The organism is Paenisporosarcina sp. OV554, from assembly GCF_003058165.1.
Classification (GTDB): Bacteria; Bacillota; Bacilli; order Bacillales_A; family Planococcaceae; genus Paenisporosarcina.
Genome location: NZ_QBUC01000024.1, coordinates 1 through 53,091, shown reverse-complemented (window position 1 = coordinate 53,091; position 53,091 = coordinate 1). Strand labels below are relative to the sequence as shown.

The window sequence follows — 53,091 nt, the reverse complement described above, 5'->3', positions numbered from 1 at the left end:
AAGACACCGCCCTTTCACGGCGGTAACACGGGTTCGAATCCCGTAGGGGTCATATAGAAAGATGCGCTATCTTCGGGATAGCGTGTTTTTTTATGTGTATTTGTCGAATTATAGGGAACCATGACATAACCATTCTAATCTTATAAATTATGTAATTCTAGCCGTAAACTTATAAAAAACCGCAAGAGCTCAATAGAGCCCTTGCGGTTTTTTTAAAGAATTAGATTAAAAAGCCAATTAATAAGCCAATACCAAGTAGGAAACCGAATATTGTATTTGTTAATGCAGTATCTTTCATCGCTGGCGCTACTTCTAATGCATGTTCTTTTGTTCTGAAAATACGAATTGCGTGTATAGGTTTTTTAATACTTAAAAATATAAGAAGTGCCCAAGGTGTCAGAACACTCATAATAACTAGAGCGACGATCCATACATACGAAACAATGAACAGCGCGAGCAATACAGTAATTGCTCGTTTCCGACCGATTAAGATAGCCATTGTTTTCCGACCGCTTTCTTTATCGCCAACAATGTCACGAATATTATTGGAGAGCATAATTGCAGCAACAAGTAGCATACTTGGAACAGACAGTAATAACGCAATCGTTGTAATTTCACCTGTTTGAATAAAGAAAGCAATTAAGACGATTAACATGCCCATAAATACACCAGAAAATAATTCACCAAATGGAGTATAAGCAATTGGGTATGGACCGCCAGTATATAAATAACCAATTGCCATTGCTACAGCTCCTACAACAGCTAAAAACCAAGTGGTTTCGATACATATATAAATGCCTAATATAATTGAGATAGCATACAACAGTAGTGCTAGGATCATGACTGTCTTTGGTTTAACGCCATTTCTTACAATAGCACCACCAATACCAACAGATTTTTCATTATCTAATCCTCTTGCAAAATCGTAGTACTCATTGAACATATTTGTAGCTGCTTGGATGAGCATGCTTGCAAGTAACATGGCAAAAAACAATGGCCAATGTATATCTGTATAAGAAATTGCAATCATTGTTCCTAAAAATACCGGGACGAATGATGCTGTTAACGTATGAGGACGTGTTAATTGCCACCATATACGCCAGCCTGTATCGGCTTTTAAATCGTGTGACATATAGACTCCGCTCCTTATTCTTTTTTCACCTCCCTTATTGTACTTCAACAACTTAATTATGGGTAGATTGTTTGCATATCTAATGCCGAATCGGGATAAAAGAGGTATGATAGAAGGTATGATATTGAAGGAACTTCGCTTTTTTGCGAAGTCCTATTTACGGAGGGAATCTGGATGAATCGTAAGTCATTTACATCCACAGGATACGCTGTCGAAGATTTATCTTCGGCTGTACATTTTTATACTGAAACGATTGAAGTTAATGGATTATCCTCAATTGCTTTTTTTGAAGCAGGCGAGTCATATAAAGGAAAAAGATTTTATTGGCAAAACCGTGAAAAAACATTTACATTAGTTGGACTCGGACATGCTCATGTAATTACAAGTTCTTCTGAGGACAGTCGTTTTGAGGAAGTAGATAAACAATGGAACGAACTATGTTCTAAAATTGTGAATGAAGAACAGGATCTACAACCTATATTATTTGGTGGTTTTTCATTTGACCCTGAAAATCATTTGTCTTCCGAGTGGGATATGTTTCCTTCAGCATATTTTGCTGTGCCATCATTTCAACTTGTCATTCGGGATGACAGAGTTTTTATAAGTATTCATTTAGTAACAAATGAATTAGACTCACAGCACCTATTTGATCAGTTACGCTCGAAGCGTGATGATTTGATTCATGCAGCACAAGTAAAAGAACTGAAACCTTATGCAAAACCTCTGTTAATAAACTTAGAAGAGCGTTTTAAAGAGCTGTATTTAGATGCAGTTTCCCATGTAACTAAGTTAATTCATGCTGGAGAAGCGCAGAAAGTCGTAATTGCGCGGTCTTTATCATTAACATTCGCTGAAGATGTCAGTTCTCCTTCGGCCATGTATCATGTGTCAAAAGAACAACCAGAAAGTTTTCTTTTTGGACTAGAGCTTGGAGAAAATTTGTTTTTTGGAGCCACACCCGAGAGATTGGTAAAGGTTGAAAATCGCAAAGCACTTTCTACTTGTTTAGCTGGTTCTATTAAGCGAGGACAAACTGCTACAGAAGACCAACAACTTGGTAATGAGCTACTACAGGATTCGAAAAACCGTGAAGAACATCAATACGTAGTCGATATGATAACCGATGTATTTAAACAGTATTGTGAAGATGTTAAAGTACCGAAGTTTCCTAAACTTATGAAAATTCGAGACATCCAACATTTATTTACCCCTGTTGAAGGGAGTTTACAAAAAGGACAAGGCTTACTTCAACTTGTAAAAGATTTACATCCAACTCCAGCTTTGGGCGGCGAACCACGAAAAGATGCCATGACCATTATTAGAATGGTGGAGCAAATGAATCGTGGATATTATGCTGCTCCAGTAGGGTGGATTGATGCGGAAGGTAACGGAGAATTTGCAGTAGCCATTCGTTCTGCCTTATTAAATAAACAAAAAGCATATCTATATGCTGGTGGAGGAATTGTAGCAGATTCAGATCCAATATCGGAATATGCAGAGACATTAGTGAAATTCAGACCGATGTTACGAACTCTTGGAGGCAAGTTAAATGGATAACCGCTCAAATTTAACCGAATACGTTCATACTATCGTGCAAACTTTTCTTCAAGCGGGTGTTGAGGATGTTGTCATTAGTCCAGGATCTCGCTCTACGCCACTTGCTTATGCGTTTAGCCAAACAGACTCATTCAACACCTATATGCAAGTTGATGAACGTTCAGCTGGATTCTTTGCGTTAGGAATGGCAAAAGCTAAACAAAGTCCTGTTCTTTTACTTTGTACTTCGGGAACAGCAGCGGCTAACTATTTCCCCTCAATTGTAGAAGCTAACTATGCTAGGATCCCCCTCATTGTGCTAACTGCGGACCGCCCCCACGAGTTGCGAGAAGTTGGAGCACCACAAGCCATAGATCAAGTTCAATTGTATGGAAATCACGTTAAATGGAGTGTGGACTTTCCACTAGCTGATGGTTACAAAGAAACGATTCCTTTTGTCGAGCGACATACTGGTCGAGCAGTTACATTCGCAATGGCAGCACCGATGGGACCAGTCCATATAAACATTCCTTTTCGCGAGCCGTTGCTACTCGACTTTGATTATGAAATTCAACCTTCAACCTATCAACAATCGATTCCCGGATCTATCGTTGCTTCTCAACCATCTATTAACTTAGTAGAAGACATGATTAGGAATACTAACAGGGGCTTTATAATTATAGGAGAACTTTCTGGTGACTTTTCCAAACAAGATTTTTGGGCTTTTGCGAAATCAATCCAGTGGCCAATATTAGCCGATGCACTGTCCCAACTTCGAACCGAAGTTCCTGCAGAGTGTGAGCATTTGTTAATAGATCAATACGATGCTTTGTTGAAAAGCGAGAATTTTAAAAAGGCTGTTGATCCGAATTTAGTTATAAGATTTGGTGCACAACCAGTGTCAAAACCACTATCCCTTTTCTTAAAAGCATCCAAACCAGCAAACTATATAGTAATTGATGAAGATCCATTATTCCGCGATTCTCTAGGTGTAGTGACTCATCATATACATTCAATTCCCCAAGTGTTTTGGAATAGTAACCTACATGGTCAACCTAATGAAACACTGGATATTTGGACACATGCGAACAAACTTGCAACAGAACATATTGAACGTTACATTGATGAACAACAAGATGAAGGAGCGTTTGCTGGAAAGTTATTTAATCTGTTACCTGATGGTAGTGATTTAATATCTGGAAGTAGCATGCCAATTCGTGACGTGGATACGTTCTTCAACAAGACAGCTAAAGATATTGGCATTTATGCAAACCGTGGCACAAATGGAATTGATGGTGTAGTATCAACTGCTTTCGGCATACAGCAAGTTAGAAAGCGTCCTGCAACTCTTTTAATAGGTGACATTTCCTTCCTTCATGACAGCAATGGCTTATTAGTGTCCCGTTTTCATGAGACAGACCTTACCATCGTCGTTATGAATAATGACGGAGGAGGCATCTTTTCTTATCTCCCACAGTCAACTGAGGAAACGTATTTTGAGAAGTTGTTCGGAACGCCAACAGGCTTAACATTTGATTCAATTGCAACTATGTATCAAGCAGAATATTTTGCTGTCGCTTCAAAGGTAGAATTTGAACATGCTTTGACTACGCATAAACACAAAGATTTACGCATCATTGAAGTGAAGACCAATCGTACAGAAAATGTATTAGCCCATCGTCATTTATGGAGCGGTATCACAGAGGAGTTAGACCAACTGTGGAGCAATTAATTAAGAGTGTTAGAGGAGTAAAAGTAGGATATTCCATAATGAACAAGGAAGCATCTGAGACAATGGTCTTTTTACATGGTTTTACAGGGAGTTCGAAAACGTGGGAATCGGTAATAAAACATTTGCCGACAACTGTTAGATGTATTGCAGTGGATTTATTGGGACATGGTAAGACGGAAGCTCCACTAGAATCTGAGCGGTATCAAATGCAGGAGCAAGTTCTTGATTTACATGACCTGTTCGTTTCGCTTCAAGTATCTGATTTTACTCTTGTTGGCTATTCGATGGGCGGACGAATTTCGCTAGCGTATGCACTTACTTTTCCAGAGCATGTGAAACGGTTAGTATTAGAAAGTGCTTCTCCAGGACTTCAATCAGTGACTGAACAACAAGCACGAACAAAGGCAGATGAATCATTAGCTAACAAAATAGAGCTAGAAGGATTGCCGGCATTTATTGATTTTTGGCAAGACATCTCGCTATTTCTGTCCCAGAAGAAACTCCCTGAGCTAAAACGACAAGCCATAAGAGAAGAACGCCTTCAGCAATCCTCTTTAGGATTAGCGAATAGTTTAAAAGGGATAGGAACTGGCAGCCAACCATCGTATTGGCCACGACTTGATGAATTAAAAATGCGAGTCACACTTATTACTGGAGAGTTTGATCAGAAATTTCAGTTGATCGCACAACAAATGAAATTTTGCATAGCAAACAGCCACCATTTAGAAGTTTTAGCGGTTGGACATGCAATTCATGTGGAAAATCCCGTTCAGTTTGCTACAATAATAATGGAGCAAGTGAAATGATTATTTTAGGAGGAAAAGTATGACACGTCAATGGGTATCAGAACGTACATATGAAGATATTAAATATGAAACATACAACGGAATTGCAAAAATTACGATCAATCGTCCGGAAGTGCGCAACGCGTTCCGTCCGAAAACAGTTAAAGAATTATTGGATGCATTTACATATGCAAGAGACGATTCTAATGTTGGAGTGATTGTCTTAACTGGTGAAGGTGAAAAAGCTTTCTGTTCAGGTGGAGACCAATCAGTACGAGGTCACGGCGGATATGTTGGGGAAGATGAAATTCCTCGCTTGAACGTTCTTGACTTACAACGTTTAATTCGCGTAATTCCAAAGCCAGTTGTCGCTATGGTTGCTGGATATGCAATTGGTGGCGGACACGTCCTTCACGTCGTATGTGATTTAACAATTGCGGCAGACAATGCAATCTTTGGTCAAACAGGACCTAAAGTGGGTTCATTTGATGCGGGTTATGGTTCAGGTTATCTTGCGCGTATTATCGGACATAAGAAAGCACGTGAAATTTGGTACTTATGCCGTCAATATGACGCACAAGCTGCACTTGATATGGGCTTAGTCAACACGGTGGTCCCATATGCACAATTAGAAGATGAAACTGTTCAATGGTGTGAAGAAATGCTTTCTATGTCTCCAACAGCGCTTCGTTTCTTAAAAGCAGCGATGAATGCAGATACAGATGGTTTAGCAGGTCTTCAACAATTAGCAGGAGATGCTACACTTCTTTATTACACAACTGATGAAGCAAAAGAAGGCCGCAATGCCTTTAAGGAAAAACGTAAACCTGACTTCGGTCAATTCCCTCGTTTCCCTTGATATAATCATTTCTCAAGCTGTCCTTTATGAGGGACAGCTTTTTCTAAAGGTGGGTTAAACATGTATCCAAACTGGTTAGCACAAAGAGTAAAAATGACACCAAATCGATTAGCTTTAACTTTTGAGGACAAATCTTGGACTTTTCAACAGTTGTTTGAGGAAGTGATGATAACAGCAGGTAACTTGAAAACTGCTGGTATTGATCATGGAACTCGAATCGCCATACTCGCGCCTTCACATCCGCAGTTAATTATGACCATCCATGCCTGCTGGCAATGGGGTTGTGAAGTCGTCTTACTAAATGAACGTTTATCAGATGAGGAACTAGCGTATCAAATTTCAGATGCACAACCTACTCTTGTCCTTGTAAAAGAAAGTTACAAAGAAAGAATCGGCACAAACAAAGTGCTAACACTGGAAGAATTGTCTAAAATCATTTCAGTCCCGATTAATATAGAAGATGAATGGCCGCTTTCCCGCACGATGTCCATTATGTATACGTCAGGTACAACAGGTCGTCCAAAAGGTGTTAGACAAACCGTATTGAACCATACGACAAACGCAACTGCTTCTGCTTTCAATATGGGCATTCAAACAGATGACGTGTGGCTTTGCACCATGCCAATCTTTCATATCAGCGGTTTATCCATTTTAATTCGTTCGGTATTATATGGCATGGAAGTTAAACTTTATTCGAAATTTGATGTGGTACGAGTTGTAGATGATTTGGTAAATGGGAGCGTCACTCGAATATCAGTAGTGTCAGTAATGTTAGAACGACTTTTGAGAGAATTAGATGAGCGAGATGTCAATGTATCTCCTCGATTGCTTACCATGCTGGTTGGAGGGGGCCCAGTTCCAAGTCATTATTTAGAAAGAGCCATTGCAAGGGGTATTCCGATCCTGCAAACATATGGAATGACGGAAACGGCATCACAAACGGCTACTCTCGCACCTGAAGATGCTGCTAGAAAATTAGGATCTTCTGGAAAACCTCTGTATTTAAGTTTTATCCGAATTGATCAGACAAATAAACCTTTTGAAGAAGGGGAAATTTGCATTCGAGGTGGGCATGTTACACCTGGCTATATTGGTCAATATGAACTTACACCTTCTCAAGATAAAGGATGGCTTTTCACTGGAGATGTTGGTTATTTAGATGATGAGGGCTATTTATTTGTCGTTGATCGTCGTTCAGATTTAATCATTTCAGGTGGAGAGAATATTTATCCCGCAGAAGTAGAAAGTGCCATTTTGCAACATCCTATGATTCGTGAAGCGGGTGTATGTGGAGTGGATGACGCGACTTGGGGGCAAGTACCAGTTGCCTTTATTGTTAGTGACGGAGAAATTTCATTGGAGTCTTTACGCGAGTTTCTACAATCTAAATTAGCTTCTTATAAAGTACCTAAGAAGCTCTATCACGTAAAAGCAATGCCTAGAAATGCTTCGAATAAACTTTTAAGAAGAGAGCTGAGAGAGTGGGTAATATCCGAATCCAACGAATAACGTTACATCACGTTCGCGTCCCTCTTAAAAAAACTTTCACAACGCATTTGCAAGAAGTATTAGAAAGAGAAAGTATTCTTATTGAAATGCTCGATGACCAAGGCAATATCGGTGTAGGAGAATGTGTGGCATTCACTTCTCCTTGGTATACAGAAGAAACTGTAGAGACAGCTTGGCTTGCTCTTGAGAATTGGATCATTCCTACTATTTTAAATCAAACATTCTCTCATCCAGATGAACTGGATAGTTGTTTATCCTTTATCAAACGCAATCATATGGCGAAATCTACTGTCAATCATGCGTTATGGGACATATTTGCACAAAGACAACAGAAACCTCTCTGGCAAGTAATTGGTGGAACCTCACGTGCAATAGAAGCGGGAGTTGTAGTAGCTTCGGCTAATGAAGCAGAAATGAATGCTGATATCGAATCTGCTGTGACTCTAGGGTATAAACGTATCAAACTAAAAATTTCTCAATTGTCGAATCCTCAAAACCTGAAAGAAATAATTACCCAGTATCCTCAAACATTATTCTTTGCCGATGCCAATGGAGCCTTTACAGAGGATACTATTGACTTATTACAAGCGTTTGACGAATGTGGGTTTACATTAATTGAACAGCCTTTTTCAGAACAACAAAATAGGGTGTCTGCAATGGCTCAAAAAAAAATGGAAACCCCATTTGCGCTAGATGAAAGCATAGCGAGTATTCAAGATGTTCAAGAGATGATCGATCAACAATCAGGTAAAATAATCGTCATAAAACAAGGAAGAGTGGGTGGGCTTTCAAATGCTCTTCGTATTCATGAAAATTGTGTCAAAGCAGATGTTCCCATTTGGGTAGGTGGCATGATCGAATTTGGAGTGTCAAAAGCGTTTAATATTGCGTTTGCATCATTACATGGCGTTAAATATCCAGGTGATTTTAGTTCTTCCAATCATTTTTGGGATTACGACCTTTGTGAACCAACGATTGATGTTCAACATGGAGAAATTCTACTACCAACTACACCTGGTATAGGAGTGAAGTTGAATCAGAAGCTGGTTGAACAATACGAAGTGAGACGAAAACTATTTAATGCATAAAAAACCACGGATGGTCTAGCCTCCGTGGTTTTCGTTTATTTTGAAGAATTCAAGGCTTTTGATAAGGTCTCTAAATTTTGTTTCATTAACGTGAAGTAATCTTCATTTTGAGCGATGTCTTGAGGTGTTAATACGCCTAAATTATGCATTGTTAATGCTTCAGCACCGATTTCATTTTGAATCACTTTCGTTAAATTAGAAGAGATGTTTTGTTCAAATAAAATCGTATTAATTTTCATCGATTTTGCTAACTTCACTAGTTCTGTTAATTCTTTTTGAGATGGTTCATCTTGAGAGTTTAATCCTGCTATTGCCACTTGTTCAAGACCATATGTTCCAGCTAAGTAACCAAATGCTGCATGAGACACAAAGAATGTTTTGTTGTTTGATGCATTTGCCATTTCTTTGTAGTCTAAATCCAATTGTTTCAAATCATTCACTAAAACATCATAGTTTTTTGTGTATGTTTCTTTATTATCAGGGTCTTTTTCAATTAATGAATCTTTTATTGAAGCAGCAAGATGTACACTTAGTTGTGGTGAAATCCACAGGTGAGGGTCAATTCCTCCATGGTCATGATCTTCATGACCTTCATGTCCTTCTTCTTCAGCATGGTCGTCTTCATGAACTTCACTCACTGCTATTTCCTCATCAGAAACAGCATCTGCAGTAGCAATCATGGTTAAGTCTTCATTTGCTAATGTCTTTTTTGCATTATCCACGAATCCTTCTAGTCCTAGCCCAATATAGAAAAATAAATCAGCATCAGCTAATGCCATCATATCTTTTTGAGTAGGTTCGAAAGTATGTTCATTTGAACCAGCAGGATAAATGGACTTAACTTGTACGTTTTCTCCACCGATACGCTGTGTAAAATAAGTAAGAGGGTAAACGGTTGTATAAACGGTTAAGGCATTTGAATTATTCGTTTTAGTTGTTGTATTAGTATCACCACATGCCGCTGTAATTAAAGCTAAAACAGCAACTATATTTAGTAAGAAAAATTTCTTCATGATTAACTCCTTTTAAATGGTAATGATTACGATTTGAAACGATAACTTTAATAGCATACAAGAAATAAAATTAAAACACAAGAAAAACACACAAAAAAAAATGACTCTTTTTCAAGAAGTCATTTTCTTTCATCCCATTCATCCGGAACAGGATCATAGCCACCTTCATTAAAAGGGTGACAACGCAGGATTCGTTTAACTGCTAAGTAAGTTCCTTTTATTGCGCCGTATTTTCTAACTGCATCAATACCGTAGTGTGAGCAAGTTGGATAAAAACGACAACTAGGTGGAGTCAAGGGAGAAATAATTTTTTGATATAGCTTAAAAAAACCAATGACTAGATACTTCATCACGTATCCTTTGAATTATTTGTTTCTTTAGGTAAAGGATCAATTTTATGCTCAATCGTATACGCTTTTTTAGTTGAAAACATAAACATTAATGTTATGCCAATCATGATAATAAAAGCGACGATTATTAAAAACCAAAGGGACATTTTTTTCACTCCACTCTACTTATATGTTTAGTTTAAGTAACTTAGTGGTAAATTGAAAGTAATTAAGCATTAAAAATTATTTAGGAGTGTGAAATTTATGTCAGCAGCATTAAATAACGAACTTAACAAGCAAGTAGCAACTTGGTCTGTAATGTATACAAAATTACATAATTTCCATTGGTATGTAAAAGGTCCACAATTTTTCACTTTACATGCTAAATTTGAAGAACTTTATAATGAAGCAACGCTCCATATGGATGAAATTGCTGAGCGGTTATTAACATTGGGTGGAAAACCGGTAGCAACATTAAAAGAACATTTGGAACAGTCGGATGTAACAGAAGCGACTGGCAAAGAATCAACGGATCAAATGGTCGAAACGGTTGTTAAAGATTTTGATAAAATTATGAAATCCTTGAAAAAAGGGATGAATGAAGCCGCAAAAGATGAAGATGATATGACAGAAGATTTATTAAATGCTGTTTACCAATCTATTGAAAAACATCAATGGATGTTAAATGCTTACTTAGGTGATACAAACAAATAACGTATTAAGCAAATTCCTTTAGAGGGATTTGCTTTTTTTTACTGACCTTTTTTTTGGATGCATGGAATTAGACGTGAATGCCATGCTAATAAAAAGGGGTTGAAAAAACATGACGAAAATTTATGTGTCGGTTTCACATCATCGCTATTATTACCATCCAGAGGATTCACCTTGGGAATATGAAATCGAAGCTGAACCAGGAGTTTTGAATGTGCTTGATCAATTATTTGAACAAAAAGAAGAAATTGAAACAAAAGGGTTTTGGCGAGCACATACACCTTATATACCGTATCATTTAGATCCTGAAAATGATGAAAGCGATTTGCGTTTGAAAAAATTGTATGCCGTTATTCATGAGTACACGGATAAGGAATCCAAACAACATATTGAAAACATGCCTTTTTATAGTTGATTGCTTTGCATGCCTTCGCTACACTAATTTAAAGGAGTGTAGCGAAGGCATGTTTTCTTTTGTAGATTTAAATCAAGTTGAAGTCACATTATCATTTGAAAAAAATACATTTCCTATTCCTGCCACGCATGTTCTGGTGTTAGCCAATAGGAAAGAGCAATGGTTACTTACAAAACATCCACTTAGAGGACTAGAATTTCCAGGTGGCAAAGTTGAACCAAGCGAGACGTTAGTACAAGCTGCAAAAAGGGAAGTATATGAAGAGACAGGTGCTCAACTTGAAAATATGGAATGGTTTGCTGAATACATGGTCAATGACATAAACCCCTTTTGTAAAGTGGTTTTCCGTTCAACTGTAGTGTCAATAGATCCAAATGTTGCACAATTTGAAACAGAAGGCCCAGTCTGGGTAACCTTACAAGAGTTTTTTAATTCGACTAATCTAAGTTTCCATATGAGAGATGAAGGTATGAGAAAAATATTGGAACAGGTGATGTTAGATGAAGCCGAACGGAACGATTGAACAAAAACGACCATATCCTAGTCCCAATCCTCATGTACGTTTAACAGAAGTGTTGTATTGGTCTTGTGGTTATCGAGTAAAAGGTCTACTTGCACAACCTTTAAGATCTGGTAACCAAGAAGGTATACTCTATTTACGAGGCGGAATTCAAAATATAGGAATGGTTAGGCCAGCTCGCATTGCTCAATTTGCAGCACAAGGTTTTGTAGTATTTGCTCCTTATTACAGAGGTAATCGTGGTGGCGAAGGACGCGATGAATTTGCTGGTGAAGATCGTTTTGATGCGGTATATGGAGTAGATGTTTTAAGACAGTTTTTATCCGTTAATCCCATTCACTTATTTGCCTTTTCTCGTGGAGGAATTATGGCGTTATGGACGGCCATATTGCGTGATGATATAACGTCTACCGTAACCTGGTCAGGAGTTTCAGACGTAATCCTTACTTATGAAGAAAGGAAAGATATGCGGAGAATGATGAAGCGAGTAATTGGAGGGAATCCAAATAATGCGCCTGAAGCTTTCGAAGAACGTCAACCTTTCTCACATATCAAAGATATTACTTGTTCACTTTTAATTATCCATGGGAAGAAGGATGTAAATGTTGGGATTGAGCATGCTAGTCGTTTAGAAAAAACGCTTGTAAAAGAAGGTAAAGTTTTTGAAACCTGGTACTTTAGTGAACATGATCATTTTTTCCCAACAAAAATTAATAATCAAATAATCAAAGACTTAACAACATGGATGAAACAACAAGGAGGATAATGATCATGAAACATGTTCGGATTCTTTTAGAAACGACTCAAAAAGAAAATAAATCGTCAGTTCCTATAGATACCAGCTATTGGGAAAAATTATGGGATACTTATACAAAAGATTTTGCATCAGTCGAGATTCACAGTTGGCTTGAAGAACTTGAGCAAATTGAAGAACTTTCTAAGATATCGGCCAACTCAGTGGTTGAAGGTCTTGTAAAAGTATTCACTGTCACATTGAATGAGGAAAATTGTACATTTTTACGTAATCAATCTATAGATCCTAATGGTGGATTAAAATGGTTTACCTTATTCTTTTACAAAGAAGATGTTCAGATGCTTGAAATCGCACAATATGGCTCTGAAATTGTTCTCTATGGAGTAGATGAAAAAGAAGCAGAAGAATTACAAACATTGTTTCCAGAGAATGCCAATGCCGAATATTTTAAAGAGCACTTAATGTAAGTTAGGGGAGGTTACTTATGGGGAATTTACATATAAAAAATGACACCTTCTCACATGGAAATGAAACAATAAAACGCATGAAGAATGTGGATTATTGGGTTCCTTTGATGACTGAGTTACTGCCAATCTTTACTGAAGTAGAAGTACGTTGTTGGAAAAATGAAACAGAATTGATTCTATTAATCAAACCTTTTGCACACACCATTAGAATTGAGACTGACTTAGTAATTTTTACCATGCCACTTACCCAGAAATTAAAGGATTTGTTCTTAAAATCTAGTAATGATACTAATAATATTAGATGGTTTTCATTACATTTTAAAAAGAACGGGTATCACATTTGTTCAGTAGAGCATTATGGTGTAGAACTTCATTTCAATCAAATCACCAAAGCAGACTCCATACATATTCAATCCTTTTTCCAAAACGATACGGTCTTTAACTATAGTGAATAAAAAAAAGGCCTGCACACGAAGTGCAAGCCTTTTTAAAATTAAATAATTGGTCCACCTTTTGAAATGATTTCTTCAGAAACTGAGCCGAATTTATTGAAGTTTTTACGGAATTGATCTGCTAATTCTTTTGCTTTAATATCATAAGCTGCAGGATCTGCCCATGCATCACGAGGGTTGAGTACATTTTCAGGTACGCCTGGTACTGCTTTTGGAATCGCTAGACCGAATACAGAACCATTGTCTGTTTCCACGTCATCTAATTTCCCTTCAAGCGCAGCGCGAACCATTGCACGTGTATAAGCTAGTTTCATACGCTTACCAACGCCATATTCGCCGCCAGTCCAACCTGTATTCACTAAGAATACTTGTGCATCGTGTTGATCAATTTTCTTACCTAACATTTCCGCGTATACAGTTGCAGGCAATGGAAGGAATGGAGAACCGAAACATGTTGAGAATGTTGCTTGTGGAGTCGTGATTCCACGTTCTGTACCAGCAAGTTTCGATGTGAAACCGCTTAAGAAGTGGTACATTGCTTGTTCTTTTGTCAACTTACTGATTGGAGGCAATACGCCAAATGCATCAGCTGTTAAGAAAATGATTGTATTTGGATGACCAGCAACTGAAGGGTCTACGATATTGTCAATTGCTTGTAATGGGTAAGCGGCACGTGTATTTTCTGTTAAAGAAATGTCTTCGTAATTTGCAATACGAGTTTCAGCATCTACTACAACGTTTTCTAATACTGATCCAAAACGGATAGCATCGAAAATCTGTGGTTCATTTTCACGTGTCAGGTTGATTGCTTTTGCATAACAGCCACCTTCAATATTAAATACACCATTGTCTGACCAACCGTGCTCATCATCACCGATTAACTTGCGATCAGCATCAGCTGATAACGTTGTTTTTCCAGTTCCAGATAAACCGAAGAATAAGGCAACGTCACCTTGTTCACCAACGTTTGCTGAACAATGCATAGATAAAATGCCTTGCTCTGGAAGTAAATAGTTCATAATAGAGAATATTGATTTTTTCATTTCGCCAGCATACTCAGTACCACCAATTAAGATGATGCGTTGTTCCATTGAAACAATGATAAATGTTTCTGAATCCGTTCCATCGATTGCTGGGTCTGCTTTAAAAGTTGGTGCGTATACAATCGTAAATTGTGCTTCATGAGAAGCCAGTTCATCTTCTGTTGGGCGAATGAATAATTGATGCGCAAATAGGTTATGCCATGCATATTCATTAATTACTTGGATAGAAAGACGAGACTCTTCGTCTGCTCCAGCAAAGCCGTTAAAGACAAAAAGTTCTTCTTTCGATTTTAAATAAGTTACAACCTTCTTATATAAAGAGGAAAAAATTTCAGATGAAATCGGTCGGTTTACTGTACCCCAATCAATCTTGTCTTTTGAGATATCTTCTTCAACAACATACTTGTCTTTTGGAGAGCGTCCTGTATACTTTCCTGTCTCTACTTTTACAGCTCCAGTAGATGTTAAGACAGCTTCTCCGCGTAATGTTGCTTTCTCCACTAATTGTGGTACTGAAAGTTGTACATGCACGTTTTGGCCATTTAACAAATCGTTCAGCTCGTTGATAGTGTTCACTGAATTCATGTATATGTACCTTCCTTTTTTGTGTATTCCCAGTTAATTGGGGTGTTTTTTTCAATTCGATGATTAGTATAACACATTTAGCTTAATAATCTACACTAATAGCCTGTTTAAATTCCGCGAAATTTGATATTAATGAAGAATAATAAAAAATATTTGACATAGGTGGATTAGTTTATTATGATGTAAAACTGAACGGATACTCTTATCCCGAGCTGGTTGAGGGGTCAGGCCCTATGAAACCCGGCAACCTGCAATTATGAACCATGTAGTAATTGGCAAAGGTGCTGAACCTGAAACAAGGTGAATTCCTTGGATGATAAGAGTGAAAGGTGCCTATACATGAATACCTTTCCTCATGTATTTTACGTGAGAGAGGGTTTTTTTTATGACATCTCCCTTTATCCTCGTGTGCAGAAGCCCGAAAAGGCGGAAGGTTTTATTCAACTGAATAAGCTGGACATGGGAAATGAGTACCGTTTGAATTTTCCGAGAGCAATCTCGAAGGATATAGGAGGAATATTAAATGACAACTCGTCGTCTATTTACATCAGAATCAGTAACAGAAGGGCATCCGGATAAGATTTGTGATCAAATCTCAGACGCAATTTTAGATGCTATATTAACAGAAGACCCGAACGCACGTGTTGCTTGTGAAACAACTGTAACAACAGGTTTAGTGCTTGTTGCTGGAGAAATCACAACATCTGCTTATGTGGATATTCAAAAAGTTGTACGTGAAACAGTTCGTGAAATTGGCTACACTCGTGCAAAATATGGTTTTGACTCAGAGACTTCTGCAGTATTGACTGCAATCGATGAGCAATCTGCCGACATCGCAATGGGCGTTGACAGAGCACTAGAAGCACGTGAAGGTTCGATGACAGATTCAGACATCGAAGCAATCGGTGCCGGTGACCAAGGGTTAATGTTCGGTTTTGCATGTAATGAAACACCGGAATTAATGCCACTTCCAATTAGTATGGCTCATAAGTTAGCTCGTCGTTTAGCACTAGTACGTAAAGAGGAAATTCTTCCATACTTACGTCCTGATGGTAAAACACAAGTAACTGTAGAATATGATGAAAACAATAAACCGTTGCGCATTGACACAATCGTTATTTCTACTCAACATCACCCAGAAGTAACACTTGAGCAAATTCAACGTAACTTGAAAGAACATGTCATCAATCCTGTCGTTCCGGCAGAATTAATTGACGAAAATACAAAATACTTTATTAACCCAACTGGTCGCTTCGTAATTGGTGGACCACAAGGGGATGCTGGTTTAACTGGCCGCAAAATTATCGTTGATACTTACGGTGGATACGCTCGTCACGGCGGCGGCGCATTCTCTGGTAAAGATGCGACAAAAGTTGACCGTTCAGCAGCATATGCTGCACGCTATGTAGCGAAAAACATCGTTGCAGCAGGGCTTGCTGATCGATGTGAAGTTCAACTTGCGTATGCAATCGGTGTTGCTCAACCAGTATCAATCGCAATCGACACATTTGGTACAGGCACTGTAGAAGAATCAAAACTTGTTGAAGTGGTTCGAGCGTCATTCGACCTTCGTCCTGCAGGAATCATCAAAATGTTAGATCTTCGTCGTCCTATTTACAAACAAACTGCTGCTTACGGGCACTTTGGTCGTACGGACTTAGATGTACCATGGGAAAAAACTGATAGAGCTGCTCTTTTGAAAGAAAAAGCTAGCGAATAAAACAAAAACTGTTCCGGAGTAAATTCTGGAACAGTTTTTTTATGAGGAAATATGGGTGAAAGGGATTAAAACACTCGTGAAAGGGATTAAATCAAATTGAACGGGAATATTCTCACGTGAACGGGAATAAACCACTTTCGAATGGGATTAAATCCAAATGAATGGGAATAAACACTAGAATTTAATATGACTCATTCCAAAACATCAGCGAAGCGAAAATCAAAGTAATTAGCACCGTGCACATCGTTTCAGTATGTTTTTGTGGGGAAATTGGGTGAACGGGAACAAATCAATTTGTGCGGGATTAAACCAATAAGTATGAAAAAAAGAGCAGGCAATTAGATGCCTGCTCTTTTCTATTGGTCACTACTTTTCTGTTGCATCTCTTTGTAAATTTGCCCTTTTTCAGCGTATTCTCTTACAATTCGTCTCATATCAAGTTTATCTTCATTATTCAATTCACGAATAACTTTCGCAGGCCGTCCTAATGCTAGCATCCCTGATGGAATAACCTTGCCTGGAGGTACTAAGCTTCCAGCTCCGATAAATGCACCTTCACCAATTTCAGCGCCATCTAAAATGATTGAGCCCATTCCTACTAAAGCTCCTTTGCGAATGGTACAGCTATGTAATGTTACTTGATGTCCAATAGTCACTTCATCTTCTAAAATTAATGGAGCTGCAGGGCTTTGATGTAAGCAACATAAATCTTGAATGTTCACTTTGCGACCGATACGTGTTGAGTTTACGTCACCACGAATGACCGTGTTAAACCAAATTGTAGACTCTTGACCGATTGTCACATCGCCACTGATTGTGACATAATCAGCAATATATACAGATGGATCAATCAAGGGTGTTTTATTATTAAAAGAGTAAATCATTCTTTTACCTCATTTCTTATTGCGGTATAGTTTCATTATACATGGGTGTAAGGTCGTTATTAAGGCTAATTACCATTTCAGGATGTACTAAGTGACAATGATTTATTAATATCAAGAACACGTGGTAAAATTAAAACTAGTATTTGTGATAAAATGAACTTGTAAAGGGGCGCTGTTCATGTGGAAATGGGAAGCAGATGGTCAAGCTAAAGCAGTCGTCGCAATTGTACATAGCGCGTACGAACATCATCGTAGATATGCATGGTTAATCGAAAAATTTAGAAGTTCAGGTTTTCATGTTGTCATGGGAGACCTGCCAGGTCATGGAGAAGCGGCTCAAAATAAAGCGGCACATAATGAAGATTTTCAGTCTTATGGGTCTTATATCGACCAATTAGTTCAAGCATCCATCTCGTATAACCTACCAGTGTTTGTTATGGGGCACGGGTTAGGCGCAACTCTTGTCATGCAATTACTTCAATTAAAATCCATTGAATGTGCTGCAGTCATTTTAACATCACCATGGTTAAATTTAAAAATTCATCCATCCAAATTATCTAGTGCTTTGTCGAGTATTGGTAAGTTAGCTGAGAATGTAAAGAGTACACATGATGTGACAATTAAACAACTGACTAGAAATTATGACGTGTATACGCAAGATAAAGACGATCAACTGTATAATACAACCATTACATTGAAATGGTATCATGAGCTCCAACAGTTAATCAAAGCAACTTCTACTAGACAGGAAAGTATTCAGAATCTGCCTATATTGATGATGACAGCTGAGAGAGACAAAGTAACTGAACATACATACGCTAAGCATTGGTTACATAAACAACAACTTTCAGAAATTCAATATAAAGAGTGGGCAAATTGTTATCATGATTTATTTCATGAACCAGAACAAGAAGATGTATTTTTATATACGGAATCATTTATGAATAATGTTTTACGTTCTGTTGGTTATATTGTTTAGGCACTCTTAATAGAGTGTCTATTTTTTTGTGATAAATTTCACAAAACCTAAAAATGTATCATACATTTATTTCTACTTGTGATTGTTTATGCATACTTTTTCATAGTGTGTATTGTTTGATAGGAAAAGTAGGAGGAAATCAAATAGAAGCATTTATTTTACGAATCAACGAGTACTTGTGGGGACCTTGGATGATTACTTATTGTTTTGCTCTTGGGCTGTTATTTTCATTCCTTACAAGATTCCTTCAAGTACGATTGTTAAAAGACATGATCGCTCACATGTTTAAAGGTGAAAAATCAGATGCCGGCGTTTCTTCATTCCAAGCATTTTCAATGGCTTTGTCAGGACGAATTGGGACAGGAAATATAGCGGGTACAGCAACTGCAATCGCATTCGGTGGTCCAGGGGCAATTTTTTGGATGTGTGCCATTGCATTTATTGGGGCTTCTAGCGCATTTATAGAATCAACACTGGCTCAGATTTATAAAGTGAAGCAAAATGGGCAATATCGTGGAGGTCCAGCCTACTACATAGAAAAAGGGATCGGTTTAAAATGGTATGGGAATATATTTGCGATTGCCACTATTGCCGCTACAGCTTTTTTGTTACCTGGGACTCAATCGAATGCGATTGCAGTTGGGATGGAAAATGCATTTAGTTTGCAACCATGGGTAACGGGTACTGCTATTACAGTCATTCTTGGATTTATTATAATTGGTGGTGTTAAACGGATTGCACATGTGGCTCAAATAGTAGTGCCTTTTATGGGAATCATTTATATGGTTTTTTCAATTGGAATTATTATCTTTCACATTGCAGAATTACCAGATGTATTAATGCTAATCCTTCGAAGTGCTTTTAACTTAGACGCCACTTACGGTGGAATGATGGGGTCGGCAATTGTTTGGGGAGTCAAACGAAGCATATACTCTAACGAGGCGGGTCAAGGAACTGGAGCACACGCTGCCGCAGCTGCGGAGGTGTCTCATCCGGTAAAGCAAGGACTTGTTCAAGCATTCTCTGTGTATATAGATACGCTGTTTATATGCACGGCTACAGCTTTAATGATTTTACTTACAGGTATGTATAATGTTCAACCCGATGGCAGTGGCAGTATGTTCATAGTTGAAAACTTACCAGGTGTTGATGCAGGTCCAGGATATACCCAAGAAGCAATAGATTTTGTCATACCTGGAAAAGGGGCTGGTTTCGTAGCGATTGCACTATTCTTTTTTGGATTTCCCGCAATTATGGCCTGCTATTACATTGCTGAAGTGAATGTAGCTTATTTAGTAAAAAGTATACCTTATAAAATTGTCGTTTTTTTATTAAAAGTTATTCTGTTGTCTTCTTCATTTTATGGAGCGATTCGAAGTGCAGATCTTGCTTGGGCGCTCGGTGATGTAGGTTTAGGTATTATGGTTCTGCTGAATTCTGTTGCACTTTTGCTTTTAGCGAAACCGGCACTTGTTGCGTTAAAAGACTACGAAGAGCAAAAAAGGAAAGGAAAAGACCCTGTTTTTAATCCTACAAGACTTGGAATTAAAAATGCGGATTTCTGGGTGAGAAGCAATAAATATCGTAAGTAAATATGGATATAGCATCGCCTTTGTGGCTTGGACTTAAAAACAACATAAGAAATAAAAACGATGACTTTAGATTTCTGCAGTCATCGTTTTTTAATTTCCTTAAGAATATCTTCATTATTTTCCTACCTTTTCCTTCAGACTTATTGGTTACACTAAGAATACTTGAGGGGAGAGAAAATGAATGATTCAAATAAGAGATTTATGCCATACATTTTCGATTGGAAAAAGAGGAAAAGAAAAACGGGTTCCTGTGTTAAAAAATGTGTCACTTGAAATTGAAAAAGGGCAAATTGTTTCAATTGTTGGTAAAAGTGGCTCTGGAAAGTCTACTTTGCTCCATGTATTAGCAGGATTTATGAAACCGGAATCAGGATCAATTCAAGTAGCCAATCAAGAAACCGCACTTTTGTCTGAGAGTGAGCACGCTGCTTTCCGCTTAAATCATTTCGGATTTATCTTTCAAAACTTTCAATTAATGCCTGGTTTAACGGCCTTTGAAAATATTGAACTTCCTTTGAAATTAAAAGGGGTGCCCAAAAAAGAACGTCAAATTAATGTAGAAGCATTAGTGAAAAAAGTGGGAATAACTCAAGTCGCAGATCATTATCCAAATGAATTATCTGGAGGTCAGCAACAACGAGTAAGTATTGCAAGGGCACTAGTTACGAATTCGCCGATTATTTTAGCAGATGAGCCGACAGGTAGTTTAGATTCTGAGACAGAGCAAGAAATTCTTTTGTTAATTCAATCGCTCAATGAGTCTCTTGGATTAACATTTGTCATTATTACTCATGACGATGAAGTAGCGAATATTGCTCATAGAAAGTATCGTCTCCACGATGGCGCATTAGTAAATGGAGGTGTGTTACATGTCGTTTAGAGACCAAATTGACTTTATTCGTCAGCATATGAAGAAGAATAAATTACGTGTATTTATGACTGTTCTTGCAGCTACGATGGGATGTGCATTTTTAATCGTTTTAGCATCTGTTGGATTTGGACTACATAAAACAATGACAGATGAAATGATGTCTAATCAACTCCTTACAGAGGTAAGGATTTTTGGCAGGGAAGATGGCGATTCCCAAATTACAACAGCCGATCAACAAAAGATGAGCGAACTTGAAAACGTCAAGGCGGTGGTAAGTCGGTCATACGTTGATGGTGTTACCTCCATTTCAATGAATGACCGGACAGGCCAAGGGGACGTCCAATTAACAAACCTAAAAGAAGAAGAAAAAGCAAATTTGGCTTTATCTGAAGGTGAGATGCCAACAAAACCGAATGAAATTGTCATTGGCTATCATTTTGCTCAAAAATTATTGACAGAAGCTGAAACTGAATTAGCCTCACAGTCTGAAGATGAAATTCCTACCGGATATACAGAAAGTATGATTGGTAAAACAATTTCATTAGAACTCACGCCGTTGACTGAAGAAAAAAGTGACCCAAAGGTATGGGATTTTGTAGTAACAGGAGTTGCGAAGGAGCCGGCCAAAGATTGGATGATGGATCTTCGTGTATTAATAGATGAATCCTACCGCACTGAATTTCAAGAGTTTACACAACCAGAAGTACCTGCGGAAGAAAGTTATTTCGAAGTGTACGTATACGCAGATGATATTCAACATGTAGGGGCAATTACGGATACATTGAAAAATGATGGCTATAATGTGTATTCAATAACAGAAGAAATGGAAACGATGGACTTATTCTTTACTGCACTAAAGGCAGGATTGTTATTTGTTGGAACCATTGCAGTACTCATCTCATCAATAGGTATTTTTAACACGATGACAATATCCGTTACGGAAAGAACACGAGAAATTGGTGTTATGAAAGCAATTGGAGCGAATCCCAAACTCATTCAACGATTATTTTTGATAGAAAGTACATGGATTGGTGTATTAGGAACAATAATTGCTGTTACTTTGTCCTATGGTATCAGTTATTTAGCGAATTGGATCATCCCAGAAATCGTCATGAACATCGTAGCAGAAGAAGGAATGGAAGACATCAGTGTGACAATTTCATTAATCCCATGGCAACTTGTGGCTATTGCATCCTTTATAAGTATAGGAGTAGCGATGATTTCAGGATGGAGGCCAGCTAGGAAAGCTACGAAGATTGATGTTATTCAAGCATTGAGACAGGAGCTATAAAAAGGTAATATTTACTCGTAAAAAGAGCCTAATTTCACATTTGTGAAATAGGCTCTTTTTGTTGTTATTACCAAAAGGGAAATAATCTTTTGAAAAAAGGGATTAGGTGTCTCAGGAATATTAAACATTTCCCAATGTGAAATAGCTCTTTTGAAGAGAATTTAGTATCTCTTCTTAATATCCGACGATTTCTCCCAAAAAAAGTAATTTATTCGACAGAAGCTTACATAACCTCCTATGTACTAAGAAAAGTAAATGATTTACATTGGATTAGTAGGCAAAACGATTTACTAATTCAGGTTTTTTAAAATTTGTTTTTTATAACGAAGTTAAAAAGAACTATCGTAACATTATTCATTTAAACATAAAGTCATATATTTTAGGTATCTTGAATCAACAGATATTTAAAAGACTACTCGAAAAGAATCTCCAGATCTCGATTCATTTAATGAGCTAATGAGATGAAAAATGAGCAATAAAAGAATTGTGGATTTAGGTATAAAGCACATTGTGCTTTTACTATAAAAATTTTGGCCGTGAGCCCCGAAGGAGAGGAAAAATGAATAGAGTATTCAATTCGGGTTAATTTTACCAGTGATTAAACTAGTAATCGCAGACGTTTTAGAAGAGGCTCAGGTTGATTTAAGCGGAAAATACAACTGATGTAAATATTGTTGCGGATGCAACAATTCCTATCTCTTTTCTGATAGAGAATATTTATAACAGTTGGAAAGGAATGGTAACCATAAAAAAGATTTTTGGCATTATTCTTACGTTCACCTTTTTAATAGGAGCAGGATCGATTTATGCAAATGTCGATTCAGCAGCCAACCTCTCTAATTGGTATGAAAATTCATTTCAGAAGAAAAGTAGTGAATTAGGTACTGCAACAGCAACAGGAATCTTTAAAACTATAAGAAATGCAAACGTGTTTGTTGAAGGAACTAAAGAAACTATAGGTTCTATCATAGAAAGTTTTCGTGATGAACAAGTTAAAAAAGTGGTAGCTGAAATCGTTGATTATCAAAATGACATTGAGAATCAAATCGATACTACAGTTACTGAGTTGGAAAAAGAAAACTTTGACGATTACGCTGAAAAAGCCAAAGTTGAAGAAGAAATCGAACAAGATATCGAAAATATCTTGGAAGAAGTATTAAATGAACAATAAAATGAATTTCTCGATAGATGAAGATTCATTCAAAAACCAAACCACAAAGGGGATATTTAAATGTTAAAAACAATCAAAGGTAAAGTAATCGCAGGAACAGTATCAGTAGTATTATTATCAAGCGCTGGAGTAGCATTCGCGAGTTCGAATGCAGGAGCAAATTTAAAAGATTGGTATGACGGTCAATTTGGAGTAGCTACTTCAAACATTGTAGGCGATGTGGAAAGTAATGTATCAGGAAGAATTAATGGTTTAGCTACTGAATACGAAGGCTTAAAAACAGCTGCAGGTTCAAGTATTAGTACTGATGGAACTAATGCAACTAATACAGCAAGTGGTAATATCGAAACAGAGACTCAAGGACACATCGATTCGATTAATGCAAAACAAACTCAAATTGAAGGTTATATGAATGGTCAGTTTGCAGCACTTAAATTTGCCGCAAACGGTTTAATTAACCAAGCTGGAAATGCAGCATTGGGATATGCAAATAATGATTTGACTATTTTCACAGGAGCGAAGGGTGATGCTGCACGTGCTACCTTGACTTCTGAATTAGAAGCTGATACTACTGCAGCAGTTAGTGAATTAGAACAAGCAATTGAGGAAGCAAAGGGAGAACTTCAAGCAAAATTAGATACAAAAGAAGCTGCAACTACTGCTGAGATTATAGCTGCCATTGATGCTAAAATTGTTGAACTTCGTGGCAAAATTACTGCTAAACGTGATGCTTTAGTTGCTGCTCAAAAACTTCTTATTGACGCAAAAGCACTTGAGCTAGAAACTGCAGCTAAAGCAGAATTACAAGGCGTAGTTGACGGCATTTAATTATTACTTTTAATAATCAATAGGGACCTCGTAGTTCGAGGTCCTTATTCTTTTCAATGGAGGAATTAGTATGTTAAGTAGAAGTGATAGATACAAAAAACAAAAGAAAAAACGGAGACTGCTTCAGGTATTTGGTGCTCTGATTATAAGTGTTAGCATTGGTAGCGGTGTAACTACTGTTAATGCTGATCAAGACATCAGTAGCTTGCTGACCAACTGGTTTAACGGTAAACAATCAGCATCTATTCAAGAAATAGATAAAGCAATTACGGCAGAAAAAGAATTACTTAAGCTGGAATTGAAAGAAGCTTTGAAAGCAGAAATGCAAGCTGCCGAACATGAATTAGATACATTCACAGTTGCAGAAAAGAACGCACGCATTGCTTCTTTAAATAAATATGCAGAAGAATTAATAGCTAAAATAAACATAGATAACAGTGCTGAAAAAGCGAAAGTTACTAATGAATTAAACGCAATTATTGCAAATGCTATCAAAAATATGGATGCAGTAAAAATCTCACCAGCGACTCCAAAACCAAAACCCGAAAAACCAAAAGAAAACTCAAAACCAAAACAAACACCAGAACCACCACCAGTTACTGAACCAGTTCCAGAACCTGTAATCGAACCACCAGTTGCAGTACCAGTTCCAGAGCCTGTAACAGAACCAGTGCAACCACCAGTTGCCGAACCAACACCAGAACCAGTAACAGTAACCGAACCAATCACTGAACCAAATCCTGATCCTGCTTCTTCTGATGCAATTATTGATAGTCCTCAAGCAAATCGTAATACGGATGTTGAGGATGAAAAAGTAGAAGTGGAGTAGGAATTATACATTGGACTACTTGAAGGCTCTCAAAAAGGGCCTTTTTTATTTTGGTAATAATAACAAGGTGGGAAGAATCATAATAAGAAGTTATTAAAATTTCTGAGACAAAGGTTCTTTTTTCATCATTCAATTTCAGTTATAAATACATATAGATTTGGAAAGAATGGTTATAGTTGCTGGAAAGGTGTGATAAATCATGAAAAAAGTTCTAAACATTATTATTTTATCTTTTATATTTTTTAGTGCAGGGTCTATTTTCGGGACGGGTGGTTTTGATACCAAATCCACTGTTCGGAATATTGATTCACTACAATCACAAACTATTGAGTTAGGGTATACATCTGCAATTGATGTTTGGAAAACCTTCAAGCAAGTTGAAATTTTCATAATAGAATCACAGGAAAACATGGAAGCGACAATCAATCAATTTCGGGATGAGCAAGTGAAGTTAGCTGTTGCTGGCCTCGTTAATTATAAAAATGCTACTAAAAGCAAACCAGATGTTTCTTCATCGGGTACAAAGTCAGTATTAGAAGTAGAAGAACCAATAATACCCGTGACTAATGATTTACCACCAAAACAAGAACCAATGCTCAAGACATCGGGATCACATGAGTCAACAACAAATACCTCAAATGATTCACTGGAAGATAGTCCTGAATTAAATCGCGATACTGATGTACTAGATAAAATGTTGGAATAAATTTTAATACGCTTTAATAATTGAAGGCTCTCTAAAAGAGTCTTTTTTATTTTGGTTAAATGCACTTGTTTGCAGCAGATGGCCGATCAGTTAATAATGCACTGGGTTTTCCAGGAATTTTCCGTGGAGCATTAAATGCAGGTGTTAATGATATTACGTATCCGATGTTTGTTGCCGCAGCAGCACTTGCTATCGCAAATCACACGAAGCCAGGTGATTTAATTCCAAATCCTTTAGACCCAACTGTTCATCAAGTTTTGCAAGAGCAGTTGAATTAGCTGCACAATCAAACGAATAAACAAAAACCGTCATCATTCCATTGTGAATGAGACGGTTTTTGTTTTATGATGAGTAGAGATGGGGGTGCCTACATGACAAAAGTTTGTTTTCATCATGCAACATTTTATACGATGAAAAGTATCAACGATACAGTAGAAGCTGTATTAGTGGAAAATGGCAAGATTATTGAAATTGGGTTATTTGAAGATCTAAAAAATCAAGCTGATCAATGCATAGATTTACAAGGCTCATTTGTCTATCCAGGCTTTGTCGATAGCCATATCCATTTGATTGGCCATGGAGATAAATTACGTCAAATTGATCTTTCTACATATACTTCTGCAGAAAAAATGACTGCAGACTTACAATTACTTCTTAACAATCATCCAAGTGGTGAATGGTTTGTAGCCGAAGGATGGAATGAAAATAACTTTGCTGATCAAAAAATCCTTTCTCGATATGAATTAGACAAGTTATCTTCTGGTCCTCTTGCGTTAAAAAGAGTTTGTCGACATGCCATGATTGTGAATTCTGCGGCACTCCAAATAGCTGGAATAACAAGAGATACCCCTGACCCAGATGACGGTGTCATTGTAAGAGACGACAGTGGAGAGCCAACGGGTTATTTATTAGATGGGGCAAAAGCTATTATTGAAAAACATATCCCAGAAGTGTCCATCAATCAATTGGTCATTTCCTTAGAAACCGCAGTTAATGATTTACTATCGCGCGGATTTACTGGCGTTCATACAGAAGACATGAGTTATTACGGGAAGTATTCAAAACCACTTCAAGCATTTAAAGAGGTTATTGGTGAAAGTCGGAAGTTCCGTGTTAATTTGTTACGTCATCATACTGTGTTTGATGAAATGAAAGCTGAAGCGACTTATGATGAACCTTGGATTGAACCGGGGGCTATGAAAATATTTATTGATGGCGCTCTTGGAGGACGTACAGCGTTGCTTAGTGAACCATATGCTGATGATCCAACAACACAGGGGGTATCCATTCACTCGCAAGAAGATCTGAATGCATTAGTAGCAAAAGCACGTTCTTATGGTGAAGCGGTAGCAGTTCATGCCATAGGTGATTTAGGTATGGAAATGATCGTAGAGGCAATTGAAACACATTCTGTTCCTACAGGTAAACGAGATCGTCTCATTCATGCAAATGTGTTGAGAGAAGAATTAGTAACAAGGATGGAAAAACTAGATGTGGTACTCGATATTCAACCTAGCTTTGTAACTTCCGATTTTCCGTGGGTAAAAGAACGACTTGGAAATGTACGAATGGACTGGGCATATGCATGGAAAAAACTAACGAATCGGGGCATGATGCTAAGTGGTGGCTCTGACTCGCCAATAGAAGAAGTGGATCCGCGCCTTGGTTTATATGCAGCGGTGACCAGAAAAAAACCTGGAGAAACACACGATGGCTATCAACCTGAAGAGAAATTATCTCGTTTTGAAGCAATTGCTCTATACACGATAGGCAGTGCGCAAGCTATTTGTAAGGAACATGAACGAGGCTACATTGATATCGATTTTGATGCAGACTTTACCGTGTTTGATCGTAATTTGTTTGAAGGACCAGACGAACAACTGATTAATGCACAAGTGGTGAAAACGATTATTGCAGGAGATATTGTCTTTGAAAATAATTAGAAAAAACGAGTAGCGGGAGATGCTACTCGTTTTTCTTTGTCAAAATAGTAACCCTCTGCTTTTTGACTACTTAATTATGGGTTTCATCCCTCACATTAGTTTCCGACCATTAGTTGGAGGTTTTCGACCATTCAACTGATGTTTCCGACCATTCAACTGGTGTTTCCATCCACTCATTGAAGGTTTTCAACCATTCGCCTGGAGAACGACACCAATCCACCCTAGAAAGACAACAAAATCGTTTTTACTTGAAGGAAAAGGTTACGCCAAACTAAAAAACTCAAAAAACTTCTTTATAATCAGTCACTTCACGTAACGCTGCTTCTTCTTTTGGTATCCGTACACTTAAAATAATTATATTCAATAAGGTAAAGACGATTGCTGTGAAATACGCCTCAAACATCAATGGAATGATAATGATTTCGCTTGTTACCACAACGTAATTAGGATGTCGTATGAAGTGAAATGGTCCTTTTTTCACCACATGTGCTCCTGGTAAAACGAGTATTTTCGTATTCCAAAAACGACCGAGGGAAGCAATTACCCAGGCTCTCATTATTTGTAAACTTATAAATACCACAAACAAAAGTAACCAAAAGCGGGACACAGCTTGTTTGAAAACCATAAATTCTATGATTAAACTAATAAAAAACCCAATATGAATAGCCACCATATAAGGGTAGTGATTGGCACCTACTTCATAACCACCTTTGGATTTTATCCATTTTTCGTTATTTCGGGCCACCAATAATTCTAAAATTCGCTGAAAGATAATAAATCCAACTACACAAATGAAAAGTGTCATTATTATTGCCATTCGAGCAAAATAAGCTCACCACTAAATCCAGGTCCGAGGGCTGTTAAGAGTCCTTTATCTCCAACATGGCAATCTAGCTTCATGAAATCTTCCAATACATAAAGTACCGTTGGAGAGGACATATTGCCATGTTTTCGAAGGATACCTCTAGATATTTCTGTTTTGGAAGTATCAAATCCAAGTGATTTTTCGTAGGCGGTCAATACTTTTTTTCCACCAGGATGGGCAATGAAGTGATCGAGTTGACTTGACGTTAGTTCATTTTCTAATAAAAATTCTGTAACGAAAGGCTCTAGCCACTTTTCGATAATAGATGGAATGCTTTTAGAAAAAACTACATGCAGTCCATCATTTTTCATATCCCAACCCATTACATTTTCTGAGTTAGGCATGATTTTTGAAGAAGTGGAAACAAATGTAGGACTCGGTTTCTTAGACACGATATCTACTTCATCTCCACAAACTAAAGCGCAGGCAACGCCGTCAGCAAATAAAGAAGCACCAATTAAATTGCTTTTAGAATAGTCATTTGGTTGAAAAGTTAAACTGCATAACTCCACACACAACACGAGTACTTTTGCTTTCGGGTAAGCTAAACAATAATCAAAAGCTCTACTTAATCCAGATGCTCCGCCAGCACAACCTAATCCCCAAATTGGAATCCGTTTGACATAATCAGAAAAGGGAAGTTGATTTAAAATCCGTGCATCTATACTTGGAGTTGAAAATCCTGTACTTGAGATGAAAATAATGCCGTCAATTTCAGAAGGATGGACAGACTCATTCAAAAATTCTTGATTCTGCAAGCACGCGTTTATTGCTAGTGCACCATAAGAAGTAGCTAGCTCGATATATAATCGATTACGTTCTTCTAAATCATGTGGATGTTCAAACCATTCCATCGGTACACAAAATTGACGAGATTCGATGTCTCCGTTTTGAAAGACTTTTAACATCCGTTCAAGGTCGTCATAGTGATCATTAAATAAGTTCCTTAATAAAGTTGAGGCTTGATCTTGAGAATACGAATATGGTGGTAGAAAAGAACTAATAGATTGGATTTTAGGCATATAGTGTTCTCCTTATTAAAAATTGATAGACCTAGTTTTTCCAATTCACATTAAAATATGCAATAAAACCCAAGAGAAGCTAAATAAATAGCTTCTCTTGGGTTATCTTTGAGATTTCATTTTTTCTATCACTAACACGAAAGGCGGATGATTTTGTTGATTAAGAAATTCGTATTTTAAAACGTGTACAAATGATTGAGGAAGGCTACTCACATAATTAAGTAAGACATCTCGTTCCTCAGCACCACCCTCATGACCGTGGTATACAACTAATATAATTAGCCCATTAAGTTTTAATAAATTGAGACAAGTTTCAATCGCTTCAATCGTCGTGTGAGGTTGAGTAATAATCGAGTGATTTGCACCGGGTAAATAACCAAGGTTAAAAACAGCTGCTGAAATTTCCTTTGACACATAATTAGAAATTGACTCATGTCCTGCATGAATGACTGAAACACTCTCTTTCCACTTGGCTACACGCAGGAGAGTGGAGTCAATTGCTGTTTGTTGAACATCAAAGGCGTATACATGCCCAGTTGAACCAACAAGTTCAGCGAGGAAGAGCGTATCATGACCGTTTCCTGCAGTACCGTCAATGACGATATCACCTGGAGAAACGGAGCTTCTTAATAGTGTTTTTACATATGGCAGTACGCGTTCAAGTTTCATTTACTTATCACCGAACCTTCGAAATACTTCCCTTGCCAAGTTCCACGGCGTTCAAGTTCAGCGTCTATTCCATTTAATACATCCCACTTGTTGACACTCCACATGGGTCCAATCATTAATTCAATAGGTCCGTCACCTGTAATTCGATGAATAACCATTTCAGGCGGTAATAATTCAAGTTGATCCACGACTAACTGAATGTAATCATCTTTATCCATGAACTCAACCAAACCTTTTTCGTATTGTTTAATCATGGGTGTTCCTTTTAATAAATGAAGTAAGTGAATTTTAATTCCTTGCACATCTAACTTGGCTACTTCACGAACCGTTTCTAACATCATTTTGTTATCTTCGAGAGGTAACCCATTAATAATGTGCGTGCAAACTCGAATACCATGATTACGGAGCTTTTGAACCCCTTCCAAATAACAAGAAAAATCATGAGCGCGATTAATTAAATTCGCTGTACGTTCATGAACCGTTTGAAGACCAAGTTCTACCCATAAATATGTTCGCTGATTTAATTCCGCTAAATACTCAACTACATCATCAGGGAGACAGTCTGGCCTTGTTGCAATAGATAACCCCACGACACCTTCTAAAGCGAGTGCTGCTTCAAATTTTTCTTTTAAAACAGGAAGGGGGGCATGCGTATTCGTATACGCTTGAAAATAAGCCATATATTTGGCATCTTTCCATTTTCGATGCATTTTATTTTTTCTTTCTTCAAATTGGTCTTCAATTGAATCCACTCGATCTCCAGCAAAGTCACCTGAACCTGCAGCGCTGCAAAATGTGCAACCTCCAAATGCTACAGTCCCATCTCTATTAGGGCAATCAAACCCAGCATCTAATGCCACTTTAAAGATTTTCATTCCAAATTCATCGCGCAAATGGCGATTCCAAGTATAATAACGTTTTCCATCACTAGGAAAAGGAAAATTCATATTGAGTCCACTCCTCTAATGGGTAATTTTATCATGATTTTCGAAGAAATCCTACGACACTCCAAAGTTCAATTTTTCCATTTTTTAAGACATCTTGTCGGAAGAAATAAAATAGCTTACACTTATTTAGGATTTCGAAGTAACGGAGGAATTATCATGCCCAAAAGTGTCTGGCTATTAATTATTGGAATGCTCGTTAATGTAACGGGGGTTTCATTTTTATGGCCTTTAAATACGATTTACTTGCACGACCATTTAGGGAAAAGTTTAACGATTGCGGGCTTGGTTTTAATGGCAAACGCAGGAGCGGGAATAGTCGGGAACTTACTCGGGGGCTATTTATTCGATCAGATTGGTGGATATAAATCAATAATGCTCGGCAATGTCATTACAATAGTGGGTTTAATAGGATTAACCATTTGGCATGGCTGGCCACATTATGTATGGTTTTTAACGATTATGGGGTTTAGTGGAGGAATAGTCTTTCCAAGTATGTATGCGATGGTCGGCACAGCATGGCCAGAGGGTGGTCGGAAAGCATTTAATGCCATTTACCTTGCTCAGAATTTAGGTGTTGCAATTGGACCTGCGGTTGCAGGAATCATAGCTGACTATAGTTTCAATTATATATTTCTAGCCAATTTAGGCATGTATATACTGTTCTTTTTTATCGCGCTTTTTGGTTTTCGTGAATTTGATATCGCGTCTGATCGGCATACTTCAGTTATTAATGAAGGTAAGAGTATTCGCAACAAAGCACCATTTTATGCTTTGCTAATCGTCACGAGTGGTTATTTAATTTGTTGGCTTGTTTATGTTCAATGGCAATCGACGATTGCCACTTTTACACAAGATTTAGGAATCACCTTAAAGCAATATAGTTTGCTGTGGTCAATTAACGGTTTGCTAATTTTAGCAGCACAACCTATTATCCAACCAATAGTTAAAAGACTGGAGCATCGTGTAAAAGCTCAACTCGTTTTAGGAATTATCATCATGATGATTTCCTTTATTATTGTTGGTTACGCCCAAGCATTTTCGATGTTTGTAACAGCTATGGTGATTTTAACCATTGGAGAAATGTTTGTATGGCCTGCTGTACCCACATTAGCAAGTCAATTAGCGCCGAAAGGAAGAGAAGGATTCTATCAAGGGATTGTGAATAGTACAGCTACTATTGGGAGAATGCTAGGTCCACTCGTTGGAGGAGTATTAGTGGATCTTTATGGTATGACAGTCATGTTTTTAATATTAACGACCTTTATGGCATTAGCAATTATTCCAAGTTTGCTATACGATTTACCATTAAAAAAAACGGAGAGCCAAGGATAGGCTCCCCGTTTTTTTGCATATTCATAGATAGTTTGGGAAAATAGAAAAGAACGTATCGCAAAGTTAGGGTGAGCAAAATGAAGTCAGTATTTCAACATTTACCAGAAACCGTTCTTGCACAAATACTTGAAAACGCTTTTCAGTGGTTTGTCGTGGTCGATAAATATGGTCGTATTCTATATATCAATGAGGATTACTGTCATTTTTTAGAGGTGCCTAGAGATCAAGCCATTGGTCAACCAGTTGAAGAAATCATTGAGAATACGAAAATGCACGAAGTCATTAAATCTGGTATAGCAGATGTGGCATCTCCACATTACATTAAAGGGACATATATGCTTGCTAATCGAGTGCCTTTAATTGTAGATGGAGAAATTGTCGGTGCTTTCGGTAGTGTTGTTTTTCGTGATATGACGGATTGGAAAAAGCTAAGTTCTCATGTAAGAACGACGATGGAGAAAATACAATTGACTTCGACTGACTCTAATCAAAATTTTTACAAGTTAGAAGATATAAAAGGTAGTTCCCAAGCGATTCGTTCAATTAAAGAAACAATACAAATGATTGCCCCAAGTGATTTGTCCGTCTTAATAGAAGGCGAAAGTGGGACAGGAAAAGAACTCTTTGCACAAAGTATCCATGAACAATCAGATCGATCAGATTTGCCTTTTGTGAAAATTAATTGTGCCGCTATACCAGCTGAATTGTTAGAAGCAGAGATTTTTGGTACCTATCTCGAATCCAAAAATCATCATAGAAAAGGTCGTTTTGAATTAGCCGATAAAGGTACTTTATTTATTGACGAAATTGGTGCTATGCCACTTACCATTCAAGCGAAACTGCTTCGTGCAATTCAAGAAGGTGAGATTGAACCAATTGGCTCGCAAATTCCAAAACATGTAAGTGTCAGAATAATTGCAGCCACTAATCGGCCAATTGAACTTTTAATGGAACAAGGCAAATTCCGTGAAGATTTGTACTATCGAATACAAGCCATTACGCTTCGTATCCCCCCGTTACGAGAGCGAATGGAAGACTTTACAGAATTAGCAAATACATTTTTACAGCAATACATACTTAAAGCTGGTAAACGTAGACTCGTTCTTGCAAGCCGAGCTAGAGAGTATCTTCAAAACTATCATTGGCCAGGGAATGTAAGAGAATTGCAAAATGTTATCCAAGCTGCTGTCTATTTAGCTGAAGATGAAATCATTGAACCAACAGCATTACCCGATCAAATTAAACAAGTACGCAGAAAAACAAGTAAACAATTCGTGAATTTGCAAGCCGCAATTGAAGAACTAGAACGTACGATGATTCAAGACTTATTAAAAGAAGAAACAGACAAGAGAGTGGTTGCACAACAATTAGGACTTAGTCGTTCGACACTTTATGAAAAAATAAAAAAACACAACTTATGACCTAATTCCGATTTTTTGGACTATATTCCGAAAAATCGGACGATATATCAGACTAATTTTAAGCCATTGTTGAAAAAGTCCGAAATTTCGGACTCCATTCTCTTTGTTACAGTCAAAATGTTGTCACAACTACTATTGCGTGAAAATAGTGGTTCTGTTTTAATAACTATTGAAAGCGCTTTTATACGAAAAATTCAAACGATTTCTTGTAAGGAGGAAACGCAATGAAGCCAATTTATACTTCTGCAGAAGAGGCTGTACAACAAATACAAGATGGAGCGACTTTAATGGTCGGTGGTTTTGGATTAGTTGGTATTCCCGAAAAATTGATTTTAGCACTTGTTGAAAAAGGAGTGACAGATTTAACGGTCATTTCTAATAATTGTGGGATTGATGATTGGGGCTTAGGACTTTTACTTAAAAATAAACAAATAAAAAAAATGATAGGTTCATATGTTGGTGAAAACAAAGAATTTGAACGCCAAGTATTATCGGGCGAAATCGAAGTGGAGTTGACTCCACAAGGTACTTTAGCTGAAAAAATCCGTGCAGGCGGCGCAGGTATTCCAGCATTCTTCACACCCGCAGGCGTAGGGACAACTGTTGCTGAAGGAAAAGAAATCCGAGTGTTTGATGGGAAAGAATATGTACTAGAAGAAGCATTACGTGCTGACTTTTCCCTAGTTCGTGCAGCAAAAGCTGATAAGTTTGGCAATCTTGTCTATAACAAAACAGCGCAGAACTTTAATCCGATGATGGCGGCTGCAGGTAAATTCACCATTGCAGAAGTAGAAGAAATTGTGGAAACAGGTGACTTGGATCCGAATACAATTCATACACCGAGCATCTATGTACAAGGTCTACTGCAAGCATCACAAGAAAAGCGGATTGAACGTTTAACGACTCGTTCATAGGACAGGAGGAGACAAACATTATGGGAACAATAAATGTTAGAGAACGAATTGCTATTCGAGCTGAACAAGAAATCGAAGATGGTAACTACGTGAATTTAGGAATTGGTATGCCAACATTAGTGGCAAACTATATCTCTCCTAATAAAACAGTAGTATTACAGTCGGAAAATGGATTACTTGGGATTGGACCTTACCCAACAGCAAATGATGTTGATCCAGATTTAATCAATGCAGGTAAAGAAACAGTTACGACTATTCCGGGTTCTGCCTTTTTCACAAGTGCCGAGTCTTTTGCGATGATTCGCGGTGGACATGTTGACGTTGCTATTTTAGGTGGAATGGAAGTATCTGAGAATGGTGATCTTGCAAACTGGATGATTCCAGGGAAAATGATTAAAGGTATGGGGGGGGCTATGGATTTAGTCCACGGTGCCAAGAAAATCATCGTCATAATGGACCATGTAGCAAAAGATGGTTCAGCGAAAATTAAAAAACAATGCGATTTGCCACTAACAGGCAAAGGCGTTGTAAACAAAATTATTACAGAGCGCGCACTAATCGAAGTAACACCAACTGGATTAGTTTTAAAAGAAGTGTTTGAAGGTTTCACTGTTCAAGACGTCATTGATTCAACCGATGCTTCTTTAAATATCGATAACGTAAAAGAAAACGTCCAGTTTAACTAAAACGTCTAATAACATTTTCGGGGGAATTTGTTCATGGATACTAGTATTGTGTTAAGTATGATTGGCCTCCTTGGAGGACTAGCATTATTAATTTTCTTAACAATGAAAGGTGTTAACATTCTCATCGGTGGTCCAATTTCTGCGTTATTCGTTGCACTAATGAGTGGAATGCCATTATTTCCACAATTAGTTGAAGAAGGTGTTCCAAACTTTGTTACCAATTATATGACTGGGTTTACTGGATTTATTTTATCTTGGTATTTAATGTTCTTACTAGGTGCTGTTTTCGGGAAGGTAATGGAAGACAGTGGAGCTGCCGATGCAGTGGCAAAATGGATAGTAGGTAAATTAGGCATGAAATTCGCAGTTCTTGCAATCGTTATCGCATGTGCAATCCTTACATATGGCGGTGTAAGTCTGTTCGTAGTAGCGTTCTCTGTTTATCCAATGGCTATTTCATTATTCAAACAAGCTGATTTACCACGTCGTTTTATTCCAGCAACTTTAGCCCTTGGTTCAGTAACATTTACAATGACTTCTGCTGGGTCTCCTGAAATCCAAAACTGGATTCCAATGGATTACTTAGATACAACACCTTATGCAGGCTGGGAAGTAAGCTTAGTCGTTGCTGCATTCATGGCAGTATTCGGTTACTGGTGGTTGAAGAAACTTATTACGGGTGCTGTTAATAAAGGTGAACGTTTTGAAGACCGTGAAACGGATCCGAACTTTGATGTAAATCGTCCATTACCAAATCCTTTCTTAGCTATGATTCCATTATTGGTCGTACTAGGAATTTCATTCTACTTCCATGATACATTAAAACAATCAGCTTTAATCGTGGCTTTACTTGGTGGAATTATTGCCACATTCATCGTAAGTTACCGTTATTTTAAAGATGCGTGGGGTGCAGTATCAGCTGGTACGCTAGGAGCTATGATTGCCATCGGTAACACGGCAGCTGTAGTAGGTTTTGGTGGAGTTGCAAAAGCGGTTCCAGCATTCGGTGTGGTTGTTGAAGCAATGACAAACATTCCTGGATCTCCATTAATCGGAGCGGCTGTTGCAATATCCGTTATTGCAGGTATGACTGGTTCGGCTTCTGGCGGTCAATTGATTGCATTACCGTTAATAGCACCTCATTATGTAGATCTAGGTGTTAACCAAGAAGCGTTACACCGCGTTGTAGCGATTTCGTCTGGTGCACTTGATTCTTTACCGCATAATGGATATGTTGTTACAACAATTCAATCCATTTGTGGAGAAAAGTATAGTGGAGCTTATTGGGCAGTTGCAGCAACAACAGTTGTAACCCCAGTAATCGGTGTCGCGATAGCGATTGTATTATTCTCATTGGGCTTTGGTATTTAATGACATGTATTCAGCCGCCTAGTGCGGCTGATTTTTTTCACTAAACTACCATTGTAGACTAATGGGTATCAATATAAATAAGAGATTATCTTGCCCTAATTTAGATGCGGACGGGATTTTTCTATGGAGGGACATATAATGGTAAAAGATAAAGTTTTATTTATTACAGGTGCTGCACAAGGAATTGGTTTTGAAATCGCTAGCGAGTTTGCACAAGCTGGAGCAAAAGTAGTATTGACCGATTTGAATGAAGAAAAAGTAAAAGATGCAGCTGCGTCACTTGGCTCAAATGCAATTGGTTTAAAATGCGATGTAACAATAGAAGAGGATATTGAAAAATCAATCGATGAGACGATTGCTCATTTCGGTAAACTAGATATCTTAATAAATAATGCTGGTATGCAGCATGTAGCAATGTTGGAAGATTTCCCAACGGCACGTTTCGAACTATTGGTAAAAATCATGTTAACTGCTCCATTTATCGCCACGAAAAATGTGTTGCCACATATGCGCAAACAAGGATTTGGTCGTATTATCAACATGGCTTCAATTAATGGATTAGTAGGGTTTGCAGGTAAAGCAGCATACAACTCTGCTAAACATGGAGTGATCGGTTTAACTAAAGTTTCTGCACTCGAGACAGCAACGGACGGTATTACTGTAAATGCAATTTGCCCAGGTTATGTAGACACACCACTTGTGCGTAACCAGCTACAAGATTTAGCAATTACGCGTAACGTACCATTAGAATCTGTGCTAGAAGAAGTAATTTATCCACTCGTTCCTCAAAAGCGCTTGCTTGATGTAAAAGAGATTGCTCATTTAGCGATGTTCTTATCTAGTGAATCGGCAAAAGGGATGACTGGTCAAGCGGTTGTACTCGATGGTGGATATACGGTTCAATAAATCTTGTGCTTTTTGAAAACTTCGATTACAATGAAAAATAATAGTGTAAGACTGTGAAGAGGATTAGTACATAATCTTGTGTTTTTAGAGAGCCGACGGATGGTGCAAGTCGGTAACACAACTTATCGAACTCGCCTTGGAGTCTGCAATGGTGAAGTAGTAGTAACCGGTGCCGTTTTCCGCGATAAGGAAGCAAGTTGAGCAAATGATTTTGCTAATTTGGGTGGTACCGCGGGAGTAAATAGTAAACTCTCGTCCCTTAGTCTTTTTGACTAAGGGACGAGAGTTTTTTTTATTGCTCTATTTAGGAAAAATACAGTTATAGGACAGTATAAGAAAACATCAGCTTACACCATGTGGAAAGTTAGCTATCGTTTTTTTATCAAGAGGAGGAAAAGTATATGAATTTTAATCATCAACAAATCGAAAAGAAATGGCAAACGTATTGGGAACAAAACAAAACATTTAAAACTGGAGAAGATTCAACAAAGCCAAAGTTCTACGCTCTTGATATGTTTCCATTTCCTTCTGGTGCAGGGTTACATGTAGGGCATCCTGAAGGTTACACAGCTACTGATATTTTAAGCCGTTTTAAGCGGATGCAAGGATACAATGTTTTACATCCGATGGGTTGGGATGCATTTGGATTACCAGCAGAACAATATGCACTAGACACGGGTAACGATCCTGCAGAATTTACCGCTAAAAACATTGCGACATTTAAACGTCAAATTCAAGATCTTGGATTTTCATATGATTGGGAACGAGAAATCAATACAACAGATCCATCTTATTACAAATGGACACAATGGATTTTCTTACAACTTCATAAAAAAGGCTTGGCATATGTGGATGAAGTGGCAGTAAACTGGTGTCCTGCTCTAGGTACAGTTCTTGCAAACGAAGAAGTAATAGATGGTAAGTCTGAACGTGGGGGACACCCTGTTGAAAGACGTCCAATGAAGCAATGGATGCTTAAAATTACCGCATATGCGGATCGTTTAATAGAGGATTTGGATGACTTAAATTGGCCGGAAAGCATTAAAGACATGCAGCGTAACTGGGTGGGTCGTTCTGAAGGGGCACAAATTACTTTTAAAGTAGAAGGCACTGAACACTCGTTCAAAGCATTCACGACACGTCCAGATACAATCTTTGGTGCTACGTATGCGGTACTGGCACCTGAGCATCCTTTAGTAAAAGAACTGACATCTGAAGAAAAACGTCAAGAAGTTGCAAGTTATATCGAGACTGTGAAGTTGAAAAGTGACTTGGAACGTACAGATCTTGCGAAATCTAAGACAGGAGTATTTACAGGAGCTTACGCAATAAATCCAATAAGCGGCGAGAAAATGCCAATTTGGATTGCTGACTATGTCTTGGCTACATATGGCACTGGAGCAATTATGGCTGTTCCTGCTCATGATGATCGAGACTATGAATTCGCCAAACAATTCGACCTTCCAATTGTCGAAGTAGTAGAAGGCGGAAATATTGAAAAAGAAGCGTACGCTGGCGAAGGCAAGCATATAAACTCTGATTTCTTAAATGGACTTGATAAAATTCAAGCTATTGAAAAAGCGATTAGTTGGTTTGAAGAAAACGGTACGGGTGAAAAGAAAGTAACTTATCGTCTTCGTGATTGGCTATTTAGCCGTCAAAGATATTGGGGAGAACCAATTCCAGTTATCCACTGGGAAGATGGAACGATTACTGCTATCGATGAGGCCGAACTTCCATTAATTTTGCCGACAGCTACAGATATCAAACCAAGCGGAACAGGCGAATCACCACTAGCAAAAATTGAAGAATGGGTTAGTGTAGTTGATCCGAAAACTGGAATGAAAGGTCGTCGCGAAACCAATACAATGCCGAACTGGGCAGGTAGTTGTTGGTATTATCTGCGTTACATCGATCCCAATAACGATCAAGCAATAGCAGATCCGGAATTAATCAAGCGTTGGTTACCGGTTGATATTTATATTGGCGGAGCAGAACACGCGGTTTTACACTTGTTGTATGCTCGTTTCTGGCACAAAGTATTGTATGACATTGGCGTTGTTCCAACAAAAGAGCCATTCCAAAAATTATTTAACCAAGGGATGATTTTGGGAGAAAATAACGAAAAAATGTCTAAGTCTAAAGGGAACGTTGTAAATCCTGACGACATCGTGGAAAGCCACGGAGCCGATACACTTCGTTTATACGAAATGTTCATGGGACCACTGGATGCATCAATCGCTTGGTCAGAAAATGGTCTAGATGGCGCTCGTCGATTCTTGGATCGTATTTGGCGCTTGTTCATGAACGAAGACGGTTCTGTTAGCAGTAAAATTGTTGCTTCAAACGATGGCAAACTTGAAAAAGTTTATCATCAAACAGTGAAAAAAGTGACAGAGGATTTTGAAGGAATTCGTTTTAATACAGCGATTTCACAAATGATGGTCTATATCAATGAAGCCTATAAATCACCACAAATACCCGTTGAATTTGCAAAAGGATTTGTTCAACTCCTAGCTCCTATAGCACCACATTTGGCAGAAGAGCTGTGGGAAAAACTTGGAGGAACAGAAACAATTTCTTATGTGCAATGGCCGACATTTGATGAATCAAAATTAGTGGAAAATGAAATTGAAATGGCGATTCAATTCAATGGAAAAGTTCGCACTAAAATTGTAGTGAGTAAAGATTTCACTAAAGATGAGTTAGAAAAGGCCGTACTTGCAGATTCGCGTGTTATTGAAATTCTTGAAGGTAAAGGCATTAAAAAAGTAATTGCTATTCCAGGTAAACTAGTGAATATCGTGGTCGGCTAATGGAACCCATATATATAGTCGTTTTACTTATCTTAGTCGCATTTTCATGGAAACTATTTACGATTTTACGTCACCCAGAAATTTCAAGACCCAATAAACGAATGGCGGTTAGTGTATTTATCATTTCAGTAATCTCATTCGCTATTGCCTTATATTTTGCAGGATAACAGGAAACCCCAGTCACTATTTATTGTGACTGGGGTTTTATTATTGTTGGGTATTTTCCGAAGCTATTTTAATGACTGTATAATAATTAATTTGAATCCACTTGTAATTAATCCCATAGTTCAGTTGCAGCGTCCGATTTTCCCTAAATCTGAACAAGTTTAAAAAGTGTCTATTTTTTGTTATCCAAAGTAAAAACCAAATAGGATGAAGGGGAGCGAAGGACACACACCCGCCACAGGATTATCTTTGGAAATGATAACGGAGCGGAGTGACAAAAAGTCACTTCGCTCATTACTTTAATCTCTAGAATATGTTGTAGCAGCATTCGTATCTAAAGTACGCTGTCTCAATTAATTAATCAATACTCCACTGGTTCATATGGAATAGTTTTTGCATGTAACGCGGCGCTCATACCAGCGATTTTGCCGGTTACAAGTGCAGATGTAATGTTGTAACCACCTGTATAGCCATGAATATCTAAAATTTCGCCACACAAATACAATCCTGGTTTTTTCTTTGAAGCCATTGTTTTTGGTTCGATTTCTTTTACAGATATACCGCCACCTGTTACAAAAGCCTTTTCAAGCGGTTGAGTTCCATTTACTTTCATCGTAAAGGATACTAATAATCCAGCTAATACACGTACTTTTTCATTTGATAAATTAGCGCCAATTTCATTTGGCTCGATGCCTGCTCGAGTAAGCAGAAATAATAACCAACGCTCGGGAGCTATACCTTTCCAAACGTTTTTTACTGATTTTTTTGCATCTTCTTTCATGATCTTAACTAACATTTGGAAAGCAGATTCAGCGTTGTCATTTGGTAACGAGTTAATCACCACATCAACTGGCTTAGAGCCGTTTTTCATACGTTCTTTCACGACAAATTGACTGCAACGTAAAATCGCAGGGCCACTTAAACCGAAATGTGTAAATAACATGTCCATTTGATGTGTAACGAGCACTTTTCCTTTTTTATTTAATACAGATACAGCTACATCACGAAGGGCTAATCCTTGGAGTTCTGTTGATCGAATAAACTGTTCATCTGACAATAATGGAACCTCGGTTGGATACAAAGGAGTGACCGTATGTCCTGCTCGTTCAGCCCAAGGGTATCCATCACCAGTTGATCCAGTTTGAGGTACCGCTTTTCCACCAACAGCTAAAACAACTGCCTTACTCAATAATTCTTCGCCATTCTTTAACTTTACACCGAGAATTTTTTCATCATTCATCAAAAGCTTAGCAACAGGTCGTTCAAAAAGAACATCTACGTGTAGCTTTTCTAACTGACGAACCAACGTATCCACGACGTCTTGGGCACGATTTGAGACAGGGAACATGCGTCCATGATCTTCTTCTTTTAATTCAACACCTAAACCTTCAAAGAAGGTAATAATATCTTCATTGTTAAAAACAGAGAATGGACTATATAAAAATCGACCATTTCCAGGAATATGTTTGACGATTTCTTCTTGAGTCAGTCGATTAGTAACATTACATCGACCGCCACCAGAAATGGCCAATTTTTTTCCGAGTTTTTTTCCTTTTTCTAAAAGTAATACCTTTTTGCCAATTTCACCAGCAGCAATGGCTGCCATTAATCCAGAGGGACCGCCTCCGACAATAATCACATCATACATATACATACACACTTTCTCTTTTTTCTTTATTATAAACTATTTGTGGTTTTCATGTCCTAAGGGTAGAATATCCTGTAGGTTAAAAATTTAGATGTCAGGAAGTTAAACATGTCAAATAATTTATATAAAGGTACGGCCATTCTGACGATTGGTCTATTCCTCTCGAAAATATTAGGGGTTATTTATATCATCCCATTTTACTCGATGGTTGGAGAAGAGAATATTGGGCTGTACCAATATGCATATATTCCATACAATCTTATGCTAGCAGTAGCGATTTCCGGTGCGCCTTTGGCTTTTTCAAAGTTTGTTTCCAAATATAATTCTTTAGGGGATTATGAAACAGGCAGAAGATTATTAAAATCCGGTTTAATGGCGATGATTGTCACAGGATTCCTATCGTTTTTGTTTTTATATTTCTTTGCGGAACCACTTGCAAGGGTTACCATCGCTGAAGATGAGAAAATATATTCGGTTGGAGACGTGACGGATGCCATTCAATGGGTTAGTTTTGCATTGATTGCTGTTCCTTTTATGAGTTTGCTTCGAGGCTTCTTCCAAGGGTATAATTCCATGATGCCAACAGCATCTTCTCAGTTGATTGAACAAATCGTACGGATTATCTTTTTACTTGGGGGCACTTTCCTGGTCTTGAACGTTTTTGGTGGAACACCAAAAGAAGCCATTCAAGTAGCTGTACTATCCGCATTTGTCGGTGCACTTGGCGGTATAGTCGTGCTGTATTATTATTGGCGGAAAAAGAAACCGGAATATGACAATTTACTTGAAAAATCTACAGCTTCTTACGATGTGAATTTAAAAGATATGTATAAAGAAATTTTGGTTTATGCAATTCCGGTAGTATTTTTGGGAATTGCTAATCCACTGTTCCAATTTGTGGATTTATTAACATTCAATCGTGCAATGAGTGAGGCAGGACATTCCTTGAAAACCGATTATTTGGGTATTCTGAATCTCACGGCACATAAATTGGTTATGATTCCTGTCATGCTTGCGACTGGATTCTCCATGGCACTGATACCTATGGTAACTAAATATTTCACGACCAATGAGCATAAGCAATTGTCACGAACGCTTGATCAGACATTCCAAATCCTATATTTCCTTACTATGCCTGCTGTGATTGGAATGACGGTTCTGGCTCCTGAACTCTATCACTTATTCTATGAACAAAGTGCAGTAGGCTCAGATATTCTGGCGCATTACTTGCCTGTTGCCATTCTATTCAGTCTGTTCCCTGTAACTGCTGCCATTTTACAAGGTATTAACCAACAGAAATGGATTATTCTCAACTTGTTGGTTGGATTATTAATTAAAATGGCGTTGAACATTCCGTTAATCAGCATGTGGGAAACGAACGGGGCTATTGCAGCGACGATTATAGGATACAGTGTTGCAATTTTTATGAACTTTGCTGTATTGGTGGTAACGCAAAACTACCGTTCCATTTTATTGGTAAGAAGAATCGCACTTATTACCTTGATAAACGTAGCGATGTTAATTGCCGCTGTCATCACTCGCATGTTGCTAATTCAAATCATGCCTGCCGAATCTAAATTCGGGGCTATGTTGATTATCTTAATTGTAGGTGCAATTGGCGCACTAGTTTATGGAACCATTGCCCTTCGTTTGGGAATTGCGCAGAAATTATTTGGTGAACGATTAACGAAATATACGAAGAAATTTGGTTTGTAAGGTGGTCGTTTCATGAGGTTAGATAAATTACTTTCTAATATGGGGTATGGTTCAAGAAAAGAAGTAAAAATTTTGTTGAAATCAAAAGGTGTAGAAGTGAATGGATTGGTGGCAAAAGATGTGTCCTTGCATGTCGACACAGATGCCGATGAAATTTTAGTTTTGGGTGAAAAAGTGGTTTATACAGAATTTATTTACTTAATGATGAATAAACCACCAGGTGTCATTTCGGCTACGGAAGATAAACACGACCAAACTGTTATTGACTTGCTGGATCCATTAGCCCAACATTTTAAGCCGTTCCCTGTGGGACGCTTAGACAAAGATACTGAAGGGTTGTTAATTTTAACGAATGACGGGCACTTAACTCATCAATTGTTATCGCCCAAAAAACATGTACCGAAATTATATTTTGCCGTAATAGAAGGTAGAGTAACTGAAGATGATGTAAATAAGTTTAATGAAGGTGTCACACTGGATGACGGTTATTTTACGAAACCAGGGGAGTTGACAATCCTTTCAAGTGGAGATGTTTCTGAAATTGAGTTATCCATTATGGAAGGGAAGTTCCACCAAGTGAAACGAATGTTTGAATCAGTTGGCAAAAAAGTGACGTATTTAAAACGCATGCGTATGGGTTCACTTCAATTGGATGAAACTTTAGAGCTTGGGGATTATCGCCATTTAACAGAGGATGAGTTAGATGCATTACAGCAAAAAGAATGACCGAGATTTTTCGGTCATTCTTTTTTGTTATGAAAAAAATTTCTAAGATGTCATTCTTACACGCTTGCTCGTCGTTGTCCAACTGCCTCGACTTGGACTGCTTACCAAGTCATTAAAGGCTAACACGTTCAAATCTCTTTGAACGGTGCGAGGAGTGATGCCAAATTCATCGACTAAATCTTGTGTCGTTACAATTCCGTGATCTCGGATGTACATATACACGTCCTTAATACGATTAAGCATCCGATCAGTAGTTGGTTTCATGTGTTGAACCACTCCTTCATCTTATAATCTCTTGGCAAAGACTAGCGGACGACAATGAGTCAAAACAGACTCAGTTAATTGAATAGAGTGCCTTTAGACAGCCCCTTTTCTAATTGGTGGTCAGGTTACTGTTGTCTGACAATTCAATTATAAAATAAACTACTGAATTTTTCTAGCATAATATCATAATTTTACAGAGTCTTAACAATTACCTGGCAAAAAAACGAACGAAGAACCAATATTTTATATATATTGTTCGGTAATTGAAAAAAGTTAATTGCCCCCTATGAATTTTTGTTGAAAGGTGTAGAATAACTTTAAGAAAGTGGCAGGAGGAATTTAAGCGTGATTAATTGGATGGAAGAAGCGAAAAAAAAGCAAGATGAACTATTATCAGAGTTACAACAACTTATTCAAATTCCAAGTGTACTGGATGAAGAACAATCGTCGAATGCGCAGCCGTTTGGACCTGAGCCACTTAAAGCGTTAGAGTGGATGCTTCAAAAAGGGCAGGAAGCTGGAATGACAATTAAAAATGTTGATCAAATGGCTGGCCATATTGAAATGGGAGAAGGCGAAGAACTTCTTGGTATTTTAGGTCATGTAGATGTCGTCCCTGCTGGCAAAGGATGGTCGTATCCCCCTTTCGAAGGACATATTGAAAATGATCGCTTATATGGCAGAGGTGCCATAGACGACAAAGGTCCCACAATTGCAGCTTGGATGGCCATGAAATTAGTCAAAGAAGCGGGAATTCCGTTGAACAAACGGGTACGATTGATCATTGGGACGGATGAGGAAAGTGGTTTCCGTTGTGTGACACGCTACTTTGAAAAAGAAGAAATGCCCCATATCGGGTTTGCTCCAGATGCTGATTTTCCTATCATTAATGCGGAAAAAGGCATAGCCACTTTACGATTTACGACAACTAAGCTGGCAGAAAATGAACAATTGCATTCATTCCAAGCAGGGACACGTACAAATATGGTTCCTGATTTAGCGACAGCTGTTGTTCATGTGGAACACGAAACACTTGAGAATGATTTTGAACAATTTAAAAAGCAGCATGATTTGAAAGGTTCTGCGACATTCGAAAAAGATGTGGTAGTACTAAGATTAGAAGGAAAGTCTGCACATGCAATGGAACCTAATGAGGGTGTTAATGCCGGAGTTTATTTAGCTGAATTCTTAAAAGGCATTGTAACAACAACTGGTTCAAAAACATTTGTAGATTTTGTTGCCAATTCTTTCTTACATGACTCAAGAGGACATGCATTTGCTTTAAACTATCAGGATGAAATGTCGGGGGACACAACATTAAACGCAGGAATTCTTGCATTTAATCCTACACTTGGTGGAACAGTAGATGTGAGCTTACGTTATTCGGTATCGTATGATTTTGATAAGAATGTGACAAAGTGTCAGGCACTTTTAAGAGAAAATATGATTTCTGTAGATGTGGTATCAAATTCAAAACCGCATTACATCGAAGAATCTGATGAGCTGATCCAAAGTTTGTCACGTGTGTATGAGCGTCAAACAGGTGAAAAAGCAACATTGCTTTCAATTGGTGGTGGAACATATGCACGTGTGCTTAAAAAAGGAGTAGCATTCGGAATGTTGTTTCCAGGTGAGAAAGATGTAGCACACCAGGTAGATGAATTTGTTGATATTCCAAATTTAGTCAAAGCTGTAGCAATCTACGCAGATGCGATTTGCGAACTTGCTTCAAATCAATCATAGAAAGAAGGAGTATCAATGAATTGGGTTCTATGGAATAATCGACTAGTAAAAGATGGTGACATTCATTTGTCTAAAGAAGATCGCGGTTATCAATTCGGAGACGGCATTTATGAAGTCATTCGAGTTTATGACGGCAACATGTTTACTGCAAAAGAACATATTAATCGTTTTTACAACAGTGCGGATAAAATTAAGTTAGTAGTACCTTTTACAAAAGACGTTTTTCATAAAATGTTGTACGAACTTATTGAAGCAAATGAGGTCACTACAGGCCAAGTGTACGTGCAAATTACCCGCGGAGCTTCTCCACGTCAACACCAGTTTCCAACAGATGCAGTAGAGCCTGTTCTGACTGCTTACACTAAAGAAGTAGAACGTCCTGTTTCGCAGATGGCAAATGGTGTATCAGCTAGAACAGTTGAGGATGTCCGTTGGTTGCGTTGTGATATTAAGAGTTTGAACTTACTCGGTAATGTAATGGCAAAACAAGAAGCACATGAAGCGGGTTGCTTCGAAGCTCTCTTACATAGAGGAGATTCAATTACAGAAGGTTCTTCTTCAAATATGTACGGTATTAAAGACGGTGTGCTTTACACACATCCGGTTACAAATTTAATCTTAAATGGGATAACACGCAGCGTTATTTTAGAATGTTGTAAAGAAATTGGCTTACCGGTAGTGGAAGAATCCATGTCACTGTCAACTTTATTTTCAAATGACGAATTCTTTATGTCTTCAACCACTGCAGAAATTATGCCGATAATTATGATTGATGGCAAAAAAGTAGGTAATGGTTTGCCAGGACTCTGGACAAAAAAATTACAGACCGCATTAGAAGCAAAAATTCATCAAGCTGTTCATGTATAAATTTCTAGCCTCTCTACTCTAGTAGAGGGGTATTTTTTTTGCTTTTTTTGCGTTAAACTGAACGATATAAATAAGGTGGTGTAAGGTTTGCAACATTATTTTATCGGTGTTAAATTACCTGAAGGTTTAGCTAGGCATCTAGTGGATTCTCAAAAAGAGTGGCATTTAGAACTTTCTCATAAAACACTGCCAGTCGCTGAAGATTTACATATAACGCTTGTTTATTTAGGGGCAGTTGAAGCTGAAGTGTTAACAGAACTAATAAGTGAATTAAATGAACTCAATGAAGTGATTCCTGCCATAGATCTAAAGTTATCTGGAGTGTCAACTTTCGGGAACCCATCAACACCAAGGGTGATTTACGCGTCAATTGAAGAACAACCCATGTTGCATAAATTACAACATGCCGTTCTAGAAAAGTGTCTTGCACTATCATTACGAGTAGATCAAAAATCGTTCGTTCCACATATTACGATTGCAAAAAAGTGGAGTGGGAAATTAGATGTTTTTTCAAAAGTAATGTCGATCGAGCAAACGTCATTTACTATGAAAGATTTTTCTATTTACTCTATTAATCCGGGGAAAGTCCCATCATATAAACCCATCCATACAATTTATTTAGAGGACTTAACAACATGAAAACAACGTTTATCGTTAATCCCACAGCTGGCAATGGAACATCGCTTAAGCGTTGGGAGAAATTCAAGGAAAAGTTAGATTTCACCTACGAAGTTTATATGACCTCTAGTCCTAAGCATGCCACTGCATTAGCTAAAACTAGTGCCCAAAGTGGAGAGCACCAGTTGTTGATTGCATTTGGAGGAGATGGTACCGCTCATGAAGTAATAGAAGGTGTACTCGATTTCCCGAATTGCATCGTGGGTGTAATCGGTGCTGGGTCAGGCAACGACTTTGGACGTGGATTTCCTTCATTTCACCAAGCGGAAGAAGTAAATCTGTACGTTCGAACTCTTGGCGAAACCCTTGACATGGATATTGGCTATGTTGTTACACAAAAACAAAGCTTTACCTTTGTGAATAATGCAGGGATTGGTTTCGATGCCTATGTAGCGTACCAGGTGAACAAATCAGCAGTAAAGAAAACCTTGAATAAGTTCGGTTTAGGCAAATTAACGTATACTTTTTTTGTCATGAAAACATTAGTAACGTTTAAACGCTTTACGTTAACAGTAGAATCTCCAAACCAGATCCAAACATTTGAAAAGGTTTGGTTCGCCACCGTGAGCAATCAACCTTTTTTTGGTGGTGGAATGAAGATTTCTCCACAGTCTAATCCTGCCGATGGGAAAATTGAAATCACATTGGTTCATCATTTATCCCGAATTAAACTTTTGCTAGTTTTCGCATCGGTTTTCTTAGGCAAACATACTTCATTTAAGGGAGTGCATCAGCTGTCATCTACGACGTTTAAATTAACTACTAATGAATTTGCCTATCGCCACACCGACGGGGAGTATGCAAATCAAACCATTCCAAATGTTGCTGATGAGTTCACTGTTCAATCAAAGAAATGGCAGATTACAAGTTTAGTAATAACTTGACGATATCAAATAATTCAATGATAATATAATTTCGAAAAGCAAGTATGAAAGTAGGCATAATTGAATGAGATTACGAAATAAACCATGGGCAGAAGATTTTATTAATGCTCACCCACATATCGTTATTCCAAATCCAGAAGATTTCAAAGGAAATTGGAATGCACTTTTTAAAAATGACAATCCTCTTCACATTGAAGTGGGAACCGGTCGAGGTCAATTCATAACAGGAATGGCAAAAGCTAATCCAGATATTAACTACGTTGGAATCGAGTTGTATGATAGTGTTATCGTTTCGGCACTTGAAAATGCACTTGAAGCTGGAACTTTACCAAACTTGAAATTGATTAAAATAAATGGAGAACATTCGGCGAAATTCTTTCAAAAGAATGATGTGAGTCGAGTATATTTGAATTTTTCAGATCCATGGCCAAAAGATCGACACGCAAAAAGACGTTTGTCTCACGAAAACTTCTTAAAATTATATGAATCATTTTTGATCGATAATGGGGAAGTTCACTTTAAAACAGACAATCGCGGACTCTTTGAATTTTCTTTAGTGAGTATGTCTGAATATGGCATGTTATTGAAATATGTATCACTAGATTTACATGCAAATATGCCTGAAGACAACATCATGACGGAATACGAAGAAAAATTTTCTTCAAAAGGGCACCCTATTTACCGTTTAGAATCACAATTCGTGACCAAATAATTAACGAGTTTTTGAAAGTGTGAGCACTAAGCAGATGCTGTAAGATATCATTTCTAGTTAATATCATAGGAAAACGCCACTCAATCAAGAGATTGTCGTGGCGTTTTTTGTTACACTAAATATACGAAAAAGGGGAGGGTTTAATATGGATCAATATAAATTTCACGAAATGACCTTAATATGGTTAAACGGTGGTTACACTCAATTAGATGGGGGTTCAATGTTTGGTGTGGTACCAAAATCTTTGTGGTCAAAAAGATATCCTGCAAATGAATTAAATCAAATCGACTTAAGTACCGATCCGATTTTAATTCAATTTGAAGGAAAAACCTTTTTAATAGACACAGGTGTGGGAAATAAAATGGACGAAAGACAGCTAAGAAATAATGGAGTAAGAAAGCAATCCCAACTCGAGGATTCTTTAGCTTCATTAGGATTGCTTGCTGAAGACATTGACTATGTACTAATGACACATATGCACGCGGATCATGCGAGTGGTTTGACGAAGTTAGAGAATGAACAATATATTTCGACGTTCCCAAATGCGAAAATTCTTCTATCTTCTACTGAGTGGAATGAAGTACGTCAACCAAATATTCGTTCAAGAAATACATATTGGAAAGAAAATTGGGAAGCTATTCAATCACAAGTTGAAACATTTGAAAATGAACTTGAAGTATTTCCGGGTATTCGCATGATCCATACAGGAGGACATAGCGATGGCCACAGCATTATCAAGTTAGAACAAAATGGAGAGACCATCATTCATATGGGTGATATTATGCCGACTCATGCACATCAAAATCCATTATGGGTGTTGGCTTACGATGATTATCCTATGACTTCTGTTTTTGCAAAAGAAAAAATAATGCCCGAAGGATTAGCAAACGGTTATTCATTTATTTTCTATCATGACGCATTTTTCCGTTTAATAAAATGGAATGAAACAGGAAAAGAAATCATCGAGAAAGTAGAACGGTCACACAATTAATACGTTGGCCATCTGGAATTTCTGAGCTCATGTAAATCGCTTTATTAACATGGTTTCCGGGTGGCTTAGGAAAGCATCATGGCACCATAACTGAATAAATTAACGAGAGGGAGGTGTGACATTGTCACGCCTCCCCCTTACATTTAAATCCTACCGCGCGTATGCTTTCGTCGCTCCCCTTCAACCTTCTAAAGATTCCCCGAGTTAAGACGCCGAAAATCATTTGGTTTTAATTTTTAGGTATTGTAAACACAGAAGTCACGATGATTTTAAGTAAAATAATAGTGGTAAGTTAATTACTCCAATTAATGAAACATATCATTCATTAAGAACGTATTAATATTTATAATACCTTCTTGAACTAACGTGGTTAGTTATATAATAAAATTAGAATTTTTCCTGTAAATGTAAAATCGTAAGGTAACTTTAGGTTCAAACAAGAGGGAGTGGGAGAATGTTTCCTATATTAGAAACAGAACGATTAATTTTCAGAGAACTTACTGAATATGACGCATTAGATATATTTAATTGTTTCTCTAATGCAGATGTATTACGTTATTACGGACAAAATCCATTAACAAGTATAGATCAGGTGAAACATATTGTCAGGAATTTTTCGAAGAATTACAATGAAAAACGTAGTATTAAATGGGGAATTGAAATGAAAGGAACGGCTGGTATTATCGGGACAATCGGGTTTCAAGAGTGGTCTCCTGAACATAAGAGAGCAGATATAAGCTATGCACTTTTTCCTGAACATTGGGGCAATGGATTTGCAACTGAAGCTGTTTCTAAAGTGATTTCCTATGGCTTTAAAGAGCTTGGTTTAATGCGTATTGGAGCAGTTGTTTTTGTTGAAAATAAAGCATCAAATAAGTTGTTAATAAAATTAGGCTTTGTAAAAGAAGGAATTTTGAGAAATTATATGTATCAAAATAATCTTGCATTTGATACGAATATTTATTCTTTGTTAAAGTGAAAACCAGCGTGAAATACAAAATAAAAATCGAACAAACGGGTGCGATGCTTTAACAAGGCATCGCCTTTTTTGTGTGATTAACGAGAAGATTGTGAAGCATTGTACTTAAAAGAACGTGTGCAAGAGTAATGGAGGGCAGCGTCATTTGGAACGCTGCCTTTTAATGATTCAAAAAATTTCTGATAAAATTCATTTCTTAATCTTCCGCTAAGTTAGAGGCTTAAGTAACGGTCAACATAACCACTTTATTTCTATTTCCAAAGAAATTGTTAAGTTAAATAGAGTAATTAATGATGATGAATACAATACCACCTACTTAAAGTAACAGGTGCGTTTAGTTTAAGGTTTGTGAGCTGAAAAGACATCTTTTCTTTTATTGAACTCCCATGAAAATTAAAATCAAAAAAGACCAAATTAAGTAGACCCAGTAAAACACTTTTTTAAAAAAGCTGAGCCTTTGTAAGATTTATTATTAAACTGTTAGATAATCAAAAATCCTCCTTATAGTAAAAAGTATAGGATGATTAGCTAGTGCAACAACCTGAGTAGGATTAATCTCCCATGAGTGCTACCCATTAAGGGCGCGACATTCTGTGATACACCGTGGTTGTTGGAGTCGGACTTACGGGAGGGCTCTATGGCACCATAGTTCATCGACCTTCATCACCTAGCCGTAGTAATCTATACCCGTTCTGCACACATTTTCATCCTCTGTGGTGCAGCGCTGGTATTGCGATGCATGGGTGGCTAACGGGTGCTTTACTTCAAGAATGAGTAAAGCATTTTTTGTATTTCAACTAACGGGGCAGGTTAGTCGAGGAAGGAATGAATTAACAATTGATGGAATATGGTTGAAAGAAGAAAGATGTATAACTTCAAGGTGGACTATTTGGTTAACTGACTGGCTATGGAAATTTCGTTTGGAGGAGGTAGGTATGAAAATTACTCGAACAATTGATTATGAGTTAATTGCACAATTAAATAAACCAATACTTGAGTTACATGCGTCTTTATATCCACAACAT

The 53,091-nt window shown here is 37.7% G+C and carries 51 protein-coding genes, 2 pseudogenes, 1 riboswitch and 1 other annotated feature; of the genes and pseudogenes, 41 read left to right on the top strand and 12 right to left on the bottom strand.

Annotation, left to right across the window (positions count from 1 at the left end):
* Positions 1 to 220 precede the first annotated feature (220 nt).
* Positions 221 to 1,132: a 1,4-dihydroxy-2-naphthoate polyprenyltransferase gene (locus C8K15_RS16640; protein WP_108587488.1), complete on the bottom strand. Its 912-nt coding sequence runs from the start codon at positions 1,130 to 1,132 to the stop codon at positions 221 to 223.
* A 174-nt stretch (positions 1,133 to 1,306) separates the two neighbouring features.
* On the opposite strand from C8K15_RS16640, the gene C8K15_RS16635 reads away from it, so the two are divergent.
* Genes C8K15_RS16635 through menC form a run of 6 tightly spaced genes read left to right on the top strand, consistent with a single transcriptional unit; the run spans position 1,307 to position 8,641 of the window.
* Positions 1,307 to 2,689 (top strand): isochorismate synthase, encoded by a 1,383-nt coding sequence (locus C8K15_RS16635; protein ID WP_108587487.1) that lies wholly within the window; start codon positions 1,307 to 1,309, stop codon positions 2,687 to 2,689.
* Positions 2,682 to 4,400: a 2-succinyl-5-enolpyruvyl-6-hydroxy-3-cyclohexene-1-carboxylic-acid synthase gene (gene menD / locus C8K15_RS16630; protein ID WP_108587486.1), complete on the top strand. Its 1,719-nt coding sequence runs from the start codon at positions 2,682 to 2,684 to the stop codon at positions 4,398 to 4,400. Before C8K15_RS16635 ends, menD begins: the two co-directional genes overlap by 8 nt.
* Entirely contained in the window at positions 4,388 to 5,206 is an 819-nt protein-coding gene (gene menH / locus C8K15_RS16625; protein WP_199224132.1) for a 2-succinyl-6-hydroxy-2,4-cyclohexadiene-1-carboxylate synthase, read from the top strand. The genes menD and menH overlap by 13 nt, the downstream gene beginning before the upstream one ends.
* 19 nt (positions 5,207 to 5,225) lie before the next feature.
* Complete coding sequence (menB, locus tag C8K15_RS16620; protein WP_108587484.1) at positions 5,226 to 6,044, top strand: 1,4-dihydroxy-2-naphthoyl-CoA synthase; 819 nt, start codon at positions 5,226 to 5,228, stop codon at positions 6,042 to 6,044.
* Positions 6,045 to 6,104: 60 nt separating this feature from the next.
* Complete coding sequence (locus C8K15_RS16615) at positions 6,105 to 7,553, top strand: o-succinylbenzoate--CoA ligase (protein ID WP_108587483.1); 1,449 nt, start codon at positions 6,105 to 6,107, stop codon at positions 7,551 to 7,553.
* Entirely contained in the window at positions 7,526 to 8,641 is a 1,116-nt protein-coding gene (gene menC, locus C8K15_RS16610; RefSeq protein WP_108587482.1) for an o-succinylbenzoate synthase, read from the top strand. The genes C8K15_RS16615 and menC overlap by 28 nt, the downstream gene beginning before the upstream one ends.
* A gap of 35 nt (positions 8,642 to 8,676) precedes the next feature.
* Here the strand turns inward: menC and C8K15_RS16605 are convergent, their stop codons facing one another.
* The 3 genes from C8K15_RS16605 to ytzI form a co-directional block, all read right to left on the bottom strand.
* Entirely contained in the window at positions 8,677 to 9,654 is a 978-nt protein-coding gene (locus C8K15_RS16605; RefSeq protein ID WP_108587481.1) for a metal ABC transporter solute-binding protein, Zn/Mn family, read from the bottom strand.
* 119 nt (positions 9,655 to 9,773) lie between these two features.
* Complete coding sequence (gene yidD / locus C8K15_RS16600) at positions 9,774 to 10,004, bottom strand: membrane protein insertion efficiency factor YidD (protein WP_108587480.1); 231 nt, start codon at positions 10,002 to 10,004, stop codon at positions 9,774 to 9,776.
* Positions 10,004 to 10,150: a YtzI protein gene (gene ytzI, locus C8K15_RS16595; protein WP_108587479.1), complete on the bottom strand. Its 147-nt coding sequence runs from the start codon at positions 10,148 to 10,150 to the stop codon at positions 10,004 to 10,006. Before ytzI ends, yidD begins: the two co-directional genes overlap by 1 nt.
* 97 nt (positions 10,151 to 10,247) lie before the next feature.
* On the opposite strand from ytzI, the gene C8K15_RS16590 reads away from it, so the two are divergent.
* The 6 genes from C8K15_RS16590 to C8K15_RS16565 all read left to right on the top strand — a co-directional run bounded on the left by C8K15_RS16590 (position 10,248) and on the right by C8K15_RS16565 (position 13,305).
* Positions 10,248 to 10,697, top strand: coding sequence for a Dps family protein (locus tag C8K15_RS16590; protein WP_108587478.1), 450 nt, complete (start codon positions 10,248 to 10,250; stop codon positions 10,695 to 10,697).
* 109 nt (positions 10,698 to 10,806) lie between these two features.
* On the top strand, positions 10,807 to 11,109 hold the full coding sequence (locus C8K15_RS16585) for a transposase (protein ID WP_108587477.1): 303 nt from the start codon (positions 10,807 to 10,809) through the stop codon (positions 11,107 to 11,109).
* Positions 11,110 to 11,158: 49 nt separating this feature from the next.
* A complete protein-coding gene (locus C8K15_RS16580) occupies positions 11,159 to 11,632 on the top strand; it encodes an NUDIX domain-containing protein (protein ID WP_108587476.1) in 474 nt (157 codons plus the stop codon).
* Positions 11,610 to 12,395, top strand: a complete 786-nt coding sequence (locus tag C8K15_RS16575) for an alpha/beta hydrolase family protein (protein ID WP_108587475.1) — start codon at positions 11,610 to 11,612, stop codon at positions 12,393 to 12,395. Before C8K15_RS16580 ends, C8K15_RS16575 begins: the two co-directional genes overlap by 23 nt.
* 5 nt (positions 12,396 to 12,400) lie before the next feature.
* On the top strand, positions 12,401 to 12,850 hold the full coding sequence (locus C8K15_RS16570; RefSeq protein ID WP_108587474.1) for a hypothetical protein: 450 nt from the start codon (positions 12,401 to 12,403) through the stop codon (positions 12,848 to 12,850).
* A gap of 17 nt (positions 12,851 to 12,867) precedes the next feature.
* Complete coding sequence (locus tag C8K15_RS16565) at positions 12,868 to 13,305, top strand: hypothetical protein (protein WP_108587473.1); 438 nt, start codon at positions 12,868 to 12,870, stop codon at positions 13,303 to 13,305.
* Positions 13,306 to 13,343: 38 nt separating this feature from the next.
* Here the strand turns inward: C8K15_RS16565 and pckA are convergent, their stop codons facing one another.
* Positions 13,344 to 14,930, bottom strand: a complete 1,587-nt coding sequence (gene pckA / locus C8K15_RS16560; RefSeq protein ID WP_108587472.1) for a phosphoenolpyruvate carboxykinase (ATP) — start codon at positions 14,928 to 14,930, stop codon at positions 13,344 to 13,346.
* A 199-nt stretch (positions 14,931 to 15,129) separates the two neighbouring features.
* Positions 15,130 to 15,253, top strand: a riboswitch (SAM riboswitch).
* 200 nt (positions 15,254 to 15,453) lie between these two features.
* Here pckA and metK point away from each other — a divergent pair.
* Positions 15,454 to 16,650 carry a methionine adenosyltransferase gene (gene metK, locus C8K15_RS16555; protein WP_108587471.1) on the top strand — a complete coding sequence of 399 codons (1,197 nt, stop codon included), beginning with the start codon at positions 15,454 to 15,456 and terminating at the stop codon, positions 16,648 to 16,650.
* Positions 16,651 to 17,006: 356 nt separating this feature from the next.
* Here the strand turns inward: metK and C8K15_RS16550 are convergent, their stop codons facing one another.
* A complete protein-coding gene (locus tag C8K15_RS16550) occupies positions 17,007 to 17,534 on the bottom strand; it encodes a gamma carbonic anhydrase (protein ID WP_108587470.1) in 528 nt (175 codons plus the stop codon).
* Positions 17,535 to 17,712: 178 nt separating this feature from the next.
* Here C8K15_RS16550 and C8K15_RS16545 point away from each other — a divergent pair, with 178 nt between their 5' ends.
* The 10 genes and pseudogenes from C8K15_RS16545 to C8K15_RS16495 all read left to right on the top strand — a co-directional run bounded on the left by C8K15_RS16545 (position 17,713) and on the right by C8K15_RS16495 (position 27,744).
* On the top strand, positions 17,713 to 18,513 hold the full coding sequence (locus C8K15_RS16545; RefSeq protein ID WP_108587469.1) for an alpha/beta hydrolase: 801 nt from the start codon (positions 17,713 to 17,715) through the stop codon (positions 18,511 to 18,513).
* Positions 18,514 to 18,656: 143 nt separating this feature from the next.
* Positions 18,657 to 20,105 carry an alanine/glycine:cation symporter family protein gene (locus tag C8K15_RS16540; RefSeq protein WP_233260541.1) on the top strand — a complete coding sequence of 483 codons (1,449 nt, stop codon included), beginning with the start codon at positions 18,657 to 18,659 and terminating at the stop codon, positions 20,103 to 20,105.
* Between the two features lie 181 nt (positions 20,106 to 20,286).
* Complete coding sequence (locus C8K15_RS16530; RefSeq protein ID WP_108587466.1) at positions 20,287 to 20,985, top strand: ABC transporter ATP-binding protein; 699 nt, start codon at positions 20,287 to 20,289, stop codon at positions 20,983 to 20,985.
* On the top strand, positions 20,975 to 22,267 hold the full coding sequence (locus C8K15_RS16525; protein ID WP_108587465.1) for an ABC transporter permease: 1,293 nt from the start codon (positions 20,975 to 20,977) through the stop codon (positions 22,265 to 22,267). Before C8K15_RS16530 ends, C8K15_RS16525 begins: the two co-directional genes overlap by 11 nt.
* 736 nt (positions 22,268 to 23,003) lie before the next feature.
* Positions 23,004 to 23,438 carry a hypothetical protein gene (locus C8K15_RS16520; protein WP_108587464.1) on the top strand — a complete coding sequence of 145 codons (435 nt, stop codon included), beginning with the start codon at positions 23,004 to 23,006 and terminating at the stop codon, positions 23,436 to 23,438.
* Between the two features lie 60 nt (positions 23,439 to 23,498).
* Positions 23,499 to 24,266 carry a hypothetical protein gene (locus C8K15_RS16515; protein ID WP_108587463.1) on the top strand — a complete coding sequence of 256 codons (768 nt, stop codon included), beginning with the start codon at positions 23,499 to 23,501 and terminating at the stop codon, positions 24,264 to 24,266.
* Between the two features lie 70 nt (positions 24,267 to 24,336).
* Positions 24,337 to 25,095 carry a hypothetical protein gene (locus C8K15_RS16510; RefSeq protein WP_108587462.1) on the top strand — a complete coding sequence of 253 codons (759 nt, stop codon included), beginning with the start codon at positions 24,337 to 24,339 and terminating at the stop codon, positions 25,093 to 25,095.
* 199 nt (positions 25,096 to 25,294) lie between these two features.
* Positions 25,295 to 25,801, top strand: a complete 507-nt coding sequence (locus tag C8K15_RS16505; protein WP_108587461.1) for a hypothetical protein — start codon at positions 25,295 to 25,297, stop codon at positions 25,799 to 25,801.
* A 68-nt stretch (positions 25,802 to 25,869) separates the two neighbouring features.
* Positions 25,870 to 26,079 (top strand): annotated as a pseudogene (locus C8K15_RS16500) (NAD-dependent malic enzyme); the annotation flags it as partial.
* Between the two features lie 93 nt (positions 26,080 to 26,172).
* Positions 26,173 to 27,744, top strand: a complete 1,572-nt coding sequence (locus C8K15_RS16495) for an amidohydrolase (protein WP_108587460.1) — start codon at positions 26,173 to 26,175, stop codon at positions 27,742 to 27,744.
* A gap of 280 nt (positions 27,745 to 28,024) precedes the next feature.
* On the opposite strand, the gene C8K15_RS16490 is transcribed toward C8K15_RS16495, so the two are convergent.
* The 4 genes from C8K15_RS16490 to mnmL form a co-directional block, all read right to left on the bottom strand.
* Positions 28,025 to 28,549 (bottom strand): isoprenylcysteine carboxyl methyltransferase family protein, encoded by a 525-nt coding sequence (locus C8K15_RS16490; protein WP_233260540.1) that lies wholly within the window; start codon positions 28,547 to 28,549, stop codon positions 28,025 to 28,027.
* A gap of 2 nt (positions 28,550 to 28,551) precedes the next feature.
* Positions 28,552 to 29,631 carry a type III polyketide synthase gene (locus C8K15_RS16485; RefSeq protein ID WP_108587458.1) on the bottom strand — a complete coding sequence of 360 codons (1,080 nt, stop codon included), beginning with the start codon at positions 29,629 to 29,631 and terminating at the stop codon, positions 28,552 to 28,554.
* A 102-nt stretch (positions 29,632 to 29,733) separates the two neighbouring features.
* A complete protein-coding gene (gene mnmM, locus C8K15_RS16480) occupies positions 29,734 to 30,300 on the bottom strand; it encodes a tRNA 5-(aminomethyl)-2-thiouridylate-methyltransferase MnmM (RefSeq protein ID WP_108587457.1) in 567 nt (188 codons plus the stop codon).
* Positions 30,297 to 31,247 carry a tRNA modification radical SAM protein MnmL/YtqA gene (gene mnmL, locus C8K15_RS16475; protein WP_108587456.1) on the bottom strand — a complete coding sequence of 317 codons (951 nt, stop codon included), beginning with the start codon at positions 31,245 to 31,247 and terminating at the stop codon, positions 30,297 to 30,299. Before mnmL ends, mnmM begins: the two co-directional genes overlap by 4 nt.
* A gap of 156 nt (positions 31,248 to 31,403) precedes the next feature.
* Between mnmL and C8K15_RS16470 the strand changes: the two genes are divergently transcribed.
* From C8K15_RS16470 to C8K15_RS20635, 8 genes are all read left to right on the top strand, one after another.
* Positions 31,404 to 32,579 carry an MDR family MFS transporter gene (locus tag C8K15_RS16470; protein WP_108587455.1) on the top strand — a complete coding sequence of 392 codons (1,176 nt, stop codon included), beginning with the start codon at positions 31,404 to 31,406 and terminating at the stop codon, positions 32,577 to 32,579.
* A gap of 77 nt (positions 32,580 to 32,656) precedes the next feature.
* A complete protein-coding gene (locus C8K15_RS16465; protein WP_108587454.1) occupies positions 32,657 to 34,000 on the top strand; it encodes a sigma-54 interaction domain-containing protein in 1,344 nt (447 codons plus the stop codon).
* Positions 34,001 to 34,224: 224 nt separating this feature from the next.
* On the top strand, positions 34,225 to 34,914 hold the full coding sequence (locus tag C8K15_RS16460) for a CoA transferase subunit A (protein WP_108587453.1): 690 nt from the start codon (positions 34,225 to 34,227) through the stop codon (positions 34,912 to 34,914).
* A 20-nt stretch (positions 34,915 to 34,934) separates the two neighbouring features.
* The gene (locus C8K15_RS16455; protein WP_108587452.1) at positions 34,935 to 35,600 is read left to right on the top strand and encodes a 3-oxoacid CoA-transferase subunit B; all 666 of its coding nucleotides are present in this window, start codon (positions 34,935 to 34,937) and stop codon (positions 35,598 to 35,600) included.
* A 48-nt stretch (positions 35,601 to 35,648) separates the two neighbouring features.
* Positions 35,649 to 36,971 (top strand): GntP family permease, encoded by a 1,323-nt coding sequence (locus C8K15_RS16450; protein ID WP_199224133.1) that lies wholly within the window; start codon positions 35,649 to 35,651, stop codon positions 36,969 to 36,971.
* 138 nt (positions 36,972 to 37,109) lie between these two features.
* The gene (locus C8K15_RS16445; protein ID WP_108587450.1) at positions 37,110 to 37,877 is read left to right on the top strand and encodes a 3-hydroxybutyrate dehydrogenase; all 768 of its coding nucleotides are present in this window, start codon (positions 37,110 to 37,112) and stop codon (positions 37,875 to 37,877) included.
* A 44-nt stretch (positions 37,878 to 37,921) separates the two neighbouring features.
* Positions 37,922 to 38,140, top strand: a binding site (T-box leader).
* A gap of 138 nt (positions 38,141 to 38,278) precedes the next feature.
* Positions 38,279 to 40,693, top strand: a complete 2,415-nt coding sequence (gene leuS, locus C8K15_RS16440) for a leucine--tRNA ligase (protein ID WP_108587449.1) — start codon at positions 38,279 to 38,281, stop codon at positions 40,691 to 40,693.
* On the top strand, positions 40,693 to 40,860 hold the full coding sequence (locus C8K15_RS20635; RefSeq protein ID WP_199224130.1) for a hypothetical protein: 168 nt from the start codon (positions 40,693 to 40,695) through the stop codon (positions 40,858 to 40,860). Before leuS ends, C8K15_RS20635 begins: the two co-directional genes overlap by 1 nt.
* Before the next feature lie 359 nt (positions 40,861 to 41,219).
* On the opposite strand, the gene C8K15_RS16435 is transcribed toward C8K15_RS20635, so the two are convergent.
* A complete protein-coding gene (locus C8K15_RS16435; RefSeq protein ID WP_108587490.1) occupies positions 41,220 to 42,506 on the bottom strand; it encodes a BaiN/RdsA family NAD(P)/FAD-dependent oxidoreductase in 1,287 nt (428 codons plus the stop codon).
* Between the two features lie 108 nt (positions 42,507 to 42,614).
* Here C8K15_RS16435 and C8K15_RS16430 point away from each other — a divergent pair, with 108 nt between their 5' ends.
* Positions 42,615 to 44,222, top strand: coding sequence for a putative polysaccharide biosynthesis protein (locus C8K15_RS16430; RefSeq protein ID WP_108587448.1), 1,608 nt, complete (start codon positions 42,615 to 42,617; stop codon positions 44,220 to 44,222).
* 12 nt (positions 44,223 to 44,234) lie between these two features.
* A complete protein-coding gene (locus C8K15_RS16425; RefSeq protein WP_108587447.1) occupies positions 44,235 to 44,948 on the top strand; it encodes a pseudouridine synthase in 714 nt (237 codons plus the stop codon).
* A gap of 42 nt (positions 44,949 to 44,990) precedes the next feature.
* On the opposite strand, the gene C8K15_RS16420 is transcribed toward C8K15_RS16425, so the two are convergent.
* The gene (locus C8K15_RS16420) at positions 44,991 to 45,212 is read right to left on the bottom strand and encodes a DeoR family transcriptional regulator (protein ID WP_108587446.1); all 222 of its coding nucleotides are present in this window, start codon (positions 45,210 to 45,212) and stop codon (positions 44,991 to 44,993) included.
* A gap of 348 nt (positions 45,213 to 45,560) precedes the next feature.
* Here C8K15_RS16420 and pepV point away from each other — a divergent pair, with 348 nt between their 5' ends.
* From pepV to C8K15_RS20960, 8 genes and pseudogenes are all read left to right on the top strand, one after another.
* A complete protein-coding gene (gene pepV / locus C8K15_RS16415; RefSeq protein ID WP_108587489.1) occupies positions 45,561 to 46,955 on the top strand; it encodes a dipeptidase PepV in 1,395 nt (464 codons plus the stop codon).
* Positions 46,956 to 46,970: 15 nt separating this feature from the next.
* A complete protein-coding gene (gene dat / locus C8K15_RS16410) occupies positions 46,971 to 47,822 on the top strand; it encodes a D-amino-acid transaminase (protein ID WP_108587445.1) in 852 nt (283 codons plus the stop codon).
* An 87-nt stretch (positions 47,823 to 47,909) separates the two neighbouring features.
* Positions 47,910 to 48,461, top strand: a complete 552-nt coding sequence (thpR, locus tag C8K15_RS16405) for an RNA 2',3'-cyclic phosphodiesterase (RefSeq protein ID WP_108587444.1) — start codon at positions 47,910 to 47,912, stop codon at positions 48,459 to 48,461.
* On the top strand, positions 48,458 to 49,384 hold the full coding sequence (locus C8K15_RS16400; protein WP_108587443.1) for a diacylglycerol/lipid kinase family protein: 927 nt from the start codon (positions 48,458 to 48,460) through the stop codon (positions 49,382 to 49,384). Before thpR ends, C8K15_RS16400 begins: the two co-directional genes overlap by 4 nt.
* Positions 49,385 to 49,448: 64 nt before the next feature.
* Positions 49,449 to 50,096 (top strand): tRNA (guanosine(46)-N7)-methyltransferase TrmB, encoded by a 648-nt coding sequence (trmB, locus tag C8K15_RS16395; RefSeq protein ID WP_108587442.1) that lies wholly within the window; start codon positions 49,449 to 49,451, stop codon positions 50,094 to 50,096.
* 145 nt (positions 50,097 to 50,241) lie between these two features.
* Positions 50,242 to 51,087, top strand: coding sequence for a YtnP family quorum-quenching lactonase (locus C8K15_RS16390; RefSeq protein ID WP_108587441.1), 846 nt, complete (start codon positions 50,242 to 50,244; stop codon positions 51,085 to 51,087).
* Between the two features lie 454 nt (positions 51,088 to 51,541).
* Entirely contained in the window at positions 51,542 to 52,066 is a 525-nt protein-coding gene (locus C8K15_RS16385) for a GNAT family N-acetyltransferase (protein WP_108587440.1), read from the top strand.
* 770 nt (positions 52,067 to 52,836) lie between these two features.
* Positions 52,837 to 53,091, top strand: a pseudogene (locus C8K15_RS20960) (hypothetical protein); the annotation flags it as partial.

Excerpts from the sequence above, each read along its gene's own strand:
- C8K15_RS16640 (WP_108587488.1), bottom strand. The coding sequence starts at position 1,132 with ATGTCACACGATTTAAAAGCCGATACAGGCTGGCGTATATGGTGGCAA.
- C8K15_RS16635 (WP_108587487.1), top strand. The coding sequence starts at position 1,307 with ATGAATCGTAAGTCATTTACATCCACAGGATACGCTGTCGAAGATTTA.
- menD (WP_108587486.1), top strand. The coding sequence starts at position 2,682 with ATGGATAACCGCTCAAATTTAACCGAATACGTTCATACTATCGTGCAA.
- menB (WP_108587484.1), top strand. The coding sequence starts at position 5,226 with ATGACACGTCAATGGGTATCAGAACGTACATATGAAGATATTAAATAT.
- C8K15_RS16615 (WP_108587483.1), top strand. The coding sequence starts at position 6,105 with ATGTATCCAAACTGGTTAGCACAAAGAGTAAAAATGACACCAAATCGA.
- C8K15_RS16605 (WP_108587481.1), bottom strand. The coding sequence starts at position 9,654 with ATGAAGAAATTTTTCTTACTAAATATAGTTGCTGTTTTAGCTTTAATT.
- yidD (WP_108587480.1), bottom strand. The coding sequence starts at position 10,004 with ATGAAGTATCTAGTCATTGGTTTTTTTAAGCTATATCAAAAAATTATT.
- ytzI (WP_108587479.1), bottom strand. The coding sequence starts at position 10,150 with ATGTCCCTTTGGTTTTTAATAATCGTCGCTTTTATTATCATGATTGGC.
- C8K15_RS16590 (WP_108587478.1), top strand. The coding sequence starts at position 10,248 with ATGTCAGCAGCATTAAATAACGAACTTAACAAGCAAGTAGCAACTTGG.
- C8K15_RS16585 (WP_108587477.1), top strand. The coding sequence starts at position 10,807 with ATGACGAAAATTTATGTGTCGGTTTCACATCATCGCTATTATTACCAT.
- C8K15_RS16580 (WP_108587476.1), top strand. The coding sequence starts at position 11,159 with ATGTTTTCTTTTGTAGATTTAAATCAAGTTGAAGTCACATTATCATTT.
- C8K15_RS16575 (WP_108587475.1), top strand. The coding sequence starts at position 11,610 with ATGAAGCCGAACGGAACGATTGAACAAAAACGACCATATCCTAGTCCC.
- C8K15_RS16570 (WP_108587474.1), top strand. The coding sequence starts at position 12,401 with ATGAAACATGTTCGGATTCTTTTAGAAACGACTCAAAAAGAAAATAAA.
- C8K15_RS16565 (WP_108587473.1), top strand. The coding sequence starts at position 12,868 with ATGGGGAATTTACATATAAAAAATGACACCTTCTCACATGGAAATGAA.
- pckA (WP_108587472.1), bottom strand. The coding sequence starts at position 14,930 with ATGAATTCAGTGAACACTATCAACGAGCTGAACGATTTGTTAAATGGC.
- metK (WP_108587471.1), top strand. The coding sequence starts at position 15,454 with ATGACAACTCGTCGTCTATTTACATCAGAATCAGTAACAGAAGGGCAT.
- C8K15_RS16550 (WP_108587470.1), bottom strand. The coding sequence starts at position 17,534 with ATGATTTACTCTTTTAATAATAAAACACCCTTGATTGATCCATCTGTA.
- C8K15_RS16545 (WP_108587469.1), top strand. The coding sequence starts at position 17,713 with ATGTGGAAATGGGAAGCAGATGGTCAAGCTAAAGCAGTCGTCGCAATT.
- C8K15_RS16530 (WP_108587466.1), top strand. The coding sequence starts at position 20,287 with ATGATTCAAATAAGAGATTTATGCCATACATTTTCGATTGGAAAAAGA.
- C8K15_RS16525 (WP_108587465.1), top strand. The coding sequence starts at position 20,975 with ATGTCGTTTAGAGACCAAATTGACTTTATTCGTCAGCATATGAAGAAG.
- C8K15_RS16520 (WP_108587464.1), top strand. The coding sequence starts at position 23,004 with ATGGTAACCATAAAAAAGATTTTTGGCATTATTCTTACGTTCACCTTT.
- C8K15_RS16515 (WP_108587463.1), top strand. The coding sequence starts at position 23,499 with ATGTTAAAAACAATCAAAGGTAAAGTAATCGCAGGAACAGTATCAGTA.
- C8K15_RS16510 (WP_108587462.1), top strand. The coding sequence starts at position 24,337 with ATGTTAAGTAGAAGTGATAGATACAAAAAACAAAAGAAAAAACGGAGA.
- C8K15_RS16505 (WP_108587461.1), top strand. The coding sequence starts at position 25,295 with ATGAAAAAAGTTCTAAACATTATTATTTTATCTTTTATATTTTTTAGT.
- C8K15_RS16495 (WP_108587460.1), top strand. The coding sequence starts at position 26,173 with ATGACAAAAGTTTGTTTTCATCATGCAACATTTTATACGATGAAAAGT.
- C8K15_RS16490 (WP_233260540.1), bottom strand. The coding sequence starts at position 28,549 with ATGACACTTTTCATTTGTGTAGTTGGATTTATTATCTTTCAGCGAATT.
- C8K15_RS16485 (WP_108587458.1), bottom strand. The coding sequence starts at position 29,631 with ATGCCTAAAATCCAATCTATTAGTTCTTTTCTACCACCATATTCGTAT.
- mnmM (WP_108587457.1), bottom strand. The coding sequence starts at position 30,300 with ATGAAACTTGAACGCGTACTGCCATATGTAAAAACACTATTAAGAAGC.
- mnmL (WP_108587456.1), bottom strand. The coding sequence starts at position 31,247 with ATGAATTTTCCTTTTCCTAGTGATGGAAAACGTTATTATACTTGGAAT.
- C8K15_RS16470 (WP_108587455.1), top strand. The coding sequence starts at position 31,404 with ATGCCCAAAAGTGTCTGGCTATTAATTATTGGAATGCTCGTTAATGTA.
- C8K15_RS16465 (WP_108587454.1), top strand. The coding sequence starts at position 32,657 with ATGAAGTCAGTATTTCAACATTTACCAGAAACCGTTCTTGCACAAATA.
- C8K15_RS16460 (WP_108587453.1), top strand. The coding sequence starts at position 34,225 with ATGAAGCCAATTTATACTTCTGCAGAAGAGGCTGTACAACAAATACAA.
- C8K15_RS16455 (WP_108587452.1), top strand. The coding sequence starts at position 34,935 with ATGGGAACAATAAATGTTAGAGAACGAATTGCTATTCGAGCTGAACAA.
- C8K15_RS16445 (WP_108587450.1), top strand. The coding sequence starts at position 37,110 with ATGGTAAAAGATAAAGTTTTATTTATTACAGGTGCTGCACAAGGAATT.
- leuS (WP_108587449.1), top strand. The coding sequence starts at position 38,279 with ATGAATTTTAATCATCAACAAATCGAAAAGAAATGGCAAACGTATTGG.
- C8K15_RS20635 (WP_199224130.1), top strand. The coding sequence starts at position 40,693 with ATGGAACCCATATATATAGTCGTTTTACTTATCTTAGTCGCATTTTCA.
- C8K15_RS16435 (WP_108587490.1), bottom strand. The coding sequence starts at position 42,506 with ATGTATGATGTGATTATTGTCGGAGGCGGTCCCTCTGGATTAATGGCA.
- C8K15_RS16430 (WP_108587448.1), top strand. The coding sequence starts at position 42,615 with ATGTCAAATAATTTATATAAAGGTACGGCCATTCTGACGATTGGTCTA.
- C8K15_RS16425 (WP_108587447.1), top strand. The coding sequence starts at position 44,235 with ATGAGGTTAGATAAATTACTTTCTAATATGGGGTATGGTTCAAGAAAA.
- C8K15_RS16420 (WP_108587446.1), bottom strand. The coding sequence starts at position 45,212 with ATGAAACCAACTACTGATCGGATGCTTAATCGTATTAAGGACGTGTAT.
- dat (WP_108587445.1), top strand. The coding sequence starts at position 46,971 with ATGAATTGGGTTCTATGGAATAATCGACTAGTAAAAGATGGTGACATT.
- C8K15_RS16400 (WP_108587443.1), top strand. The coding sequence starts at position 48,458 with ATGAAAACAACGTTTATCGTTAATCCCACAGCTGGCAATGGAACATCG.
- trmB (WP_108587442.1), top strand. The coding sequence starts at position 49,449 with ATGAGATTACGAAATAAACCATGGGCAGAAGATTTTATTAATGCTCAC.
- C8K15_RS16390 (WP_108587441.1), top strand. The coding sequence starts at position 50,242 with ATGGATCAATATAAATTTCACGAAATGACCTTAATATGGTTAAACGGT.
- C8K15_RS16385 (WP_108587440.1), top strand. The coding sequence starts at position 51,542 with ATGTTTCCTATATTAGAAACAGAACGATTAATTTTCAGAGAACTTACT.